This is a genomic window from Defluviitoga sp., from assembly GCF_035349255.1.
In the GTDB taxonomy this organism is placed as follows: domain Bacteria; phylum Thermotogota; class Thermotogae; order Petrotogales; family Petrotogaceae; genus Defluviitoga.
In genome coordinates, this window is sequence record NZ_DAOPSE010000001.1 from 173,014 (window position 1) to 230,684 (window position 57,671).

The following is a 57,671-nucleotide window of genomic DNA, read 5'->3' on the forward strand; positions in this document are numbered from 1 at the left end:
ATTGTACAACTCCTTCTGGAGTGCAGGATATAGAGTATCCATAATCAACGAAGATTTACCAGAACCCGAAACTCCAGTTACTACAACAAGTTTTCCTAAAGGTATCTCAACATCTATATTTTTCAAATTGTTATGTGAAGCACCTATAATCCTCAGAAATTGATTTTTTTCTATCCTCTTTTTATCTAATATTTCTATTGTTTTTTGACCTGCTAAATATTTCCCTGTTAAAGAATTTCCTGGGTTTTCTATTAACTTTTTAGTAGGACCTTGATAAATTACTCTTCCTCCGTTGACACCAGCTCCAGGTCCTAAATCTACTATATAATCCGAAGATCTTATCACATTTTCATCATGTTCAACCACTATTACAGTATTGTCTAAATCCCTAAGCTTTTCTAAAGTATTGATTAGTTTGTCATTATCTCTCTGATGAAGTCCAATTGTAGGTTCATCTAACACATATGTTACTCCTGTTAAACCCGAACCAATTTGTGTAGCTAGTCTTACTCTTTGTGATTCACCTCCAGACAGAGTAGTTGCATTTCTACCCAGAGTTAAATAATCTAAACCGACATCAACTAAAAAAGTCACTCTTCTTTTTATTTCTCTGAGTAACTCTTTTGCAATCTCCATTTCAAATTCGCTCAATTTAAGTGTTTCAAAAAAAACCTTCAACTCACCTATAGGTATTTCGGTTATGTCGTAAATATTATGATTGTTAATCTTAACACTCAGAGCTTCCTCTCTAAGTCTTTTTCCTTGACATGTTTGGCATGTTTTTTGAATCATAAAATTGTTCTCAATCCATGCTTTTATGTCTTTTGAATCAGTCTCTCTATATCTTCTTTCATACCAATTGACCATACCTTCAAATCCTCTTGTGAACTCATATAACTCTCCATTGCTTTTTGAAAATGAGAAGTCTATTTCCTTGTTTGTACCATATAATAATGCATTTATAACCTTCTGGGGCATATCTTTTAACTTTTTCGAGGGATCTTCTCCATAACTTCTAACAACTTCCTTCATCATATTAACCATGAATGTGTCTTTGCCCATATTCATGGCCGCACCATCTTCAAGAGACTTATTCATATCGAATATATACTCTGGTTCAACTTCTAATTTAAAACCTAAGCCATGACATTCTGGACATGCTCCATACGGGCTATTAAATGAAAAGAGTTTTGGATTTATTTCAGGAAAACTGTATCCACATTTTGGACAAGCTAAATTCTCAGAAAATGTTTGAACTGATAGTACTTTTTCATCTTTATCTACTTCTCTAATTTCTACAAAGCCTTCTCCTTCTTTTAAAGCAATTTCAACTGCTTCATATATCCTTTCAAAGTTATCCTTTCTCAACTTTATCCTGTCAACTAATAGATTTATTGTATGTCTAACAGTTTTAGCTAATGAATCAACTTCGTCAAGGTCATAAATTTCTCCATCAATCTCTAGCCTTTTAAATCCAGAAATTTTCATGTTGTTAATTTCTTTTCTGAATTCACCCTTCTTTTCCTTTGCAATTGGTGCAAAAATGTATAATCTGGCTTCTTCTTTAAAATTTTTATAAATATTATCAACAATCTCATCTACTGTGGAACTTTCTAGTGGTATTCCACACTTTGGACAATAAGCTCTTCCAACTCTTGCAAACAAAACTCTTATGTAATCATATATTTCAGTTATAGTTCCAACAGTAGATCTAGGATTATGGCTAACAGATTTTTGCTCAATTGCAATAGCGGGGGAAAGACCTTCTATTAATTCAACATCTGGTTTTTTCAAATTTCCTAAAAATTGTCTAGCATATGATGATACCGATTCTAAATACCTTCTTTGACCCTCTGCATATATAGTATCTAACGCCAAGGTAGATTTACCGGATCCAGATAAACCAGTTATAACTGTGAATGTGTTTTTAGGTATTTGAATATCAATGTTTTTTAAATTATGCTCTCTCGCTCCTATTATTCGAATCCACTTTTCCATAAAAAGCCTCCCACAATTGTGTAGTTGACAATATTATACTACTAAAAAATTAATTCTCTGAGAAGCTTATTTTATTTTTTGAGAAAATTGTGAAATGCGTTTTTTAATTAATTTCTATATACCTTTTTTGATTGAAATCTCAATTTTTTGTTAATCATTCGAACAATTTATCTAGACGAACAAGTTTTAACAGGATTCCAACAAAAATTATTTCTTGTCATAATTCTCTAATAATATTTATAGGTAACTCAGGATCCATCATTACTCCATAACCTATTCCTACCAAAGTAGCTCCTGCTTTTAAAAATTCTAGAACATCGGCTTTACAGACAACACCACCCATTCCTATTATAGGAACATTGGGAAAAATATTCTTTACTCTGTAGATACAGCCCAACGCCAAAGGCTTTATTATTGGACCACTTACGCCTCCATAACCACGTAAAAGTTCTTCAGGATTTGATTCATTCTTTAAGTTAATTTTAGTTCCCTTGGGAGCATTGATAAGCACTAAACCGTCGGCACCATTTTCAATTGCAAGTTTGGCTAGTTGTTCTAAATTTCCTTCAATACCAAGTTTTACAAATAAAGGCTTTTGTGTTATCTTACTTGCCCGCCTTATAATTTCTTTGGTTTCTCTCAGATCATTTAAAATAGTATCTCCCCCTTTATCAACATTTGGACAAGAAAGATTCAATTCGAACATTTTAATGTTAGTATGGTTAAGACTTTTAATCATATAACAAAATTCTTCGGTGTTATAACCGCCGATACTTGCAATAACATTCGTATCAAGTTCTTCTAAAAATGGAACATCATCCTTTAAAAAAGATTCAAAACCCGAGTTTTCTAGACCAATCGAATTTATAACTCCATTCTTTATGTTTATAATTCTTGGTGGGGGATTACCTATCTTAGGTTTAAAAGTAATGGTTTTAGTTGTAAATCCTCCAAGTTGTGAAAGATCAATGTAATCAATTAACTCTTTACCATTTCCTCCTGGACCTGAGGCGATGATTATAGGATTTTTAAACTTGATTCCAAGGACATCTACTTCCATTCTAAATTCACCTCATTTGCCTTGAAAATAGGTCCGTCTTTACACACCATTTTAACTCCTTCCACAGTTTGGACAGGACAACCTTTACATAAACCAGTACCACATCCCATATTTTCTTCAAGTGACACATACGACCAATCTTTCATATATGGGAATACGTCAAAAAAACTTTTCAATAACCCTTTACTTCCACACAGGATCATCCCGGAATTTTCTAACTTTTCTTTATTTTGAAATAAAAATTCCACAGGGGTTTTCCCTATATTATCATCTATGAACAATTTTAAATCAGGAAGAATTGATTGGACATAGCTCTCTTTGAAAGAGAAAAAGGTCTCTTTTACTAACAAAGGATATTCCTTTAAAAAATAAATTAGAGGAGCTGAACCGCAACCTCCTCCAAGGAGAATGTATTTTTTGGTTAAATCAATCTTATTTCTTATTGGAATTCCATATGGTCCTCTTATCAGAAGAAAATCTCCATATTTCAAAGTAGCAAGTTTTTCAGTAAAAGGTCCGACATTTTTTATCAAAAAAGTTAAATAATTACCCTTTTCATCCATCACCGAAAAGGGTTTGGGTAAGTTAAATGTATCTAAAAAATTTATCATAACAAATTGACCAGGTTGTGAATTGAAGGGTCCCTTTGTTTCTACCTTTAAAACAAAATAGTCTTTAATTATTTTCTTTTCTACAACCTTAGCTAATTCCACGTAAATCTTCCTCCTAAAATTTTAATTACTCCTCTGACCATAACCATTTCTACTTTGCCTGGTAACAAAGAACCTAAAAAAGGCGTGTTTTTCCCTTTCGAAACGAGAGATTTTTCTTCGACCAGCCATTCTTTTTCAGGATCTAACAATACTAAATCAGCTAGATACCCTTCTTTCACATCTCCTATCAAGCCTAAGTCAAATATTCTCGCTGGAACATAAGTTACTTTTTCAATCAATTTAGAAAAGTCTACATCGTAATTCTTTGAAATTAATATCAGAGAAGAAAGTAAAGTTTCTAATCCTGAAATTCCATAAGGAGCTTTAGCAAAATCTACAGATTTTTCCTCCTTTGTATAAGGTGCATGATCGCTTACAATTATATCTATGGTCTCATCCTTTATTCCCTCTATAAGAGCTAAGTGATCATCATTTGTAGGAAGTGGAGGATTGACTTTTTTGTTGGGAGAATAATCTGAAATACTTTTGTCAGTAAAAAGAAGGTGATTATGAGTAACCTCACACGTTACAGGAATATTTTTTATTTTGGCCTGTCTTACTAAGTCTACTGAAGATTTTGTAGAAAGGTGAGCTATATGAACATGAGATTGAGCATATCTAGCCATTTCTATATCTCTAGCAACCATTATCGATTCAGTTATATCGGGCACACCAGGAATATCGTAATAATGAGAATAAAAGCCTTCTCTCATATATCCCAGTTTTGATAGCTCTTTCACTTCACAATGATTAATAATAGGTTTTTTAAGTTTTTTAGCGATTTCTAAAGCTTTTAACATAATCAATGGATCTTCAACAGGATCACCATCATCGCTAAAAGCTATAACGCCTCTATTGCTAATCTTGACCATATCAACAAGTTCTTTTCCTTCTCTCTTTTTTGTTACAGCTGCTATGGAAAACAATTTAGCCATATTAAGTTTCTCTGATTTAAGACTCAGGTAATCTACAAGATAAGGATTGTCAATACAAGGTTCGGTATTTGGCATCACTCCAACAGAAGTCACGCCACCATTTAAAGCAGCTCTTAAACCAGTTTCCAAATTTTCTCTTTCTTCAAAACCTGGATCCCTCAGATGTACATGCATATCGATTAATCCAGGAATAATAGTTTTTAATTTTGCATCCATGACCAGATTAAAATTGCCTTCTATCTCTTTGTCGCTTATTTCAGTTATTCTTTCATTTTCTACGACTAAATTTTTTATTCCTTTTGTTGAATGAGACACTACATTAGCATTTTTTATAAGTATTTTCATAATTTATTTCCCCTTTCATTGTATGAGGTAATACTAAAGAAAACGGACCAAGTTGAACATCAATTTCTACTTTAAAAGTAAAAAACAATCCTTAAACTGAACAACAAAAAAAGCACCTGCCTATAAAAACAAGTGCTTTCTAAATACTTAGCAATATGATATTTTTTACTTCTATATATTTTAAAAGATATCTTTTTTTTCTCAGCCAAAAGTTTATATACATTTAAATTAAACCTACCTAATTGTATTTGTAAAATTTTATCATTGTGATCATTTTTTTTGATTGCTTTACTGTTAATTTTGAAAAAATAACAAGTTAATTGAATTAGTTAACTTCATTTCTTTGAAAAAATTTACTATTCAAAATCTGTTATAATATTAACAATATAAAATTCTAGTATAATTATTTAGTTAATTTTGTAAAATTAGAGATAAAATTTGTTAGATATTTATAGCTTAGGATTTGGAGGTCATTTGAATGAACAAATTAGTGAAAGAAATTAAATTAAGCAACGTATCCATAAAACTCATACATGGAGATATAACCGAAGAAAAAGTTGATGCAATTGTTAATGCGGCTAATTCGAGATTACAACATGGTGGAGGAGTCGCTGGCATAATTTCAAAAAAAGGCGGTCCTACTATACAAAAAGAATCCAACGAATACGTAAAAAAATTTGGGAGCATAGAAACAGGGAACGTTGCTGTAACTAGTGGAGGCAACCTGAAATGTAAATATATAATTCATGCGGTAGGTCCTGTATGGCAAGGTGGAAGCAACAATGAAGAAACTCTTCTATATAGAGCTGTCTATAATTCATTAAAAAAAGCAGATGAGCGGGGACTCGACTCTATAGCACTACCAGCAATTAGTACTGGAATCTTTGGTTATCCAATCGAAAAAGCGACAAAGGTATATTTTAGCGCTACTCATGATTTTATTCAGCAAAATCCCACGTCATTAAGAGACATTCGCTTTGTTATATATGATGAAAAATATTTAGATCATTTTTTAAAAGAGTTCGATATTAAATGAGCTTTATGCGAACAGTTTATTTCTATAACGTTCTGAGGAAAAACTTATTAAAAACAAGAGAAGAAATTTTAAATTTGAGAAAAACACAATTCAACAAACTAGTTAAATATGCTTTTGACAATATTCCTTTTTATCAAGAATACTATACTTCATTTGGAATAAGGAGAAAAGATTTAGAAGACATCTATATTACTGAAGTACCCTTGATAAATAAAACTATTTTGATGGATAATTTTGATAATTTTTTTATTGATAAGAGATTAAACAGGGGAAGTGTTGAAAGATTTTTGTCTGAGAATCCTGATCCAACTTCACTATTGTTCAATAAATACTATGTGATTCATAGTTCAGGTACTAGCGGCAAAGTCGGACTTTACATATATAGCAAAAAAGAATGGGATTTTATTAAAGCAATATCAACAAGGATCTTTCCCAATTTTACTATCAGTAGAAAAAAATATGCCTTTTTGGGAGCAGCTGATGGACATTATGCCGCAATTAGTCTTTTCTTATCTCCTTTAAACCAAATCGAACAATTTTTTTATAAAGATTATCTCGTATTAGACATTAATAAACCTTTAAAAAATTATGTTGAAGCTTTGAATGAGTTTAAACCTCAAATTTTAACAGGATATCCAAATGGAATAAAAGTGTTGGCAGAACTCCAAAAAAAAGGAACCTTGCATATTCACCCTGAAAATATTGTAACAGGAGGGGAAATTTTACAAAAAGATACAAAACTTCTTATTAAAGAAACTTGGAGCAATTCAGAGTTGTCTAATTGTTATGCAACCTCAGAGTCTTTAGCAATGGGGATATCTCGCGAAGATCTTGACGGGATGTACATTTACGATGACGCTATATGGCTTGAAATCCAGGACAACGGTTCTCTTTTAACAAATCTGTATAATTATACTCAACCTCTAGTAAGATATCAATTGTCTGATAGTTTTCGAGAACTAAAAGATGAAAATGCAGTTTGGCCATTCACAAAAGTAGACGAAATAATAGGTAGAAGCGAAATAATACCATCATTTATAAACGAAGATGGGGATAAAGACTTCATTCATCCAATAGTAATAGCTGAAATCTTTGTAGAAGGAGTAACAGCCTTTCAATTTGTTCAAACCAGCGATACATCTTTCACCTTTAAAATTGTTGTTTCTGAAGACGTTAAAACTTCAAAGCTAAAAATAATTGAAAATGTCCAAAAAAAATTAAACAACATTCTTCACAAAAAAAAGATGAAAAATGTATCCTTTGAAATAGAAGTTGTTCCTGAATTAACACCCGATCCAAAAACTGGAAAATTTAGATTAATAACCATTGACATGAACAGTAAAAAAAGAAAAGAAGGTGAGTAAAATAGGAAATTTATATATAATAGACGGATCTGGAATCGCTTATAGAGCTTTTTTCGCTTTAGGGGACTGGATGAGTACATCTGATGGTCTCCCTACGAATGCCATTTACGGAGTTACCAGAATGCTTTTAAAATTACTCAAAACATATGTAAAAAAAGATGAAGACTCTATTATTTTTGTTATGGATAAAAAGACAACCACTTACCGAAATGAACTTCTTGAAAGTTATAAAGCACAAAGACCTGAAACACCAGAAAAATATATTCAACAGATACCTTATATCTATGAAATTGTTGAAAAATTAGGTATTAAAGTTATTGCTATGGATAACTATGAAGCGGATGACGTTATCGCATCCATTGTAAAGAAAAAAAAGGACATTTATGACAAAGTATACATTATTACTTCTGACAAAGATATGATGCAGTTGGTAAAAGATAACGTCTATATTTTAAGACCAGAAAAAGGAATAAGTGAAATCATTCTTTACGACGCAAAAGAAGTGGAAAACAAAATGGGAGTACCCCCTGAAAAAATTCCTGATTTATTAGCTCTTATGGGAGATGCATCAGACAATATTCCAGGAGTTAAAGGTATTGGTGAAAAAACTGCTCAAAAGCTCCTTCAAGAGTTTAAAAGTTTAGAAGACATTTATAACAATCTGGACAAAATAAAAGGAGCCGTTAAAAAAAAGCTCGAAGAACAAAAAGATGAAGCATTCTTAAGCAAAAAATTAGTTCAATTAATGACTGATGCAGCTATAGAAGATATTTATGAGGATGAAGAAATTGTCTATAGAGGTTTTGAAAAAGGGTTGAAAGAATTGCTAGTTCGTCTAGAATTTAACTCTATTTTGAAAGAACTGGATTTAGCCGAATCAGAAAACAACGAAAATAATACTTCTCACAAAGATCAAGGACCAAAAAAGAATTATTCGGTAAAGGGTAAATATGAAATCTTTTCAATTAAAGATTATAAAAAATTCTTCAAGATGATTGAAGAAAATGAAATCATCTCTGTAGACTTTGAAACTACTTCTTTGGATCCTTATGAAGCTGATTTAGTGGGAGTAGCTATATGCGTTAAGCCATTTGAAGCTTACTTTTTAAATTTATACAAAGAAGATAAGAGATGGGAAATAACAGAAGAATTAGTAAATATATTGTCAAAAAAGAAGATAGTTGGACAAAATTTAAAATACGATGTTTCTGTTTTGAAGGTCAATGGATTTAACTTAAAAGAACTTTACTTTGATACTATGATTGCTGCTTATCTCTTGAACCCAGATAGTCGAAGATTCAATCTCGATGATCTTGCAAAGGAATATTTAGATTATAAAACGACAAAATATAAAGAAATAATGGGGAACAATAACAAAAGTGATCTCAAATTATTAACCTTAGGTGATATGGATAAGAAAACAGTTGCTGACTATGCTGGGGAAGATGCTGACATTGCATATAGACTCTTTGAAGTGTTGAAACCCAAGTTAGAAGAATTCGATTTGATTCCGTTATTTGAAAAGATTGAAATACCGACCATTAATGTTCTTGCAGAGATGGAAGTTAACGGCGTCTACTTTGATTTAAAGGAATTAAAAGAACTAGAAGAAGAATATAATAAAAAATTAGATAGTTTACTTTCTGAAATGCAACGGATGGCAGGTTATAATTTCAATCCAAATTCACCCAAACAGGTAGGAGAATTGCTTTACGATCATTTAGGTCTAAAAGGAAAGAGAAAAACTAAAAGTGGATCATATTCTACCGATGCAGATTCTTTAGAAGCTTTGAAAGACGATCATCCAATAATTGAAAAACTTCTTGAATATAGAAAATATCAAAAGCTTCTATCTACTTATATAGTAGCCATTCCTAAATTAGTAAATAAAAAAACCGGCCGAATTCATACTTCATTCAACCAAACTGGAACCGCTACAGGAAGACTAAGTAGTAGTGAACCAAATTTACAAAATCTTCCAATTCGAGATGAAGAAGGGGAAAGAATAAGAAAAACTTTGAAAGCTCAAAAAGACAGTTATTGTATCTTGAGCGCAGATTATTCACAAATAGAATTAAGAGTCTTAGCTCATATAACGAAAGATCCTACTCTAATCGATGCTTTCAAAAACGATAAAGATGTACATGCCTTAACGGCGGCTGCTATATTTGGCGTAGATTTAAAAGATGTTGACCAAAATATGAGAAGAATTGGCAAAACTGTTAATTTTGCTCTCATATATGGTTCTTCAGCATATGGTCTTTCAGAAAATTTGGGAATATCTGTAGAAGATGCTAAGAATTTTATTAACAAATATTTTGATACCTACAAAAAAGTTAAAGAAAGTCAGGAAGAAAGCCTAAAATTAGCCAAACAAAACGGATACGTTGAAACAATTTTTGGAAGAAAAAGGTTCTTAAAGAATATCAAAACTTCTAAATCAGAATTAAGAAGGATAGCTATAAATGCTCCTATACAAGGTAGCGCAGCTGACATAATGAAATTAGCCATGATAAATTTATACAATGAACTACCAAAAGAAGCAAAGTTGATACTCCAAGTTCACGATGAGGTATTAATAGAATTACCCGAGAAAATAGCTAACAAAGTCGCAAAAACAGTAAAATATTGTATGGAAAACGCAGTAAAATTAGAGGTGCCTTTAAAAGTAGACGTAACTATTGGTAAAAGTTGGCAGAAATAAGGTTTATACTTTTGTATAACTTATATTAATTTATTTTTTTCCTTTTTTAAAAAAATCTGGTATAATTCAATTAAGTAAAATACTATAGTGTGTTTAGCAATGTACAAATAATAGGATTTTTTTATATTTAACTTATATTGTATGAAATAAAAAACGGTAAATAAGTTCTTTGTAATTTTGAAAGTTTTAATTTATTGAATTTTTGGAGGTAACTAATGAATAAGTTTCACATAGTAAGACTAGGGTGCCCAAAGAATGATGCTGACGCGGATATTTTACAGGGTATACTTGAAAACAAAGGTTATAGATATACTCCAGATCCAATAAATGCAAATTATATCTTTATTAACACTTGCGGTTTTATAGAAGATGCAAAAAAAGAAAGTATTGAAGCAATATTTGAATATCTTTTATTAAAGGATGAAAAAAAAGATATAAAGGTTATTCCATTTGGTTGTTTAGCAGAAAGATATTACACAGAAATATTAGAAGAAATACCAGAAGTTGATGGACTGTATGGAGTTTTGTCACCCCAAACTATAGTTGACAAATTAGAAAGTGAAATATTTACCTATAAAGCAACAGAACCAGAAACTACATATGAATGTCAAATAAGATCAAAACCTAGAGAATATTATGCTTATGTAAAAATAGGAGATGGATGCAATAGAAATTGTACTTTTTGTTCCATACCTTTCTTTAAAGGTAAACCTAAGAGTCGAGAGATTCTCGATATTAAAAATGAAGTTGAATTTTTAGTAAATAACGGTGTGAAAGAAATTATATTAGTATCTCAAGATAATTGTTTATACGGTGTTGATAATTATAAGAAACAGGCCTTGCCTGAGTTACTAAAGACCTTAAATAATATAAAAGGTGATTTTCGGATAAGGGTGTTATATTTACATCCGGATTTTTTAAATAAAAATATAATTGAAGTCATACATTACACGGATAAAGTATTAAAGTATTTCGATGTTCCTATTCAACATATTTCCACAAAAATTCTAACCCTTATGGGAAGGATAAAGAAAAAAAAGGATTTAATTGAATTGATAGAACAAATAAGAAAACAACCATCGGTAATCAGAACAACTTTAATGGTGGGGTTCCCGGGTGAAACAGAAAAAGATTTCCAAGAACTTTTGAATTTTGTCCACGATGCAAAATTTGAAAGGCTTGGAAGTTTCATTTACTCTCAAGAGGAAGATACTTTATCGTTTAACATGCCAAATCAAGTAGATGAGAAGACAAAAATAGCAAGGCAAGAAGCGCTAATGAAAATCCAACAAGAAATCTCTAAAGATGTTATGCAATCTTTTTTAGGATATATTTTAAAAGTATTAATAGAGGAAAAGGAAGATGATATTTACATTGGAAGAAGTTACCTAGATGCTCCAGAAATAGACGGAAATATATTTTTTAGAAGCAAAAAAAAGTTAAAGTTAGGGGAGTTTATAAATGTAAAAATAACTGGGAGTTATGAATATGATCTGGAAGGAGAAGTAGCAGAAAATGAATATTCCCAATTTATTGAGTCTCTCTAGAATATTTCTGGCTATACCCGTTTTTACACTAACAGTATTAGAAGAAAAATATTACGTATCTGCATTAATAATTTTTATTATTGCTTCTTTAACCGACCTTTTTGACGGTTTAATAGCTAGAAAAACAGGGCAAGTTACAGATTTAGGAAAATTTCTTGATCAAATATCTGACAAAATATTGATAAACTCAACTTTTATCGCTATGTTAGCGATAGGAATTATCCCAGGATGGTTCGTGGCTTTAATTGTTGCTAGAGATACATATGTCAGTGGTCTTAGAATGTTTTTAGCAAGTAAAAATCTTGTAATACCTGCAGACGTCCTAGGAAAAATGAAAACTGTCTTGGAAATAATTTTAATAATATTGATCTATTTACAACTCTGGAGTACTCTTGTAAATCTTTTATTGTATTTGACATTAATCATAAGTTTAGTATCTGCAGCAAATTACACTATTAAAAACTCAAAGGCGTTTAAAGAAACTTAAAGAAGTCAAGTAACACAAAGGAGGAACTTTACTATGATTGAGTTGAAGAAAAATAAAGAGCAATCAGACGTAGATGCAGTTCGATCTTTCATCGCAATAGAAACGAATCAAAAAGTTAAGAAAACTTTAGATGAGCTTGTAGAAAAGCTTAAAAGGATGGGTTTTAGAGCTACTTGGACCAAAACAGACAATACTCATTTAACTCTTTTTTTTCTTGGCGACCAGAAGATATCCAAATTAGCCCAGTTGGCTTATAAAATAGGAGATAGACTAGCTGGGTTTCCAACCTTCCACTTTTATGTGGAAAATTTAGGTTTTTTTGAAAGAAACTCTATTCCAAAAGTATTGTGGTTAGGAATTAGAGAAGATACTACCTTAAATGGTTTGTATGAAGAAATAAAAACAGTGCTTAAAATTTGTGATTTTGAAGTAAAAGACAACATTTTTAAACCTCACATTACTATTGGAAGGGTCAAAAATTACCCTAAGCATTGGAAAGAACTTATAAGTACAACAAGTTTCGAAGAAATAAAAGTTCATGTTAATTCAATAGAAATATTTTCTTCAGTATTGACAAAAAATGGACCTATATACAATAAGTTGTATACAATCGATTTTGAGGGAGGCGTAATAATTAATGGCCAAAGATAATCCGAAAGATGTAAATAAAGATGCTCTGTTAGAAAAACTAGTGAAAGAACTAGAAAAAACACATGGTACAGGTTCTGTAATGATAATGGGGAAAGGTTTGGATAACAGAGACATTTCTGTGGTTCCTTCTGGATGTTTATCCCTTGATATAGCTTTAGGCATTGGGGGTTATCCTAGAGGCAGAATAATCGAGATATATGGTAATGAAGCATCTGGAAAAACAACACTAGCTTTACAAGCTTTAGCTGAAGTGCAAAAAATGAACGGCATAGCTGCGTTTATTGACGCTGAACATGCTTTAGACATAGAATATGCCAAAAAATTAGGGGTCGATGTGGATAAATTGATAGTTTCTCAGCCTGACTTTGGCGAACAAGCCTTAGAAATAGTTGACTCTTTAGTTAGATCTAATATCGTGGATATAATTGTCGTTGATTCAGTTGCGGCGCTAGTTCCAAAAGCAGAGATTGAAGGTTCTATGGGAGACGCTCATGTAGGACTTCAAGCAAGACTCATGTCTCAAGCGTTAAGAAAATTGGCGGGTAGTGTGAGTAAATCAAAGTCTATTGTTGTATTCATAAATCAAATAAGAATGAAAATTGGCGTATTATATGGGAATCCCGAAACTACTACAGGTGGTGTTGCTTTGAAATTCTATTCTACAATAAGAATAGAAACTAGAAAGGGTGCTGCTATAAGAGAAGGAAAAGATCAGATAGGAAACGAGGCGGTTTTAAAAGTGGTAAAAAATAAAGTAGCTCCTCCTTTTAAAGAAGTTAGTGTAGATATGATATTCGGTAAAGGGTTTGCAAAAGAAAATGATATCTTCAATTTAGCACTAGAAGAGGGTTTAATTCAAAGAAAAGGTGCATGGTTTTCATATATAAACGATAAGGGAGAGGAGATAAGCCTAGGTCAAGGAAAAACTAATTCTGTAGCTTATCTTGTTCAAAACCCTGATATTTTGGACTACCTAGAATATACTATTAGAAAAAATCATGGAATCTTAATACCTGATTATCTAACTGAAAAATTTGAAAAGTCTAGTAAGGCAAAAGATAAAGTTAAAGAAAGCGAGAAATAAACAAAATTGAAAAAGAAAAACCAAAAAATTGATCCTTTTGATGAAAAGGCAGCTGAGAAAGCAGCGTTGAGTTTAATAAAATATAGAATAAGATCAGAGAAAGAACTTTTACAAAGACTAAAACTAAAAGGATTTTCTGAAGATGTATGTTTGAAAATTGTTGATAAATTCAAAGAGAATGGGTTATTAAACGATGAAATATTTGCTTATTTGTTTAGTTATGATAAACTAACGCTCGATAAAAAAGGACCAATATATATAAGAAATGAGTTAAAAAGATTTGGGGTAGAAGAAGACCTTATTAATAACGTCTTGGAAAAAATCAGTGAGGAAATCGATATTTTTGAGATAGCAACTGAAATTGCAACAAAATATTACAACAAAACCAAAGATGAGCTTAAAACTAGAAACTATTTATTCAGAAGAGGTTTTGAGCCAGACATAATAAACTGTGTTATAGAAGACTTGAGAGGTGATTAAAATTGATAGCAGGAATAATAATTATAATTAGTGCAATTATTTTTATTTTAGGGTTGTTTATAGGAATTAATATAGGTAATAAAAAGCTGATAGGTTCTTTAAAAGATAAAAAAGAAAAGCTAGAAGCGGAATTAGAAAACAAACAAAAGGAAATACAGAAAATTTTACAAAAAGCTGAAGAAGAAGCAAAAACTTTAAGGCAAAAAGAAATTTTACAGGCTAAAGATGAGATACAAAAGTTAAGGGAACAATTTGATCTAGAATTAAAAAAACAGAGAGACGAATTAAAGTTAATGGAAGAAAGATTAATTCGTAGAGAAGAATTGTTAGATAAAAAAGAAGAAAACATAGAAAAACTAAAAGAAAAATTAGAAGCACAAATTGCCAATACACACCAACTGGAATTAGAGTTAGAAACTAAATTGAATGAAATAGCTAAAATTTCAGAAGGAGAAGCAAAAGAAATAGTTTTAAAACAGACAAAAGAAAAGTATGAATTAGAACTAGCTCAAAAATTTAGAGAAATTAAAGAACATTATGAAGAAGAAGCAAAAAAATATGCTAGATGGGTAATTACTACAGCTATTCAAAGATACGCCTCAGATGTAACAGCAGAACTAACAACATCCACCGTTTCACTACCTACTGATGACATGAAAGGTAGAATCATAGGAAGAGAAGGAAGAAATATTCGCACCTTCGAAAAATTAACTGGAACCGATTTAATAATAGATGACACACCAGAAATCGTAGTTATATCTTCTTTCAATCCACTAAGGCGCGAGATAGCAAAAAGAACCTTAGAAATGTTGGTAGCCGATGGCAGAATTCATCCTGCTAGAATTGAAGAATTATATGAAAAATCAAAGAAGGAAGTCGAGGAATACATTAAAGAGGTTGGAAAAGAAGCAGTATTAAGGGTAGGAATTAAACAACCACATAATGAAATTATAAAATTACTAGGAAGGTTAAAATTTAGAACAAGCTATGGACAAGATGTTTTGGAACATTCTATAGAAGTAGCTCAGTTTGCGGGACTTATGGCAAGCGAGTTAGGACTCAACGTAGAATTAGCCAAAAGAGCAGCATTATTTCATGATCTAGGAAAAGCTGTCGACCACGAAGTTGAGGGCTCGCATGCGTTGGTTGGAGGCCAAATTGCTAGAAGATATGGAGAAAAAATAGAAGTAGTAAACGCAATTCAATACCATCACGATGAAGTAGACCCGATGACACCAGAAGCCGTGTTGGTAGCTGCAAGTGACGCTTTATCTGCATCAAGACCTGGTGCTAGAAAAGAAACGTTGGAAAATTATATAAGACGAATCGAACAATTAGAAGAGATTGCTAAAAGTTTTAGGCACGTAGACAAAGCTTATGCAATTCAAGCTGGTAGAGAACTAAGAGTTATTATTCAACCAGATAAAGTAGATGATGCTATAGCTGAAAAATTAGCTCACGATATTGCTGTGCAAATAGAAGAAAAAGTTCAATATCCTGGTGTAATTAAAGTAACCGTTATAAGAGAAAAAAGAAGTGTTGCCTACGCAAGCTAATAAAATCAAATTAAAACAAACATAATTTATAAACTTTAAAATGAAGGGATGCTAGCTAGCATCCCTTCTATTATTTAAAATTAAAATAGAGGTTCAACATCAACATGTTGCCAATAATCTTTTGCCACTTTCTGATACAATTTGTAAATCATATCTCTATGACTCTTTTCCCATTCTGCCAAATGTTTTAAAACTTTCTTTAATTCCTCGTCGTCAACACTTTCTGCCGCTTTGTTATAAAAATTCATGAAGTCTTCTTCTATTAAATAAGCCATTCTAAGAACAGGAATGTCAGATTTTAAAGCGTTAAAATCTCCAGAATACACTATTTCTTCTTCTGCTCTTTTACGGAAAGATTGACCAATATCAATATCTTGCCTAAAATGAACATAATCATGTTCTTCTATTTCGTTTATAAGACTGGTTATATAATCTGCATGACTTTTTTCCATTTCACTCAACTCTTCAAACGTCTCTTTTACCTGTTTTATTTTCACAGTTTTAGCTTTAGATTCATAAAATTGCATACCTTCTATTTCCTTTGCTAACGCATATTCTAAGATTCCTAATGCCTTTTTTTTGTTCATATAAAACACCTCCAATTAAGCTTTAATCTTGATAAGTTTGATCGCTATTTACATCTTTTTTATCTAATTTTTGACCATCTTGAGATATTTGTTGTATAATTTTCTCCTCTTTATCTTCTCGATAATACACATAAAGATATGGAAGCCATAAAAACTCTAATAAAGTAGAAATGTAAACTCCCACATAAGGTATTAATCCTAAAAGAAATATGGCTATTAATACAATTAATATTTGGAAAAAATGATCTGCCTTAAACACAAAGGAAAAACTTTTTCTTATTGAATCAGATAACGATACATCTTCTACAACAAAAACACATGGTGAAAAGATAAGAAAAAGTGCTAGGATTACACCAGGTATAACAAAGGCTAAAAAACCTATTGAAATTAAAAATCCAACAAATATCGAAAGAATAGTAATATCAAGAAATAGTCTTTTAATTTTAGCAAAGCTTTCTTTAAAATCGGATTTCTTAAATCTTTTAAATTCATCATACAATATAGTTGTCCAAGCAAAGAAGAAGGTATTAAAAATACCTATCAATATGACTGAAAGAAAACTGGCGATAGGTCCCAATCTCGCTAAAATATCAAAAAGTATAGTAATAACAATATTAATAAATAGCGGGATGAGTATAAGAGGTTCTTTGCTAAAAGCAATCTTAAAAGGTTCTACAAATACATTGTACAATTGGATTTTCATGAGAATTCCCCCTTTACAAATTTTGAAATTATACGTTCTTGCTCCTCCTCAGAAAAGTGAAAATATTTTTCAAGATGATAATGCATAAATTCGTGAATTAAAGTATCATAAAAAATGTTGTTTTTGTGCAATATTTTAAAAGGTAGAGTAACTACGTAGTAATTGTTTCTTTTAACAATTAATGCACCCGAATAATAAGAATAAGGCAACTGAGTTAATTCAGTGAACTCCTCTAGCGAAATTGCTTCCAACACTATAATAGGCTCAGCAAGATTAATACCAAAATCGTTGGAAAACCTTTCTAATCTAATATCTTCTATATAGAGAGTAATTGGAAAAATATGCATATTAAATGAAAAATAAAATAATGAGATGAACAGGAAAAATATCAAACATATTCTAGTTTTCATTTTTGTACACTTTCTTCAAGACATCTATTTCTCTCAAATTGTAATGTTGAATGATTTATTTCAAATTTATCTTTAAGAATACTATTTATTGTATCTATACATTTATCCAAATCATAATTTTCATTATCAAAATTTTCACTTAACCTGATGTGAGCTTCTAGATATTTATCTTCTCCGTCAGTGGTCCACAAATGAATATGATGAACATCTTTTATAAAAGGTAACTTCTCGATTTCAGTTTTTATTTGCTGTATTTCTATGTTGTCCGGTGCACCTTGTAAAAGAATGTTCACTGTCTCTTTTAATAGGGGAATGCTTTCAAAAAAGATGTATCCACTTATAATAAAAGTAAATATCGGGTCTATAATATAGAGATTTTTAAAAATAATTAAAAAAGCTCCAATAATTACAAAAACAGAAGAAATAGTGTCACTCAAAATATGAATAAATAACGCTTTTATATTTAAATTTTTCTTTGAATCTTTAAAAAGTAAAAAAACCGTAATTAAATTACCAACTAATCCAACAACAGCCACGCTAAGCATTATATTTCCAGTAACGATGTTTGGGTTGAAAACGTTTTTTATCCCCTCTATAAATAAAAAAACAGAGATAACCATTAAAAAAAGCGTGTTGACAAAAGCAGCTAGTACTTCAAACCTTTTATAACCATACGTTCTCTTAGAATCATCCTGCTTTTTAGAAAGAATATTTGCTATAAAACTAATCAATATTGCAAGGGTATCATTTAAGTTATGAAAAGCGTCAGACAAAAGAGCTAAACTATGAGATAATATTCCACCAACTATTTCTGCACTCGTAATTCCTAAGTTCAAAACAACAGAAAATAAAAGTTTACTATCTGTTTTTTTATTTTTTGAGTCTTCAACTTTTTTCATGATTTTATGTTTCTCCTTACGCTTTTTATTTAATGGAATGGATATATTTTTCGTTCGTATACATAAATATCTTTTTCATATCTTACAGGCTTCCAATTAGGAAATCTCCAATAATTTGATATGACTCTCGCACCAAATTTTAACTCATATTTTAGCTTTTCTTCTAATTTATTCATTGCGAAACTAACTTGAAAAACCGTGATAATATCGTACTCTGACAAATCAGCTTTCCAAAAATTTTTCCAATGAATGAACGCTCTCCCTTTAAAACCACTTTTTCGAATATTTCTTTTTGAAAGAATCACTAAAAAGGGGTTAATTTCATACCCGTGAGCTTCAGCACCTCTTTTTGCAAACTCAATAACAACTCTTCCATCACCAGATCCCAAATCAACTGACTTTTCTCCTGGCTTTATTTCAGCAAGTTCCACCATTTTTTCAACGGCTTCTTTCCTACTAGGATCGTATATGGCCCCCTTTAACATAAAAGGAATTATCCAAAAAAATAAAAAATAAACCAATATTATCCCGAATATAATCAATAATATCCACATAGTTTCTCCTAATCTTGTTGATTTTGTGAAATAATATTTATGAATGCAATTTTTATGCTTCATACCTCATTATAAACATCAATAAAAATAACTTCTAAGCCATATTTATTTTCGAGGATTTTTCCTATATTTTTAATTCCAAAAATCTCTGTAGCGTAATGTCCTGCATTTATAAAGTTGATTCCCATCTCTGAAGCTATATTTCTAGTTTGCTCTTTAACCTCCCCCGTGATAAAAGTATCTATCTTACCTTCAAGTTTCTCCATAAAAGAGGCGGCGCCTCCAGAGCAAATTCCAACTGTTTTTACATACTCTTTATTCTTATATAACTGTAAAGGCTGCGTTCCAAAAATTTCTTTTAGTTTTTTCTGGAACTCTTCAAATTTGATCGGGATTTCATATTCCCCAATAAATCCTACATATATCTTTTCTTTAATTTTTAAATTTAAGGATTTTAGTATACTTATATTGTTTCCATACTTTTCATGACCATCCAGAGGAAGATGATAAGCCATCAAAGTTATATCACTTTTTATAACTTTTTCTACCCTTCTTTTCATATATCCCGTCAGTTGAAAAAAGTCTTTACCAAAAATTCCATGATGAACTAAAATAAGATCGCAGTTTTCATTAATTGCACTACTCACAAATTCGTCGTTAAATGAAACACCACAACCTATTTTTTTGGCTACATGCTTACCTTCTATCTGAATTCCATTATGACAAAAATCGTCATAATTCCACGGCTCTAATATAGAATTCAAAAAATTTTCTAATTCAAAAATGTTTATACTCATCATCTTTTGTATTTTGTTATTTTCCTCAAAAAATCCTTACGATTTTCAATATCTTCTTGTTTCTCTACACCCAGAGGTTTAAAGCCATCTATAACACCTAAAATCCCTCTTCCTTGTTCGCTTTCGGCAACAACCACTTGAACAGGATTTGCCGTAGCTGTAAAAATACCTACAACTTCTTGAACATTTTGTAATTGATTTTTTATATTTATTGGATACCCGTTTTTCAATACAATAACAAAACAATGACCTGCTCCTATTTTTTGTGCATTTTCTATTGCAACATTGATTAGTTCTTCATCATTTCCGTCAAATCTTATAAGTCTTGGACCGGATGCCTCATTAAATGCAATTCCAAATTTCATAGAAGGATTGGTAGTTACAATAGCTTCATAGATATCTTCTACAGTTTTTATGAAATGGGTTTGACCAACGATTACATTTGCATCTTCTGGAATTGTTAATTGAACAAGTTCTAGTTTAAAGTCCATAATTTCCCTCCTATATTTCAACTTTTTTAATCATTTTAGAAACATTAAAATACTTGTTTTTCTGTTATTATGAGTTTCACTTTTTGTAAAAACCATTCATGCATCCTAAGATTTAACTCATTTACATTTTACTAATCTTCTCTTATTTTAGTAAGAAAACAGCACGAAAAATACCCATTTTTTCCACTTAAATTCATACTTCATTTTAAAAAGTCAAACCCTTTTAAATAAGTGGATCTAATATAAAATTATAGAGTGAACCTTTTCCTAACAATCTTATATCAACCAAATGGTTATTAAAAATAATCTCAAGCTCTCTTATATAACCCAACGATTTCTGCTTCTTCAATAATATGTCCTTGCATGGCTTTCAAGAGATCTTCCTTCTTTGTACTATCTGGTAAATCTAGCTTCGTATTTAATGCGTATATTTTAAAATGATAATGATGAACCCCATGACCAACTGGAGGACAAGGACCCATATAACCTATTTGATAAGCACTATTTTTGCCTTGTCTTAATGAGATAGGTGAATTAACAATATGTGTTTTAGGAATTGCTTCTGGAATCTCATCCACTACTTCAATATTCCATGCTACCCAATGAACAAATGTCCCTCTCGGAGCATCTGGATCATCCATTATTAATGCCAACGACTTAGTATTTTCCGGAATTTCTTCAATGACTAAAGGCGGATTTATGTCTCTTCCTTCACAAGAATACTTACTAGGAATGTAATCGTTGCTTTTAAAAGCCGGAGAAGAAATTTTAAGACTCATTTTTATCCCTCCTTTGACAAGTTCTAAAAAACATAATTTGTAATAAAAATACTTACACTTTTAATTATATCACAACTTAAATTAAAAAATATTGTATAAACGTTAAACAAATACTTATATGCTTATTTGTCCTATTTGTACTTTCGTTATAAAATTGATAAACCCATTTCCTTCAACTGTGCCAACATTATTAAAAAGTAGACAATATTAATTCATGACTATTTCTCAAAAACATCTAGATCTTTCTAAATTTTCAATCTCTGTAATATTTTCAATTACATAGTCACAGTTAATTGGTTTTTATCGATCTCTATTGTTAATAAATTCTAAAAATAGGTGGTTGTGAGATGTAATGAACGGGGATATTTGGAAATTTTTCTCTTATAATATTTGCAATATACTCCATTCCCGGTTTCTCACTTTCAGCATGACCCAAAACAATCAAAGCCTTTTGTCGACCTTGTTGAATCGCATCTCTAACATATTCTGGAGTTTCCCATTCTGGACCTTCTCCATAAATTAATAAATCTAGATTTTCTTTATGAAAAAGAGGTATAGCCATTTGACCTGTTCCTCTGTATCCAACTAATATACCCACACGACTACATTCCATCGATAAATCACCTACAAAACGTAAATACTGAACGTTCAAAATTTTTTTTACATATTCTATAACCTCAAGTAAAGTTTTTTTAGGAATATCTAGTACCGAGTAAGTCGTCTGCCTAATGACTTCGTAACTCTCCCAATTTAAACATTTTAGTAGTCCCACCATAATACTGTCTGGGTGTCGTCTGTGAATATTATCATGAAGTCTGAAAACCGCTAAGTTATTCGATTCAATTGTTTTAAGTTTATATTGAACCACGGGATCTGATTCAAGAAATCCCATATTACTAATATGGCTATAAAAAATCCCCTCATGCGAGATTATAAAATTTACACCAAGTTCAATGGACTTTTCGATTACTTCTTGGGTAGCTAAAAAAGTCACAGTAATTCCTTTTACAAAGGTCCTTGGATCTCCAAATTCTAGTTTATCAACAGTTTCTTTCTCGATCACTTCAGAAATAACTATTGAATTTATTACATCTTGAACTGTAACTTTCATCTTTAATCACCTTTCTATCTATTTACAATTTTTCAAAAAATGAGTAATGAATGTGATTTAGCAATAAGAAGCTAAAAATAGTGGAAGAATTCATTAATATGGGAAAAGAGGCAAATTGTCTGAAGATTGAAACGTTTACTTTTATTCAATAGGTTTGAACCTTGCTGTGAAGAATCTTAATAATGGCGGTTCGTAGACAAATTCTAATCCTTTAATAGAATCTCGCCTACTGTATAATCTAATAATGGAATCTGCAACGACATCCATGTGTGAATAAGTATAAACTCTTCTTGGAATTGTTAACCTAACCGTTTCCAATTTAGGATAACGATTTCTACCATTTTCATCTCTACCTGCTGATACAATTCCTCTTTCCATTGATCTAACACCTGAATCTAAATAAATTTCTGCAGCTAAAGCTTGTGCAGGAAGTTCATCTTGTAATAAATGAGGTAAAAATCTTTTAGCATCCAAAAAAACTGCATGACCTCCAATTGGTTTTATAATTGGAATACCTGCTTTGTCTAACTTGTCACCTAAGTACCTTACTTGTTTGATTCTGTGCTCGATATAATGAAAATCCAAAGATTCATATATTCCTGTAGCCATAGCTTCCATGTCCCTACCAGCCATACCCCCATAAGTAGGCATTCCTTCATAAACAACTACTAAAGAAGTGGCCTTTTCATATAAACTTTGATCTCTCAAAGCCAAAAAACCTCCGATATTCACTAAACAATCCTTTTTCCCACTCATTGTACAACCATCTGCATAACTCATCATTTCTTTTAAGATTTCAGCTATGCTTTTATCACCATAGCCAGGCTCTTGTTCCTTTATAAAATATGCATTTTCTACGCATCTAGTAGCATCAAACATCACCTTTATACCATTTTTTTGAGATATTTCTTTAACTTTTCTTAGATTTTCCATGCTAACGGGCTGACCTCCAGCCATGTTAACAGTAACTCCAACGCAAATATAAGGAATTTTCTCTGCTCCAACTTCATCAATTAAATTTTGGTACTTTTTTAAATCAACATTACCTTTAAAAGGTATATCAATCTCAGGTTGGTGTGCTTCATCTATAATTACATCCACAAATTTGCCACCGTTTAATTCAATATGTGTTCTCGTGGTGGTAAAATACATATTTCCAGGAATATAATCACCTTGTTTTATCATAATTTGGGACAAAATATTTTCTGCACCTCTACCTTGATGAGTAGGTACAACATATTCAAAACCATACACGTCCTGAACAGCATCTCGAAGATGGTACCAATTCTCACTTCCTCCATATGCTTCATCACCGATCATCATAGAAGCCCACTGATGATCGCTCATTGCTGAAGTCCCACTATCAGTTAATAAATCAATATACACCTTTTTGGAAGGAATCAAAAAGGTATTATACCCTGCTTCTTCAAGTACTTTTGCTCTTTCCTCTTCAGTTGTCATTTTTATTATTTCAACCGTTTTGATCTTAAAAGGTTCAGGTGGATACCCCATGTAAAAACGCCTCCTCTTCTAATTTAATATCTATCTAGCTATTGCCTCAATTTCAATCAAGGCATCTTTAGGTAATCGGCTAACCTCTATGCACGATCTCGCAGGCGGAATTTCCTTGAAAAAACCACCATATATTTCATTAACTTCATTAAAATAATTCAAATCTTTTAAAAAAATTGTTGTTTTCACGACATTACTTGTTTCTAAACTTGCAGCCTCTAAAATAGCCACTAAATTATTCATTACTTGCAATGTTTGACTTCTAATCTCCATTTCTACCATCTGACCACTTTTTGGATCTATGGGTAGTAATCCGGAAATAAATAAAAAACCTTCAACTCTTACCGCCTGAGAGTAAGGTCCTATCGCTTTGGGAGCTTTTAAAGTATTGATCCGTTCTTTCAATCATTTTCACCTCCTGTTTCACGTAAGTTTTTTTCACAAACACTACTTACAACACAACAAAATTTGATTTTAGATTAAAAAACTTGCTTTCAAAAACCTTTTAAATTTCTAATAAGCAGAAATTCTTTTATTTTCCATTTTTAACAAACTTGCTTAGTTTTTTGTCTTTAGAAGTTTTTACAGGGAATATTCCTTTATTTACAGTTCTTACCTCCGCTATTGAATAAAAAGCATTCGGGTTAAAATCATTTACTATTTGTATGATTTTATCAAGATCTTTTCTTCTCACAACACTATAAATAACTTTAACAGGCCCTCGAGCTCCTTCCGCATCAATACTTGTTACTCCAAAATCATTATCCCTTAGATATTTTACTAATTGCTCAGCATCTTTATTAGTTATGATCTGTAACAAGTTAACTCCCAAAGCAATTTTCTCATCTAAATATGCACCAAAATAATTACCACATGCAAAACCAAGCGCATATGCTATTGCGTACAAAGGCTTATCCAAGTTACTCATTACTTGAGATATAGCAACTAACCAAATACTAACTTCAAAAAAGCCCATAACAGAAGACCATAACTTATACCCTTTTGATACAAATATTATTCTCAGAGTCATCAAAGTAACATCAGTTAGTCTCAATAAAAAAATCAGAAGAGGCAAAACTAAATAATTAAAAATTGCAGAATCCATCCATGACGCCATAATGATGCTCCTTTCAATTTTCGTTTTTTAATATGTTTTTGTTGCAAAAAGAGCCTAAAATATCAGAAATTATATTAAAAAAATCTTACCTTGAAAATTATTTCATCTTTTCTATAATATCAAGTATTTATTAAAAAATCAATAGTTTAACTATAACAATTCAATTGCTTGATATGTTATAATAAAAGGAATTAGAATCAATTTTTTGTAAAAATATTATTCACACTCTAAAAATTAAAATAATTTCAACAAAAATTAAAATTTATGTTTTAGTATCTTCTCTACTACTTTAAAAGTTATTAAACGAGGAGGAATTCTGATTGAAAAAATTCTGTTTTCTTACAATCATTTTATTGATTTTTTCTCTAGGATTTTCGCTAAAACTAGATAAATATTTTGTAAATGTTGATTTAGTAAATTACGATGAAAAAACTGTTTCTTTCTACTTTACTAATGATAAAAATTATCAGGAAATTATCCAAATAAAAAATCTTACTAAAAATGAATTTTTAGAAGTCAAATATCCTCAAGAAATAATTTTAAAACCTAACGAAACCCAGAAAGTAGATTTTGTTCTATCTCAAATTGAAAAAAATGTTGGATCCTATTTCATTTTTTTCGAAGTATCAGTTAAAAGTAATTTTATTAGCCAAAAAAAATTTCTTAATTCCCCAATTTTATTGAGGATTAATTTTATTCCAAGTTTTGACTATCATCCCATTGTGGAAATATATAGTGGTGATTTATATATTTCAAAGGACAAATTAGGAACAATTTTTCCATTAAGAATAGTAAACGAGAGTAATCTTATTTTAGAAATTTCAGGAAAATTTAAATTGACTTCTAAGGATTACAGTGATTTCACAATAGAAAAATTTTTATTTGATGGCAATTCGTCAACGATTCTTTCTCAATCCCAACAAACATTTGAAATTTATATTGATCAATATCTTAAACCAGGAAAATATCAAATGCGCTGGGAATTCTATTACGGATATAAAAATTACTTACAAGAAAAATACGTTTTAGAAAAAGAATTCACTGTACCAGAATCTTTATATTTCGACAGGAAAATTATCAATTTTAAGTTAGACAATGATAAAATATACATTCCTATACCTAAAGAAATGAGTCCACGAGAATATATAACTACCCCCCAGGAAGAAACCTTAACTATTTTAAATAACGATTTTCTCGATGCTAATTTAACTATAGATTTTATCGAAGTAAGTTCTGAAATTCCTTCTAACAGACGTATAAATCCTAAATACATAAATGAAACCCCTTCAAAAATTTCAATAAAACCTTATGATAAAGGAACAATATACGTAGTTGCGGATTATCGTAGAGGAAATCTACAAAAACTAGAAGGAGAATTGTTTGGGACTCTTCAATTTATCTCAGAAGTATATTCTCAAGAAAGCGTTTTTTATAATAAACTTATGATTCCTATAATTTTAGATTTTGGCGGTAACAAGTACGAAGTTAAGAGTAATATTAAATTAGTTAAGGTATTACCTATTGACAAATTCTATAGCAAGGTAAATTTTGATATTGAGATAAATAATTCTGGAAATTCCAGTGTATTTTACAACATAAAAATTAAAAAATTAAATCGGAAAACAGGTAGAAGTATTGGTGAAGAAATCACAATTTCAGCTGAAAAATCTATTTCCCCAGAACAAATGATTACATTAAATAGCGAGGTTATTGTGGAATTAGGGGTTGATACTATTTTAATTAATATAGATTATTATGGAATAAATGAACAGGAAAAGATAATATTAACGCACAATCATTCAATAAAATTATAATTAGGAGATGAAAATGCAAAAAACTTCTTTTCTAACAATTATCTACTTTATTTGCTTTTTAACAGTATTTTCAAACATTAATGTTTCTTTAATCGATACTCCTTTAGAAAACGCACTGAAAATATTAGAAGAAGCTAGCGGTTCAATAATTTTAACTTCCCCAGATATCAAAGGTACTAAAAATGTTACAATAAATACGGTGAACTTAGAAAATGCTTTAGATATTTTACTATATTCAACAAACTATGAATATAAGAAAATTTCAGAAGATTTTTACTTGGTAGGAAACTTTAATATAAAAATACAAAATATGCAGAAAGAACTCTCACAAATAGAATTTCAAAATTTAGATTTGAAAAAAATATCTAACTTATTAATTCTCTTATCTGAAAAGATTTTTGTAATACAAAATTCAAATCTTATTTTATTAAATAAAAATGACCAAATGTATATTTCATTAAAAGAACTCTTTGAATTTCTAGAAGCCTATGCTGGAAAAAATAACTCAGTTATCATCTTTTCCATAAATGAAATTTCCGAAAACGTGTATCAATTTCTTAAAAACAATGAAAATGAAAAAGAGGAAAATAAAAATGTTTTTTTAATAAAAAATAAAAGTTCTATAATTTTTCTAGAAAATAACTTCGAATTTTTAACAAGAATAAAAGAAGTAAATTATTTTGAAATAACTGAACCTTTTTCATTAGAAAAAGAATTATATACTTTTTCTAATTCAGATAATATTACTCTTGGTGTCTGCGAAAATGAATTAACAGTAAAGTATGGCACAATGAAAGATAATGATAGCATGAACTTGAATAGCGGTGAAAATGGCTATTTAGTTATTGAGAACGAAGATAAACATTATATAATTGTGCTATCTTATTTAAATTTAAATAATTTAGATATAAAAAGAAATGACGAAATTAAACCTGCCTCTAAAACTTCTTTTAATACAGAAATAGGTTACCAATTTTCTACGAATAATTTAGTATATTCATCTGGAATAAAATTTGGAAAAAATTACATTAAGATATCGTCTGATTTAAAGAATCTTTTTGATTTTTCAATAAGTGCGAATCTAGTAAAAAATGTGAGTTTAGGGGTTCAATTTATGAAAAATCTTAAGGAATCGAACGTTGAAGAACCAAACGTGACTGTTTTTATAAGTGACTTACAAGAATTTGAACAATTCTCTCTCTATGGCAAATTAGGATTGGGAGGAACTATAAAGTTTCACAATTTAATAACGAATAGCATTGATTTTATGTATTATGATTTACTTATATTAAACGAGATTTTTGGTAACAATAAAGACATTCATAAAATCATTTTTGCTCCAGGTGCCGGATTAAAGGTTTCTAAAAATGATAAACTAAACCCCTATTTCAATTTTGGAGCTCAATATTCCCATAAGTTACAAAAACTAAATATCACTGTCACTTATTTATATCAAATGAAATCTCACAAAGTCATTTGTACTTTCGAATTATAGTTAAGAAAATATATAGAATGATCACTTGTGAGCTGTACAGATTCTAATCTTTTCTAAATTGATCTAGGTTAAGAGTTCAAAGTTTTAAATCTTGTTCTTTGAAATATTGAATACAAGAGAAATTTAAACGGAAAGATTCTTAACCATTCATAACCATTTAATTTATAGAAATGATTGTTAATTGAAAGTTCTATAATTTCTAAAGTATTTATAATTTTAAAAAATAATTTAGAACGGAAAGGAGTTTTAACATATGTGTAAAATATTGGTTGTTGAAGATGATAAATCAATATCAAGGTTATTGGAATTAGAACTTACTCACGCAGGTTATAAAGTTAAAATTGCAAAAGATGGTGAAGAGGCTTTAGAATTTTATGAAAATTTTAAGCCACATATTATATTATTAGATATCATGCTACCTAAGCTTGATGGCTTTGAAGTGGCCGAAGCTATAAGGGGATACGATCCAGATGTCGGTATAATTATGTTGACTGCACGAGGTGAACTTGAAAACAAGATCGAGGGGCTAAAAAATGCGGATGATTATGTGGTTAAACCTTTCGAAATCGAAGAAATCTTAGCAAGAATAGAATCACTCCTCAGACGAATGGGTAAAATTTCTGATTATATAAAAGTTGGAGACATAGAGATCTATCCACAAAAGATGTTAGTGTTAGTTAAAGGCGAAGAAATTCACCTAAGTCTTACTGAGTTTAATATATTAAAACTTTTAGCGATTAATAAAAACCTTGTTATATCTAAAGAAAAAATCATGGAGGAAGTATGGGGATACTATGACGAGGAAAGTAATAATCTTGTAGAAGTCTACATAAACTACCTTAGAAAGAAAATCAAAAATTCATCACAAAATATTGAAACGATAAGAGGTGTTGGCTACGTTATCAGGGAGAAAAAAACCGAAACCTAGCGCAGTTTTCAAGCAAACTATTGTCTTTACTATGGTAACTATGGCTATAGTTTTTGCTATGATAATTATTATAAGAATATTTTTCGTGCAATTTACTATAAGAACATATAGTGATTTATATGCATCTGAACTAAATATTGCCGATACTAAGAAAGGAAAAGGCCCCGAAACCCAAGATACATTGAACTTACTTTACCAAATAATGCAAGATTCAAATGTGATAAGAAGAAGCCTTATATCCAATAAAATTGTTATACTTGATGGAGTTTTGATATCAGATCCGTATGGTTTAATAAAAGAAAAATTTAGAATTCCATACTTACCTTATCTATATGAATATCAAGGATTATATTATCTTTTTATAGGAGTACCAATATTCGAAACCTCTTTTTTAATTATAGGTAATCCATCTTTAGAAATCACAGCGCTTTTAAAAAGTTTTAATAAGATTACGACTTTCATCCTAATTTCTGGCTTCTTTCTCTCTCTTATTGTTTCATATTTTTTGGCAAAAAATACTCTTAAACCAGTCCTTAAGATATCTGATCAAATTTCTAAAATCGATATTGACAACATAAATCAAAGGATTCCTGAGCAAAAGTCAAAAGAATTCGATATTTTTGCTAATAAATTAAATTCTATGCTAAATAGAATACAACAAGCTTTTGAACTTCAAAACCAATTTGTTTCGGATGTTTCGCATGAACTAAGAACTCCTTTAACCTCTATTAATGGTTATGTAAAAATGCTTAAAAGATGGGGAAAAAGTGATCCAAAAGTTATGGAAGAATCATTGGAAAGTATCGAATCATCAAGCGAATATTTAAGAGACTTGGTAGAAAAACTACTTCTTTTAACAAAAACCGATTATCAAATAGAAAAAGAAGTAGTAAGTGTCTCTCAAGTTATTGACGATATTCTTGACTTTTTCAAACTGCCTCTTCAAGAATTTACGGTACAAATAAAGGGAGAAGACTTCAAAGTAAATACTTCCAAAGAATATTTATCTATTATATTAAAAGTTCTTATGGAAAACGCCATAAAATATTCTACAGATAACAAAAAAATAGATATCGAATTTAATCCTTTTCAAAAAAAATTAAGCATTAAAGATTATGGAATTGGAATAGATAAAGAAAATTTAAAAAATATCTTTGAACGCTTCTATAAAGTTGATTCTTCGAGATCTCAGAAAGGTCATGGCTTGGGACTTTCTATTGCTAAAAAATTGGCCGATGCTCTTAATATAAAAATAACAGTTGAATCAGAAATAAATAAAGGGACCAAATTCACCTTACATTTTCAATAAAAGAAAGTTTTAGTTTGTCCTAATTTAAAAGAACAACAGAACGAAGTTTTCTTTGTACATAATAAACGTTAAAATTTCAGTTGTAGAGTCACTCTACACGAAGGTATCTACAATTTAAAATTTAACTGCCCAGCTTGAACTGCTCTACAAATAAAATACTTTAAGTTTTGAATTTAAAGTGGCAATAGGGGGAAGTCCCTTCCTATCTAGGCCGGTACAAGTACCTAATATGTTAAAAATTAGCAACTTACAATAATTGAAACAAGAAATTTTTAGAATTTTCAAATCATCCATAACGGAATAAAAGGAGGAAACTCGAAAATTGATTTATTTTGACAATAATTCGACTACACCCGTAAATAAAGAAGCAGCAGAAGTTATATTAAAATATATGACAGAACTTTATGCTAATCCTAATTCAATACACTCTTTTGGGGTAAAAGTCGAACAAGATTTGGAAGAAGCTAGAAAAAATATTTCAGAAATACTTCAAGTATTACCCTCAGAAATATTTTTTACCTCTTGCGCTACTGAATCGATAAACACCATAATAAGAGGTGTAACAAGGGCAAATAAAAATAAAGGTAGAAAAATTATAACATCTTCAATAGAGCATTCTGCAGTCATTAATACTTTAAAAGATCTTGAAAGAAATGGAATTGAAGTAATTTATATAAATGTTGATAAAAATGGAGTGATAGATCTTAAAGAACTTGCTGATTCAATCACTGAAGATACGATTTTAGTTAGCTTAATGGTTGCAAACAATGAAATTGGCACAATAGAACCAGTTGATGAGGTATATAAACTAATAAAGAAAAAAAACGATGAGACTTACTTTCATATAGACGCAGTTCAGGCACTGGGGAAAATATCTTTTGACTTGGGAAAATACAAATGTGATTTTGCTTCTTTTTCAGCCCATAAATTTCATGGTCCAAAAGGAGTTGGAATATTATATAAAAAGCGAGGTACAAGAATGTACCCGTTAATTACTGGAGGTACACAAGAAAAAGGTATGAGAGCAGGAACTCAAAATGTTGCTGGAATAATTGGAACTTCTTTAGCTTTACAAAAAGCTGTTGAACACTTAAAATATATGAAATCTGAAATTAAACAAATTAGAGATTATCTGGCTTACAATTTAAAAGAGATGGGAGCACAAATCTTAACGCCACTTGATAATTCTATACCTAATACGCTTGGATTTTTCTTTCCCAATATACGAGGAGATATAATAGTCAACGGACTTTCTGAAGCGGGGATCTATGTATCTACTACCTCCGCATGTGCAAGTAAAATTAGTTCAGAGAGTAGAATAATGAAAAGTTTGGGATACGATGATACAAATGCTAAAGGATTAGTAAGAATTAGCTTATCTTATCTGAATAATCTTAATGAAGCAGAAATATTTATAAATAAGTTAAAAAATATTCTTAACTTTTTGAATTATTGAAATTTTAATGTATAATATTAGCAAAGGGGGTTAAAAAATGCGAAGTATGACTGGTTATGGTAGAATAAACAAGAATATTGGAGATTATGGTTATAATTTGGAAATTAAATCTCTTAATTCTAAAACGTTAAATTTAAATGTAATAATTCCTCCCCTTTTTTCTCCTATAGAAATAAATATTCAAAATTTTATAAAAAAGTATTTTCAACGCGGGAGAATTAACGTTTATGTCGACATAAAATTTCTCAAAAGTGATGATGTTATTGATATAGACTTAGGATTAGCAAAAGCTTATTATAACGCACTTAATATTCTAGCAAACGAACTACATTTATCTGGTGAAGTAAACTTAGAAATATTGCTCAAATTCAAAGATATAATAAAAGTTTCTTTAACAGACGAAAAGATATCTCAGATTTGGGATGGTCTAGAAAAAGTTTTGGAAGAAGTTATAGATTTAGTTATAAGATTCCAAGAAGAAGAAGGTAAAGATTTAGAAAAAGTTATTAAAGATTACTTAGAAGAAATGAAAAATGTTGTTGAAGAAATAAGTAAATATGCAGACAAAATGAAAGAGACTTATAGAGAACATATAAACAATAATTTGAGTAGTTTATTAAGTGATCTAAGTAATATAGACGAAAAAAGAATGGAAATGGAAATTACTTTACTTGCCGAGAGATCTGATATAACTGAAGAAATAGATAGACTTACCAGTCATATAAAAAGATTCAAAAATCTTTTAGAAACCGACGAAACTTCCATTGGTCAAGAATTAGATTTTATTTGTCAAGAAATGCACCGAGAATTCAATACCATCGCTTCCAAATCAAAACTTTTAGAGATTACTAATCTTTCTTTAGAAGGAAGATCTTTAGTAAATAAAATCAGAGAACAGGTTCAAAATATTCATTAATTATCCATAACGGAAACGTGTATAAAATATATAATAAACATTTATAGGGTTGAAAACTTGTTTAATTTGATAATAATTTTGATTTTTTATTTTTTGATATGGGAGGTGCTCTCTATGTATGGATTAATTAATATTGGATTTGGAAACGTGGTAGTTGGAGACAGAGTGATAGCTATAGTAAATCCAAGTTCACAACCTTTAAAAAGATTAAAAGATATAGCTGATCAACAAGGTAAACTACTGGAAGTTAATCACGGAAGAAAAACACGAGCATACATCGTTACTGATTCAGGACATGTTATCGCTAGCGCCATTCAACCAGAAACAATTACTAACCGTTTTCTTCAAAATTTCTACGAAATAGAAAAAGTACTAGATAAAATTAGAAAGGAAAATTTTTAAAAAATGGATGGACTGCTCTACGTTATTAGTGGACCTTCTGGAGTTGGAAAATCAACTCTAATAAAAAATGCATTAAAAAAAGTGAATGGATTTATTTTTTCGGTTTCCTACACAACTCGTAAAAAAAGAAATGGAGAAATAGAAGGAGTAGATTACTTTTTTGTCGACGAAAAAACCTTTTTTGAAATGAAAGAGAAAGGCGAGTTCCTTGAATGGGCTAAAGTTCATGATAACTACTATGCTACTTCAAAAAGTTTTGTTGAAGAAAAATTAAAAGAGTGCAGAGGATTGGTCCTTGATGTGGATGTACAAGGCGCTTTGAATATTAAAAAGATTTATAAAAATGGTGTTTATATTTTCATAAGGCCCCCTTCTGTAAAAGATTTAGAAGAAAGGTTAAAAAATAGAGGAACCGAGACTACAGAAGTTATGCAAATAAGACTAAATAACGCCAAATGGGAAATGTCTCAAATTGATAATTTTAACTATATTGTAGTTAACCACGAAATAGATGAATCCTCACAGCAACTTACTTCAATTTGGGTAGCTGAACAGTTAAAAAAAGAAAGGTACAATGAAGTAAATTCTAATTTTTTTTTCTTTAAAAAACTAGAGCCAGAAGGAGTGAAAGCAAATGGACTTAGAAATTAATTACGATAAAATATTAGATACTGTAAAATTAAAATTTGCAGTTCCTGTTATAGTAGCAAAACGTGCAGAAACTTTAAAAAATATCGATCAACTGAAAGGCGTTTCACAAAAAAAAGATTATGTTGCTATAGCTTTAAAAGAATTAGAAGAAGGAAAAATTGTTCTTAAAAGGTAAAATCTGGTAAATTTTTATAGGGGGCTTTGCCCCCTATATATATTGAACACACTAAAAATTTAGCAGATAGTGAAAATTACATCAAATGATGTTTTTTAATATTATTTTAAAACATATATATGTTTTTTAAATATCTAAGCGGTTATTAAACTACATTAGGAGGAGAAAAATGGTAGATCTTAAGTTTATACGAGAAAATCCCGAAATTGTTAAAGAAGCTCTGAAAAAAAGAAACACAGAAGATGACTTAATAGATGAGATATTAAATCTTGATGAACAAAGAAGAGCGTTTTTAAAAGAGGTTGAAAATCTAAGAGCAGAAAGAAATAAAAACTCAAACCTCGTCGCAAGATTAAAAGCAGAAAAAAGGTTTGCTGAAGCTGACAGTTTAATAGAACAAGGTAAAGAAATATCCGAAAAAATTAAGAATTTAGAATCAGAATTGAAGCAAATCGAGGAAAAGTTAAACAACAAATTACTCTATGTACCAAACATTCCGGATGATACTGTTCCCTATGGCAAAGATGAAAATGATAATGTTGAAATAAGAAGATGGGGCACACCAAGAACATTTGATTTTGAACCAAAGGCTCACTGGGAACTAGGTCCAGAATTAGATTTGCTGGATTTCGATAGAGGGGCTAAATTAAGCGGCTCAAGATTCACAGTTTTAAAAGGAGATATAGCCTTGTTGGAATTGGCATTAATAAATTTTATGGTAGATTTACATACCAAAGAACATGGATATAGATTCATTATGCCACCTCATTTGGTTACAAAGGAAACAATAACTGCTACTGGTCAACTTCCAAAATTTGAAGAAGACTTGTACAAAACTACTGTTGACGAATTATACTTAATATCAACAGCTGAAGTTCCTCTGGGTGGAATGCACAGGAACGAGGTTCTTGAATTAAAAAACTTGCCTCTTAAATATGTTTCATACACACCTTGTTATAGAAGAGAGGCTGGTAGTTACGGTAAAGATGTGAGAGGCATGATAAGGCAACATCAATTTGATAAAGTCGAATTATTTTGGTACACAACACCAGAAGAATCAAATGAAGCTTTAGAAACATTAACAGCACATGCTGAAAAAGTCTTGCAACTACTAGAATTACCGTATAGAGTTATAATTTTATGCAGTGGAGATTTAGGTTTTGCGGCTGCTAAAACTTTCGATATTGAAGTATGGCTTCCAAGTTATAACAATTACAAAGAAATTTCTTCCTGCTCCACTACAAAGGATTTTCAAGCTAGAAGAGGGAATGTCAGATATAAAACAAAAGAAAACAAACTAGAATTCGTACATACACTTAATGGTTCAGGCCTTGCAGTAGGAAGAACACTAGTGGCAATTATGGAAAATTATCAAACCGCTGATGGAAAGATAAAAATTCCGGAAAAACTAATTCCCTATATGGGAAAAAAGTATATAGGTTAAAACTGTTATGCCAAATGTTTTTTATGGTAAGAAAAGCAATTCTAAAATTATCTTAGATAAAAAAGAAACTTCACATTTAAAAGTTATTAGAAAAGCTCCCGGTGAAGAGATAAAAGTTATCACGGGAGATGGTTATATATATAATGCAACAATAGAGAGTATTGGGAAAAAAGAAACTATTTTATCAATTAAAGATAAAATTCTATCGAAGGAAAATTACGTGCCTTACCTATCAGTTTATTTTGGAATGAGTAGATGGGATAGAACACAGGTTCTTTTGGAGAAGATGGTAGAACTTAGAGTAAACGAATTTAATGTTTATTTCGCAGAGAAAAGTGAAATTAAGTACACAAATTTGGAAAAATTTCAAAAAACTATAATTGAAGCGTCTAAACAATCAGTTTACGCATCAATCCCAAAAATAGAGCTAATCAATTTCGAAGACCTACCTAAAGAAGACTCTCTCGTATTAGATTTTATAGATAACAAAATGACTCTTAGAGATTTCATGAAGATTAGAGCTAGAAATATTCCAATAAATATTATAGTAGGACCTGATTTTGGATTCTCAAAGCGAGAAAAAGATTTTTTTGTGGAAAATAAATTTGAGATAATAAATTTGGGATCAACCATTCTAAGATTTGAAACGGCAGCAATTTATACTGTTGGTGCTATTAACTATGAATTTAATAGATTATATCAAATTTAATAACAGGGGAGATTGCTATGGAAGAATGGGTAAAAACTACCCTAATTTACTTGATAAAAATAGGAATAAGTGTCCTGATAATTGTATTGGCAAAATATTTGGCGAAGCTAATTTACAAGATTATCCTTTCAACTGCTGAAAAAAGAGGCAAAGTAGCTATTACATACAAGAGGTCTCTTATGACTATGATAAACATTGCAATGTACACTTTAGCTGCTTTTATCATAATCTCTGTAATCTTCACTAACCTTAGTGCCTTTTTAGCAGGACTTGGAATAGGTGGAGTTATCATAGCTTTTGCAGTTCAAGAGCCTTTAGGTAACCTGATTTGCGGATTTTTAATTATGCTAAACCATTTGGTAGTTGATGGTGAAGCAGTAGAAATCGACGGTATTGGAGGAACTGTTCAAGAAATAGATGTGAACCATGTTATTTTAAAAACCTTTGACGGAAAGTTAATACATTTTCCCAGTAAAGAAGTGTGGACAAATAAAATTATACACTACTGGCCAGAAGATATAAGAAGAAACGAAATAAAAGTTAGAGTCTCCTATTTGCATGATATAAATTTAATAGCTAAAGTTTTAAATGAAGCCGTTAATTCATCAGAACTTGTTTATATAGACGATAGTCATAAACCAGCAGTAGTATTTGACAGTTACGGTGATTCTTCTATGAATTTTGTTGTTAGATTTTGGGTAAAACGTGAAAATTTTATAAACTCATCATTGAATGTAGCTGAAAAAATCAAACAAAAATTTCTTGAATATAATCTTGAAATACCCTACAATCAGATAGACTTACACGTTAAAGATGTAAACCCTAAGCTTCTTCAACATAAAGAAAGAGATTAAATATTAACGAACATCAAAAGGCGGACTAGTCCGCCTTTTTATTTAATATTTACTATTTTTCTATTATTCCAGTAAAATATACATATAAACATATAAAGTAAAAATTAAAATTTTAGGAATATCGATCACTTTAAAAGAACAATAAGAGTGCAGGGAGGATTTTAAATGGCCAAAAATGAAGAAAAAAAGGGCAAAGGTAAAAAAATACTCATTTTTATACTTATAGCTTGTGTTATAGCTTTCTTTTTATTGGGTTGTGGATATATTTATTTTGAATATTCAAGACTTTCATATCTAAATTTGAACTTTCAGAACAGCTGGAGGAGTTACATTGCATATCTAACAGATCATATTCCTGGCTTAGACAAATTATCAAAATATGAATATTTAGAGATTTCGGACCCTTTCTATATGGAAAAAGAAATTTTAGAAATAAGATTAAAGGCAATTAAAGACGAAAGTCAACGTTTAGAAGAACAAAAACATGAACTACAAAAAATTTTAGATCAAATTTCACAAGAAAATGAAAGGTTAGTTAAACAGAGAGAAGAATTAGAACGTCTTAACAAAGAATACAATGAAAAACTGACTCAATTTACCGACTATAACAAAAGAATTGCAACCTTAGGTAGCTGGCTAGCGAAATCTACACCTGCGCAGATAGCCTCTGCTTTAGTGAGGGAGGAAGTGAGCGTTGATTTACTCGTAGATACAATGTTGACTTTAGAACCTAAATCGGCAGCCGAAATTATTCAGGCCATTGCAGCAATCAATCCTCAAAAAGCTGCCGAAATTATTGCAAAAATGGGGGAAAAGAAAACCAATGGAAACAAATAGCATAGGAGCCAAAAATCTTTTTAATATAATGTCGATATCAAAGGTTAAAACCAATCAACAAGTCCAACAAACAAGCAATCATAACTCTTCTATTGTTTCTTTTCAAAAGGAATTAAAGAATATTTTAATTCCTAAAAATACTTTAAATCCACAAAAACAAATTGAAAACAAATATAAAAATAATCACTTAGAAAAATTAATGCAAAAGTCTGAAATATTCTGTTATTTAAATATCCTCTTAAGTTTTACCGATCCTAAAATAAATCTAGAAACTATTGAAGGAACTACTTATCTTAAAATATTTAACAAAGGTGACAATAAAACAATTACTTTTAATGTAAAAGAATTGATAAACTATTTAAATAAATATGTTGACCAAAAAAAAATCTCAAATACTTCTAACGACAAAACTTCATTCGTTACAGTAAAAGAAGCTTTAAAAATACTTTCTAATATAGAAAATACCAAAGGATTATCAAAGAAAGATACTCAAATTCTATTAAACGCTATTGATATAACAACAAAGCATCATTTAAATGAGATTCAAGAAAGTATAACTAACATAGGAACTATATTACATGAAAATGAGGAATATTTTGAAAGTATTGGAATAAAAATCAATATCCTACCAGTAGAAACAATTAAAAAAGAAACTGTAAATCTCATAATTTTTCAAAAGGATGAAGAACTTATTATTACACCAATGGAAGAATTTTTAAGTAGCAAGATCATCGAACAACTAAATGATGGCAAATTATTAGCTGTTAGTATGAATCTAGTTACAAAACCTGAAGACGTTTCACCTACTATAACTTTTTTAAACAATTTTTCTGACACTATAGATACAGAGCTCAGTTTATTTTCTGACTTGGAATCCACTCAATTTGATGAAACCTTTGAAGTTAACAATATTATGAAAGACGTAGAAATCTCTCAGTTATTCTTATTTTTACCTAAAAAAGAGTTTAGCCAAGAAACTTTGAAAAAAAGTATTATAAATCACGTGCTCAATATAAATGTATTAGAAAAAACAGAAAAGGAATATAAAATAATCTCTAATGAATTTGAACCATATAAATCTATGGATAAAAAAACTTTAACAAATCAAAAAAATTATACGACAAATATTGTTGAAAAAGAAAAAAGCGCTTATTTTGATATACAAGAAAGTAGAAAAGTAAATTATATAGCAGAAAATAACTCTCAAACGAAAACTACTAAGACAAAGGACCATGAAATAATGGAAAACTCAAAAACCACTACTAGTGTTTCCAATCTCGGAACAGACAAAGTTGATAACATACACGAAAACACAATAAAACTCGAAAACAATCAAACAAAATACTACTCAGAAAATACGACCTATAATAATCACCTATCAGAAACACCTCCTTCAATAAAGTCTTATGATTTAAACGGTCATATAAAAGATATAATCGTTACAAAAAACACTGAAACATTTTTCAAAGAAAGTTTCTCGGTCAATGTTTCTCCTCCGAATCTTGGAAAAGTAGATATCCAAATTGTCAAAAATGGAGAAGCTATTACCATTAATCTTATCACTGAAAACGAAACTGCCAAATCAACAATCTCAAAAACAGTTCAGTCTTTAGTCGGAAATTTAAGGGACGAAGGTTACAATCCTGTTGATGTAAAGATAATTGTTCATCAAGAAGAAAATTACCTAGATTACCAAAATCAGAAAAATCAAGATCAACAACAAAATCAAGAAAAAAGATACAGACAAAATGAACAGCGCGATGAGACTTTGTACACATTTGAAGAATTTTTAAGGAGTGATTTAAATGTTTAACTCTGTATCAATGGACAATATTTACCTTAGCACTCTGCAAGCAAATAGAAACAGAGAAATAAAAAAAGAGTTAGATAAAGAAGCTTTCTTACATTTACTAGTTACCCAATTAAAAAATCAAGATCCAACAGAACCTCTAGACAACAAAGATTTGTTAATTCAATTATCTCAACTATCCTCTACTGAACAGATAATGAACATGAGTAATGCTGTTCAAGAAATGGTCAATTCGCAATTATCGTTGAATAAATTGCAGGCTGTCTCACTTCTTGGAAAAGAGGTAGTAGTAAATAGTAACGTTATTCAGTTAGAAAGTGGTATTGCAGAAACTATAAATTTCGGACTAGATTATGATTCCGAAGTATTAGTTGAAATATACGATGCAAAAGGTAGATTGGTTCATTCACAGAACTTAGGTGTGAAAAAAGCGGGTTTAAATTCATTTGTATGGAATGGAAGAGACAATAACGGAACCTTGCTTGCAGACGGCGATTATATGTGTGGTGTATATATCATTAGAAATGGGGAGAAGATCTTAACCACTGGAATTAAAAGTGGAAAAGTTGAAGCTGTCAAATTCTTTGATAATGAACTATATCTGCTCATAGATGGCCGAATATACCCATTCTCGGCTATTAATGAAGTTAGTGTCTAAATACGTAATATTTTCGAAGTAGTCCTATGTACAAAAAAAGAACAGCAGTTTTATTTCTAATGTAAATAATTGGAAGATGGGAGGAATATAAAATGCTAAGATCGATGTATTCAGGCATAACAGGTTTAAGGAACTTTCAAGACCAACTTGATGTAGTAGCAAATAATATTGCAAACGTTAATACAATAGGATTTAAAGGTTCAAGAACCACCTTTCAATCTACACTCTTTCAAACTTTAGCAGCAGGAACCGCACCACAAGATCTTCTTGGGGGAATTAATCCAATGCAAATTGGGTTAGGTTCAAAAATTGCTTCAATAGATAAAATAATGACACAGGGTTCCCCAATGTCTACAGGAAAAGCTACCGATATGATGATACAAGGTGAAGGATTTTTTATACTTTCAGATGGTGTGGGACAATATTACACAAGAGCAGGTAATTTTACAAGAGACTACAATGGATTCTTTGTGGATCCAGCATCGGGTATGAAACTTCAAGGATGGACAGCAAGATTAACGCCAGACGGTCAAAGAATCGTTGATACTAATGATCCAATAGGCGATATACAAATATCCTCTGGACAAGTTATGCCCGCTAAACAAACCTCATTTGTTAGACTCGCCCACAACTTAAACGCAGGAGTCGGAATTCAAGATACAACAATAGTAATTAAAAGCACATTAGGTGATAGTATCCCAGTTAGATTTAGCTTTAAAAGAGACTTAAATAATCTAAATCAAAATGTTTATCTATGGGAAGCTAAGATACTAGACACAAACTACAATTTCTCAAACTTAACGAATAATACCACAAACGCTACTCTTACTTCAACTCAAACAATAAACGGAAAAGTTGAACTAGACGATTATGGAAAAGTAATTAATTGGGTGAATTTTGCAAATGATCAAACTCCACTTTCAGACACTAGAATTTCAATTTTTGATGTAAATGGAAATATTGTTGGAGAAACTGGACAGCCTGCAACAATAGAAACTAATGAAGCTGATGAAGCTAATGAAGCTGATGAAGCTGATGAAGCTAATGAAGCTAATGAAGCTAATGAAGCTAATGAAGCTGATGAAGCTGATGAAGCTAATGGAACTCCTGCTACCCTGAGTGGCAGTATAAAGCTTGTAGATGCTACCACCAACGAATCAGTATATTACGATCCTGAAGATATACAATTATCTTTTTCTGGTAACTCCTTCACAATCACATTGAAAGATTCACAGGGGGATCAGATTACTTTTACTTCAGCTTACGCTGGTACAGTTAGAAGTTTCAATCAATTACTTAGTGAAGGAATTATTTCTGGAAATTACAAATTAACAGGTTTAAGCTTAAAAGGCGTTGATGATAGTAATACTATAAGTAATGGTACTTTCGACCTTCGTTCCGTTCGCGATGTCATTCAGCCTCCTGTAGCAGGAGAGATTAAGTTTGTCGATATGAACAATCCTACAAACTTTTCAACAGCTGAATATATAAGTCCTAAAACTACAACTTCCACTGTAGTCTATGATTCTTTGGGAAATTCGTATAACGTTTATCTAAATTTCACAAAAATAAATGAAAACACTTGGTATTGGGAGGCAAAACTGGCTGATGGAACCCCGTTGTATAAAATTACAACTGATGAACAATTAGTAAATGAACCGGCTAATGGTGTAATAGCATTTGACGCTAATGGAAATTTAGCAGCGACTAATTGGTCTATAGTAGGAGGCAATATAGTACAATCTGGCGGCACTGCAGGTTTTTGGTTCGATCCAGGTGAACAAGGGGCTGCCCTAAATCCTGATGTTGATCCACCATCTGTTGCTGCAGCAGGACCCGTTACTGTGAGTGTTAACTTTCAAGCCTTAACTCAATTCGCATCTCCTCATTCTGTAACTGTAACAGAACAAGATGGAAACGCTCAAGGTACCCTTGAATCTTTCGCAATAAACACTAGTGGCGAAATTATAGGAATTTTTAGTAACGGATTAACAGCTCCTCTTGGTCAGGTAGCTTTAGCAACATTTAATAACCCTGAAGGTCTGTTAGAAGTAGGAAATTCAATGTATGCAATGAGTTCTAACAGTGGACTCCCACAAATAGGTGTTGTTGGTGTTGGAGGAAGGGGAAGCATTATTCCAGGTGCATTAGAAATGTCTAATGTAGATCTTGCAGAAGAATTTACCAATATGATTATTGCACAAAGGGGTTTTCAAGCAAATTCTAGAAGTATAACAACTGCCGATCAAATTTTAAATGAACTAGTTAATATAAAGAGATAATACCTTTGATGTACTTAAGAACAAATTTATTGTTAAATGAAAGATAACTTAATAACAATAATTTTAATTGAATGGTGATTTTTTTATGATAAAATTAACAAAGTTAAATGGTGATGAGTTTTATTTAAACTTTTACCAAATTGAAAAGATAGAATGTAGACCTGATACCACAATAACTATGATGAACGGCCATGTATACATAGTCAAAGAAACGATCGAAGAAGTTCTCGAAAAGGTGATACAATTTAATAAAAAGATATTTAAGGATAATTAAATTAAATAAATATTATAGTTAAGAGGTGGGGTTGTAGTGGATATCTCAACAATCATGGGTTTAGTGTTTGCTTTGTTTGCTATTGTCTTAGGGGTGGGAACTGAATTAGGTAAAATGATTGACATTCCCTCGTTTTTTATTACAGTAGTAGGTTCCTTAGGAGCTACATTTATAGCTCATCCTAGTTCAACATCTTTTAAAATATTTAACATCATTTTACAGTCATTTAAAAATCCCAAAATTGATAATATCGAGGCATTAAGAACCTTGTATTCTTTTTCAGAAAAGGCTCGGAGAGAAGGTATGATTTCACTAGAAGAAGACTTGCCTTCCGTTGAAAGTGATTTCTTAAGAGATGGGCTAAGGGCCGCGGTTGATGGAACCGACCCAGAGGAAATTAGAAAAATTTTGGAGATAAAAATGGATATGTACGAAGAAGAACAAGAAGAAAAAATAAGTGTTCTCGACACATGGGGAACGATGGCTCCAGCATTTGGTATGCTAGGAACCTTAATAGGATTGATACTATTGTTGGATACATTGACGGATCCTTCAACTATTGGACCGAGCATGTCAATAGCGCTTGTAACAACTTTTTACGGTTCTCTAATAGCAAATATCTTAGCCCTTCCTCCCGCTGAGAAATTAAAAAGAAGAACCAATAAAAACCTAAACCAAATGAGAATGATGCTAGAAGGCGTACTTTCAATTGTTCAAGGGGAAAACCCAAGATTAATGGAAGAAAAACTAAAGGCTTTTTTAAGTGCTGCTGAAAGGCAAGAATATGAAAGAAGTAAAGGTGAATCAATCTTCTAGTGAAATTTTTGAGGTGAAACAGTGGCTAGAAAGAAAAAAAGGTTTGAAAGACCCGAAGCAAAATGGATGACAACTTTCACTGATATGACAACATTGCTTTTGACAATGTTTATAGCTTTGTTTGGTATGTCAACAATTTCACCTGGAAAATTTCAACAAGCCGCAATGAGTTTACAAAGTGCTTTTGAAGGACAGCCTTTAGGTATTTTAGTAGGAGGTAAGAGTATTTCTGAAGAACCACTTATTACCTCACATCCAGGTGTAAAATCAGAACTACTAAAAATTGTTGAGGACGAAAAATACAAAGGAAAAATCACTATTGAGGAAACTGATAAAGGGACGATAATATCTATGAGAGATATCGCTTTTTTCAGGTCTGGCAGAGCTGAACTAACGGCTGAAGCTAAAGAACTATTATATAAGATTGGAACTATAATCCTCGAACATACTTCAAATGCCATAGAAGTTTATGGTTTTACAGATGACGAACAAGTCTTACCCACAAGTGTATATCCATCAAATTGGCATTTAAGCGCTGCAAGAGCTGCAAGTGTAGTTAATTTTTTCACTGGCGAGTTGAAAAATAGAAGGATGATCGAAAGAATGGCAGAGATTAATATAGGACAATTTGATATAGATTATTTTTATAACCCAGATAGATTTTATCCAATTGGCTTAGGAGATAAAGACATTCAGAGAGAGTTAGAAATATTAAGAGCTGAAATTGACTCAAGACTAAATCTAGCAACAATGGACTACATAGAAGGAAAGATAAGTGCCGCTCAATTGCAGCAAATTAAGATAGAGTTGGAGAATGAATTCAATGTTAAACGCGACGAATTAAGAAATCAATATAGACGTATAGATATCCTTATACTTCGCCAAAGAGTTAGATAATAATTTTAATTTTTATATTTTGGAGGGATTCTAATTGCCTCGAGAAATGGATGAAGCCCCAGAAACGACAAAGAAAAAAAATCAACCCAGTTTTCTAACAACGTTAATTATCGTTATTGTTGTAGCTTTAGCAATTTCCGGTATTACTTCTTTTTTTATTGTTAAAATACTTTCCAGAAATATTGCAGAAAGTACAAAAAGTTCTGTTCAATATACTTCTAAAATACCTTTAAGAGTGGTTTTACTACAAGAAGGTTCCAGATATCCTGTAATGCTTAAAGGTGGATACGATATTGCCGTAATTGATTCCCTTCAACTAGATGTCGGAAGTAGTGAAGCGAGAGATGCTATAAATGCTTATAGATTAGAAATTTTAGAAGCAATAAGAATGATCTTTTTAAACAAAACAAGAACTGAACTTTCTACTCCTTCTGGTATAGAATTAACTAAAAAACAAATAATAAATTCTGTAAATGAAATTATAGGATTCACCGGAGAACGAGAACAACTAGGAGTAATAAAAGTCACTCTAATCATTATGACTATAACAAACGCAACTTAGAAAAAAGAGGTGTCAAAATGCCTGAAGATGAAATGCTAACTCAGGAAGAAATAGACAATATTTTAAGATCTATGGCTTTGGGAGAATCCCCAGAAAAAATATTCGAAGAATTCAAAAAAGAAGAGAAGAAAATTAGAGAATATGATTTCAGAAGACCCATGAAATTTTCTCGTGAACAACTAAGAACTCTTCAGTTAGTTCATGAAAACTTTGCTCGAGAGCTTTCCACCTACTTATCGGGTAGATGCAGAACTTTTGTTGATATAAAATATGCCAGTATTGATCAAATAACATTTTCAGAATTTCAAAAATCTCTTAATGCCCCTACTTTGATGGTGATATTTTCATCGGATATATTTAGCGGTAGTGCTATTTACCAGATGGGCTTAGACATTGGATACGTTATTATTGATAGGCTTTTAGGAGGAAGTGGCTCAACTTTAGAGGAAATAAGAACTCCTACAGAGCTAGAAATGAATATTTTTAGAAAAGAATGTGCGGTTATACTAAGATTACTTTCGAGATCTTGGGCAAATGTTGAAGAGTTTGAAGCAGTTTTAGAAAATTTAGAAACTAATCCACAGTTTGTACAAATAGCTCCTTCAAATGAAATGGCTATTCTTGTTACCTTATCAGTTACAATAAGAGACATACAAGGTTTTGTTAATCTTTGCTATCCTTCCTCTACTCTAGAACCACTTAATGATAAGCTTTCAACTCGAATGTGGGCAAGGACTTATAAATATTCTCAGGAATCAAAAGACTTTTTAAAAAGAACTTTACTACTTTCAAAACTAAAAATGTCTGCTATTCTTGGCAGAACCACTGTACATTTACAAGATGTTTTAGATTTAGAAGTAGGAGATGTTATTAGATTAGATTCCTTTTATGATGAACCTATAGAACTAGAGATAGAAGGGACAAAGGTTTTTAAAGCTCAAATTGGTAAAATAAAAGGATTTCATGGAGTAAAAATTGTAAAGAAAGACAAAGAATTATTAGAAAAAATCCTTGTTGAGAAAAGTATTCAAGAATATATTTCAAAGCAAAAAACTCTTCCAACCCAACAATCAGAGAAGGAGATGAATAAAAGTGCTAAATAACAACGAATTTTTGAGTCAGAAAGAATTAGATAAATTATTAAAAAACACAAAAAGTTCAGAGGAAGAAAATTTGGATCAAATTTTAGATATAATGGGAGAAATTGCAAATATAACCATGGGATCGGGTACAACAACCTTGTCTACTCTATTACGAAGAAAAATAGAGATAGAATACCCAGAAACTAGTATAGTAAAATTCAAAAATATAAAGACAAATTTTAAAGGTGAACACGTTGTTGCAACTGTTGAATATAAAAAAGGATTATATGGTATGAACACGCTTGTTTTACCCGCCAATCTGACGAATATTATAGCTAATCTAATGCTTGGCAAAGATCCATACGAAACCATGGAAGAAATCGATGAAATTAGTTTGAGTGCTGTAGCTGAAGCCATGAACCAAATGATGGGAACCGCTGCTACTGCCTTATCCGATTTTCTAAAAACAACAATAGAAATTTCTCCCCCAAAGACTGAACTTCTTGATTTCTCAGATCCTAACGTAGAATTTCCTCCTATAGAAACTGACAAGGAAGCCTACGTTATCTCAATAAAATACAAAGTAAAAATATCAGGTATTGCCGAAACTGTTTTCTGGCAATTTATACCTCTTAAGTTTGCAAACACGATTAAAATGAGGATGGAAGAAATATATGGTATAAGCAAGGTAGGTAAGAAAAAAATGCCTGAAAAGAAAGAATCTGTAATAAATACAAATTACTTTAACGATGAAAAAGGAAAAGCCACAAGTGTAATCAAGGAAGGAACTGTTAAAGTTCGGCCGGTAGAATTTGGAGAATTTGAGAAAAAGGAACAACCTCTTCCTGAAGGTGTCGATTTTTCAAAGCTCGAATTATTGATGGATGTACCCTTAGAAATAAAAGTTGAGTTAGGATCGGTGCGAATGACACTTAGAGAGATTTTAGATTTACACGAAGGTTCTTTAATACAGCTAAACAAATTAGCCGGAGAACCTTTAGACATATATGCAAACGATAGACTCATTGCAAGAGGAGAAGTTGTAGTTATAGATGAAAACTTTGGAATACGAGTAACTGAGATTGTTTCCTTAAGAGAAAGGATAAAAACTTTAAAGTGATGCTAACTCAGTTAAAGCGTATCCTTTATATTTTTCTTCCAAAGGCAGTTCCTTTTTTTTATCGTTTAAATATTTAACTTGCTCAAGTATAAGACTTTTTGAGCCGGTTTTTCCATGCCCTGGAAAAATCCTTTTTAACTTCAAATTTTTCATCTTCTGAAGTATATCAATCCATTCTTCAACATCTGAATTCAATATTTCAGCATGTACTCTTGAAAATACGAGATCACCTGTTATTAAATAATCTCGCGGTTTCAAGGTATAAATTGTGGAGTCAGGGGTGTGACCTCCGACTACCTCAGCGGCTATCACATTATCTTGAAAAATCATAAAAAACGATTTTTCGAAGATAAAAATATTTTTTTGGTTTAAAGCTTCCTTTAGATTATTAAAATTAAATTCCGCCATTTTAGATATATCCATCAAAAAAACTTTATCCATAGAAGTCAGTAAGTCAAAGGTGGTTTTACTCATAAAGATATCTACTTTCATATCGCTGAAAATACTACCGAAAGTGTGATCCGGATGAAAATGTGTAAAAAAAACCTTTTTTAATTTCTTAGAAGTCTTTTGCTCAAGTAGATTAGTCATTTCTTCAAATTTATGAGGATAAAGAGAACTATCAAACGCTATTAAACCGTCGCTGCACTCTAAAAACACTACACTACTCGCTCCATTTTCGAACCAAAAGTAATAAACACCTTCATAATTTTCTAACATTTTTATCACCCTAATTTTATCTTCTTCGAAAACAATATAATTAATATTATCATAACATATTTTTTGCAAAAATTATTCTTATTCCCACTTTCTCGATGATATAATAAAAGTAAGGAATATAAACTAAAATTTTTTAAAATATGGATGGTGAAATCTTGATAAAGGAATTTTTTAAAAAATATTGGTGGAGATATTTCATTGGTGTAGCTTTTCTTATCACTGTTGATGTAATTCAAATATTTATACCTAGACAAATTGGAAATATTATTGATGCACTAGGTTTAGCCGTTCCAGATATGATGTATGTAAAATCTTTAATAATTGGAATACTAATGCTAGCAATAGGCATGGCCATAGGTCGTATATTTTGGCGTATTACAATTAACGGTGCAGCTAGACTTTTTGAATTCCAACTTCTAAATAATATGTTTCAACATATAATTCATTTAGATCAAGACTTTTTTGATAAATGGCGTACTGGAGATTTAATGACAAGATTTACATCTGATGTATACTTACTCAGGCGTTTAATGGGTAATTCCATAATAATGATTGTTGATGCAGTTTTTATGACTTCACTTACAATATTAGCTATGGGTAGTTTCGTTGATTGGCGATTGACTTTAATTGCAATCACACCTTTACCTTCTATAGCAGTTATCTCTCTAATATTTGGAAGAATGATTCAAAAGAGAGCTATGGATCTTCAGAAAAAAACTTCTGAATTATCTAATATTACAGAAGAAGACATCGGGGGTATAGATGTTATAAAACTGTATGCAAACCATGAAATTATGGAAAACATATTTGCTAAGAAGGCTAAGGAATACTATAATTCTTTTCTTAAATTAATAAAGGTTTCTGGCTTGATGTATCCATTAGCTATGTTGGTCGGTCAGCTTTCAACAATAATTATTTTTAATGTTGGTGGTCCAATGGTGATTAATAATCAAATTACACTAGGAGATTTCATAATGACTCATCAGTATATTGGGATGATGGTATGGCCAATGATGGCTTTTGGAGATTTTGTCAACTTACTTGCAAGAGCTAAGGCATCTTTAAAGAGAGTAAACGAAGTCTTAAATCAACCAAATTCTGTAGTAGAACCTCCTTACGAAAAATATGATTTTCAAGGGAGATACGAGATCAAAAATCTGAATTTTGCTTATCCAGGTACAGAAAGATTAGTTTTAAAAAATGTTAACATGAATATTGAACCCGGACAAATGGTGGCATTCGTTGGAAGGATAGGATCCGGAAAATCGACGCTGGCAAAATTACTAGTTAAATTGTACCCTGTAGAACGTAACACTATTTTCGTTGATGGAAGAGATATCAACGATGTAAATGGAAGGTTTATAAGAGAAAATGTTTCCTACGTTCCTCAAGAAAGTTTCTTATTTTCCATGACTGTTAGAGAAAATATAGCTTTTTCTGATGAAAAGCTAGAACCATATGCTGAGGAATATGCAAAATTAGCTCATGTTCACGAAGATATAATGAGTTTAGAAAAGGGTTACGAGGCCGTAGTTGGAGTAAGAGGAGCGACATTATCAGGGGGTCAACGGCAGAGAGTTACAATAGCTAGAGCTTTGGCAAAAGACGCCAAAATGATCATCCTTGACGATTGTCTATCAGCGGTTGACACTGAAACAGAAGAAGAGATCATAAATACATTAAGAAGCGAAACGATAGGTAAAACTATAGTCATAATTTCTCACAGACTAAAAGCTGTAAAAGATGCAGATAAAATCTTTGTTTTTGACGATGGAGAAATAGTTGAAGAAGGAAACCACGACGAATTAATCGTCAAAGAGGGCATATACTATTCAATGTATATAAAACAACTAATAGAGAAAAAAGTGGAGGATTGATTGAAGAATGGCTTCAATTCATGAAGAAATTTTTTTGGAAGAAAAAGAAAAGATCGAAGGTGATTTTAAAACAGTTCTTAGACTATGGAAATACATAAAAAAATACAAGTCTTTGATAATTTTGACCCTTGTAGCTTTGGCAATTGCTACGCTGATTGAATTAGGGCTACCATATGTAATTAAGTATGGCATAGATAACGTCATAAATGTCGAATATCATTTTAATCTTGAAACTACCAATCCGCCCACTTTTGTCCAAAATACTAACGGTTCATACACACTAAAAAAAATAGACAATAACTATTATATGATAAATAAAAAAGCCGGTGAAACAATAGAAGTTCCTAGTGAAACTTATTCTTCATACTTCGATACTTCTATTAAACATATAAAAAATTTTAGTATCTTCTTCGTTTTCTTATTATTCGCTCAATTTTTGATAAACTATGGTCAATTATATTTTTCAAATGTTGTTGGCCAAAATGTAGTGTATAATTTAAGAAATGACCTTTATAAGCATTTATTAAGAGTTGAATACAGTTATTTTGAAAAAAATACCCCTGGAAAAATTACAACGAGAGTTGTACACGATACACAAAATCTATCAAATTTCTTCAGTGACGTTATCACAAGCTTATTAAAAGATGTTGCTATTTTAATTGGGGTAATTGCACTTATGCTACTATTAGATGTACAATTAAGCCTCTATACCTTTATTATGCTTCCTATCATAGTATTTGCAACCTTTTTGTTTAGAACATTTGATAGAAAAGCTTACAATAAAGTGAGAACTAGGGTATCAGCTTTAAATTCTTATTTGGCAGAAAATCTATCTGGAAGCACGGTAACCAGGCTTTTTAACCAAGAAGAAAGAAAAGAAGATGAATTTAAATATATGAGTTCAAAATTATATGAAGCAAATATTCAACAAATGTATGTTTTCGCTATTTTCAGACCTTTGATGAATCTGCTTTATTATCTAACTTTAAGTTTAATCTTGTGGATAGGAGCCAAACAGATCACTCAAGATGCAACAACTTTTGGTACGATTTATGCTTTCACCGCTTATATAGATATGTTTTTTAGACCTATTTTTGATATAGCAGAAAAATTTGACATAATGGAAGATGCGTTTGCATCTGCGGGGAAAATATTCAAAATTTTTGAGCAAAAGCAAGAAGATCTTGGAAAAGGGCTATATACAACTATTGAAAAAGGAAAAATAGAATTTGATGATGTGAAATTTTCATATGATGGAAACATTGAAGTTCTAAAAGGTGTCAGCTTTAAAATTGAGCCTAATGAAAGAGTTGCCATAGTTGGAGAAACAGGTTCTGGAAAAACAACCATCATTAAATTGATAAGCGGTCTATATAAATATCAAGAAGGAAGAATACTCATAGATGATAAAGAATTATATGATTACGATTTAAATATGCTTCGCAAAAAAATTGCTGTTGTTCCCCAGGATGTGTACCTATTTTCAGGAACGATTTTAGATAACATAAGATTATTTAATCCAGACATCAGCGAAGAAGAGGTTGAACGTGTAGCTAAATTTGTTTATGCCGATCAGATAATCAATAAATTCCCTAATAACTATTACACTGTCATTACAGAAAGAGGTGCAAGTTTATCTGCTGGAGAAAGACAACTTGTAGCTCTAACAAGAGCTGTCTTATACGATGCAAAAATAATAGTTCTTGATGAAGCTACGGCAAATGTCGACGTTGAAACTGAATACCTAATACAACAGGCTTTGAATAAGATCTCTGAAAAATCAACTATCATATCAATAGCTCATAGATTATCTACAGTAAAAAGTTCTAACCGAATAATTGTTGTCCACGATGGTTTAATTGCTGAAGAAGGTACTCACGAAGAACTCATGAGCAAACGAGGCATTTACTATGAGTTATACAAATTGCAGTTTGAAAAAACCTAAAGAAATTGTCAATATCTAAGGTTTGAAAAAATAACCTAAAAAGAGGTGGCTTATTTGTTAACGATAATAAAAAACGCGGAGGTATATTCACCAGAATATCTAGGTAAAAAGGATTTAATAATTGGAGCAGAAAAAATTTTATATATAACTGACTCTATAACTACTCATCCACAATTAGATGTAAAAATTTTAGACCTTGAGGGGGACTATCTAGTGCCTGGATTTATTGATTCGCATGTCCATATCATCGGAGGTGGAGGAGAGGGTGGATACAAAACTCGAACACCAGAAATAACTCTTTCCTCAATAGTAAAAGCAGGAATAACCTCACTCGTAGGAATACTTGGAACAGACAACGCTACAAGAACTATGTCAAATTTAATTGCCAAAGCAAAAGCTTTAAAAGATGAAGGTATAAGTTGTTATACATACACTGGTTCATATCATCTGCCATTAAAAACTTTAACAAATAGAATAATAGACGATATAGTTTTTATAGAAGAAATAATAGGTGTTGGAGAAGTTGCCATATCTGATCATCGAGGTTCTCAACCTACCCTCGAAGAACTTATAAGAATCACTGCAGATGCCAGAGTAGGAGGAATTTTATCAAAAAAAGCAGGTATTGTAAATGTGCATGTGGGAAAAGGAAAAAAGCTTATCCAACCCCTTTTAGATGTGATTAACAATTCTGACTTACCTATAACACAATTTTTACCAACTCACATGAATAAAGATGAGGAATCAATAAAGGCATGTAAGGAATTTATTAATTTAGGAGGAAGAATAGATTTCACTACTAGTTCTTCTAATAATTTAGACGAAAATGATATTTCAAAACCTTCAAAAGCTCTAAAAGTGCTAATGGATGAAGGTGTTAACTTGGAAAATATTTCATTTTCCTCAGATGGACAAGGCAGTATGCCTCATTTTGATGAAAAAGGGAATTACCTTGGACTTACAGTAGCAAATGTAAATACACTATATCAAGAAGTCAAAGATTCTATCCTAGTTGAGCAAATTCCTATGGAAATTGCATTAAAAGTGGTCACGTCTAATCCTGCTACTTTTTTAAAACTAGAAACCAAAGGAAGAATAAAAGAAGGGTATGATGCTGATCTAGTTATTTTAGATAAAAACTCCTTAAACATCAAAAGTGTTATAGCAAAAGGAAAATTAATGAAGAAAGATGGTAAAATAATAACAAGAGGAACTTTCGAATAAAAATTGGATTCATTTACGAGTTACATGGCAAGTCTTTTTTCATCACAGGCTCGTTAAATATAGGGGAGGATTCGATGTGAAAGCTGTAATTCTAGCCGGAGGGTCGGGAGAAAGATTTTGGCCTCTTTCAAATTCAAAAAAACCAAAACAATTCCTAAAGCTCTTTTCAGATAAAAGTCTAATAAGAGAAACTTATGAAAGGTTACTGGACAAAATGAACCCAGCTGATATATATATTGTCACTTCAGAAAACTACTACGAGTTGACAAAACAAGAAATCCCTGAAATAAATGAGAAAAATTTAATTTTAGAGCCCATTCCTAGAAACACTGCTCCAGCTTGTATGTTAGGTACACTAGTTGCGGAGGAAAATGAAATAGTCACTATTTTACCAGCTGATCACTTTATTCCAAATAAAGATGCTTTTTGGGATACTTTGAACAAAGGTATCGAAGCCGCATCTAAGTATATTGGCTTATTTACGCTTGGTATAACCCCAACTCGCCCTGAAACAGGTTATGGATATATAGAAGTTTGTTCTGAATTAGAACCCAATATTTTTAAAGTTAAATCCTTTAAAGAAAAGCCAGATCAGCAAACTGCCAAAACATTCATAGAAAAGGGGAATTTTTTCTGGAACAGTGGAATTTTCATTTGGAAAAAAGAAGTCTTCTTAAAAGAGATGGAACATCATGCTTATGAAATCTATGAACAGCTGATTAACATTGATCCGTTTGACATTTATACTTTAAAAGAGATATATCCAAACGTCAAAAAAATCAGTATAGACTATGCACTTATGGAAAAATCTAAAAATATTTATGTAATTAAGACCGATCTTCTATGGTCTGATGTAGGAAACTGGGTCTCTGTAAGGGAATTGACTGGTTACTCTGATGACAGTAAAAATGTACATATAATTGATGGAGAAAACGTCTTTGTAAAAACCGACAAAAAGGTAGGCGTAATAGGTCTTTCAAACATAGTGGTAGTTGAAAGTGAAGAAGGGATTCTCATAACCACTGAAGAAAAGGCTCAAAAAGTTAGAAATATTTCTCAAAAGTTTAAAGACGCTGAAAACATTTGAAAAAAATCTAGTTTGACAGATATTAGATAATTATGGTATAATCAAATGACAAGAAAATAAACTTAAGAGGTGTTAAAATTGAAACAAGGAATCCATCCAGAATTGAAGCTTATTACTGTAAAATGTGCTTGTGGTGCCGAACATACTCTTTATACTACTGTGGATAACTTCAAATTAGAGGTATGTTCTCGATGTCATCCCTTCTACAAAGGAGACATGGGGGCTCAAATCATAGACACTGAAGGTAGAGTTCAGAAATTTAAAAATAGGTATAAAGATTTTTTTGAAAATGAAAATTAAAGTACTAAATAACTTTATTTAGGGGGGATTCGTAAGCGGAAAAACTATATGAAACAAAAAACTAAAAAGCCTTACGCGGTCAGACCTTGCTATTGGTGGAAAATACCAATATCTGACCGAAATAGAAAAAATTTGGAGGTGAAGACCAGCGCCGGGACCCAGGCCACCTTTTATAAAGGTGATATCACGGCTTAGCAAGGTTTTCGTGGTAGAGAGACAAGGGCAAGGTATTAAGTGTGGTAAATGAAAGCTTAGCAATAGGAGATACAGTAAGAGCGAAAGTGGTTGATATCAAAAAGTTCGGTGCTTTTGTAGAGTTAGAAAACAAAGAAGAAGGATTCGTACATATTTCCAAAATATCCAAAAAATATGTGAAAGAAATTTCTGATTTTTTATCTGTTGGTCAAGAAGTTGAAGGTAAAATTATCGGAAAAACGAAAGATGGAAAATATGAACTGTCGTTAAAAGAAAACAGCGACGAACTTGTTGATGAGTCAGTAAACAACACTCAAAATTTTGAAAAGAAACTAAGCCAATACTTAAAAGAAAGTGATAAAAAAATCTCCGAATATCGAAAACACTTAGACAAAAAAAGAAACATAAGAAAAAGATAAAAGGAACATTTTATATAGTTTAAACTTTACATACAGCATATAATTAAGAGAGAGCTTTGGCTCTCTCTTAATTTTTTGTGATAAAATAGTTATGAATAATGTATTATTTTTCAATAATAAAAAAATTTCTCGTCGTGCAATGTTTTTAAACACTATCTGTTATTTAATAAAAAGTATTTCTAGTCCAAGTGTATTCAACTGCAACATTTATTCTATTGCTTTTATTAAAATAAAAAAATATATTGTAAAAAAAATCAAATATAATTTCAAGAAAAAAGAGTATTTATTTTTATAAAATATTAATCTATACAACCTACATAAATTTATGAATGTTCAAAAAGATTTCAAACAAACAACGATAAGGAGGTCCCTGTTTTGAGCAATTACAAAAGAATAAAGGGAACTAAAGATATATTCGGCGAAGAAATTGATTACTGGTATTATGTTGAGAATAAAGCTAAAGAGATGTTAGAAAAATATGGTTTTCGAGAAATAAGGACTCCAATTATAGAAAGTGAAGAACTCTTTAGTAGAGGAGTAGGCCAAGAAACAGATATAGTCCAAAAAGAAATGTACACTTTTGAAGACAAAAAAGGACGGATTTTAGCCTTAAGACCAGAGGGAACTGCTTCGGTAGTTAGAGCATACATTGAAAATTCAATGATAAACTTCGGCTCGCCGCAAAAGTTCTTCTATATAGGTCCAATGTTCAGATATGAAAAACCTCAATCAGGTAGATACAGGGAATTTTATCAGATTGGTGCAGAAATTTTTGGCACAGATTATCCTTTAGCTGACGCTGAATTAATAGATTTTTTATACGAATACTTCAAAACTCTAAAATTAACAAATTTCAAGATAAAAATAAATTCTATAGGAACAACAAAAAGTAGAGAAAAATATAAAAAAGTTCTGAAAGAATACTATAACCCTTTTTTACCTATCTTATGTGAAGATTGTCAAAGACGTTATAACGCCAATATTCTGAGACTTCTTGATTGTAAAATTGACAAGGATGTTGCAGCAAACGCTCCTTCAATTCTAGATTATTTAGACAATGAAAGTAAAGAGCATTTTGAGAGTTTAAAAAAATATTTAGATGTATTTGAAGTTCCATATGAAATAGATCCAAAAATAGTTAGGGGTTTAGATTACTATTCAAAAACTGCTTTCGAAGTAGAACATTTAGATTTGGGCGAGCAGGCCGTTATTGCAGGAGGAGGAAGATACGACGATTTAGTAGAGCAACTTGGTGGCCCTAAAACACCTGCGGTAGGATTTGCTATAGGAATAGAAAGGATTATAGAGGCTCTTAAAAAAGAACATATTGAAGTCGAAAATTTTTCACAAATTGATGTTTATATTGCTTATCAAGGTGAACAAGCTGAATTAGAATGTATAAAGCTCTCTAAAGAATTAAGAAAATATAAGATAAAAACCTATTTAAACTTATCAAAAAGAAATTTAAGCGGTCAACTTAAACATGCCAACCGACTAAATGCAAAACTTACTATCATCATGGGAGAAGAAGAGGTTGTCGATGATGTAGTAACAGTAAGAAACATGGAAACAGGGGAACAGACAAAAGTGCAAAGGAGCTGGGTAACAGAATTAGTTTTAGAAAAACTGAAAGAATTTTCTTAAAAATAAAAATTCTACGTACAAAAATTACTTTTAGAAAGGGGGACAAAGATAATGAAAGCTCTAATACTTTGCGCAGGAAAAGGTACAAGGCTTCGACCATTAACCCTTACAAATGCCAAGCCCTTGATTCCAATTGCAAACAAACCAACTATAATGTATAGTATAGAAAAAATAAAAGAAGCCGGGATCTCAGATATAGGAATTGTTGTAAGCCCGGAAAATATTGAAGCATTTCAGAGAGTATTAGGTGATGGAAGTTCTTTAGATGTAAAAATAACTTATATTATTCAAGAAAAACCTCAAGGACTAGCTCACGCGGTTAAAGTATCAAAAGATTTTTTAAACGATGAAAATTTCTTAATGTTCTTAGGCGATAACTTAGTTCAATTTGATCTTAGAAATTTCATTAAGCAATTTGAAAATAGCAATTATGAGTCTTATATCTTACTTACACCTGTAGAGAACCCATCAGAATTTGGAATCGCTATAATAGAAGATTCAAAAATTGTTAAAGTTATTGAAAAACCTAAGGTTCCTCCCTCAAACCTTGCAATAGTGGGTGTTTACATATTTACACCTCTCATATTCGAAGCCATTAATCACATTACTCTTTCTTGGCGTGGTGAGTACGAAATAACTGACGCCATTCAATGGTTAATTGACAACACTAAAAGCGTTGGTGCACACATAATAGAGGGATGGTGGAAAGATACAGGTAAACCTGAAGATTTAATAGAGGCTAACAGGAAAATATTAAACGAATTAAAAGAAATACAAATAGAAGGAGAAATAAAAGAAGGCTCATCAATTCAAGGAAATGTTATTATTGGAAAAAATACAATAATAATT

Annotated in this window: 55 protein-coding genes and 1 pseudogene (2 of these 56 only partly in view); 39 read left to right on the forward strand and 17 right to left on the reverse strand. The window is 31.0% G+C overall.

All coding sequences use genetic code 11. The features are described from left to right. The 4 genes and pseudogenes from uvrA to PKN74_RS00805 all read right to left on the reverse strand — a co-directional run. Positions 1 to 1,998, reverse strand: a pseudogene (gene uvrA / locus PKN74_RS00790) (excinuclease ABC subunit UvrA); it reaches 855 nt to the left of the window's first position. A gap of 217 nt (positions 1,999 to 2,215) precedes the next feature. After that, positions 2,216 to 3,058, reverse strand: coding sequence for a dihydroorotate dehydrogenase (locus PKN74_RS00795; protein ID WP_472307593.1), 843 nt, complete (start codon positions 3,056 to 3,058; stop codon positions 2,216 to 2,218). Further along, positions 3,049 to 3,771: an iron-sulfur cluster-binding protein gene (locus PKN74_RS00800; RefSeq protein ID WP_472307595.1), complete on the reverse strand. Its 723-nt coding sequence runs from the start codon at positions 3,769 to 3,771 to the stop codon at positions 3,049 to 3,051. Before PKN74_RS00800 ends, PKN74_RS00795 begins: the two co-directional genes overlap by 10 nt. Continuing rightward, the gene (locus PKN74_RS00805; protein WP_472307597.1) at positions 3,762 to 5,051 is read right to left on the reverse strand and encodes a dihydroorotase; all 1,290 of its coding nucleotides are present in this window, start codon (positions 5,049 to 5,051) and stop codon (positions 3,762 to 3,764) included. The genes PKN74_RS00800 and PKN74_RS00805 overlap by 10 nt, the downstream gene beginning before the upstream one ends. A gap of 478 nt (positions 5,052 to 5,529) precedes the next feature. Here PKN74_RS00805 and PKN74_RS00810 point away from each other — a divergent pair, with 478 nt between their 5' ends. From PKN74_RS00810 to rny, 9 genes are all read left to right on the forward strand, one after another. Then, entirely contained in the window at positions 5,530 to 6,087 is a 558-nt protein-coding gene (locus tag PKN74_RS00810; protein ID WP_472307599.1) for a macro domain-containing protein, read from the forward strand. Next, complete coding sequence (locus PKN74_RS00815) at positions 6,084 to 7,451, forward strand: phenylacetate--CoA ligase family protein (RefSeq protein ID WP_472307601.1); 1,368 nt, start codon at positions 6,084 to 6,086, stop codon at positions 7,449 to 7,451. The genes PKN74_RS00810 and PKN74_RS00815 overlap by 4 nt, the downstream gene beginning before the upstream one ends. Next, entirely contained in the window at positions 7,444 to 10,155 is a 2,712-nt protein-coding gene (gene polA, locus PKN74_RS00820) for a DNA polymerase I (RefSeq protein WP_472307603.1), read from the forward strand. The genes PKN74_RS00815 and polA overlap by 8 nt, the downstream gene beginning before the upstream one ends. Before the next feature lie 215 nt (positions 10,156 to 10,370). Then, entirely contained in the window at positions 10,371 to 11,702 is a 1,332-nt protein-coding gene (gene rimO, locus PKN74_RS00825; RefSeq protein ID WP_472307605.1) for a 30S ribosomal protein S12 methylthiotransferase RimO, read from the forward strand. Continuing rightward, the gene (pgsA, locus tag PKN74_RS00830; RefSeq protein ID WP_472307607.1) at positions 11,671 to 12,189 is read left to right on the forward strand and encodes a CDP-diacylglycerol--glycerol-3-phosphate 3-phosphatidyltransferase; all 519 of its coding nucleotides are present in this window, start codon (positions 11,671 to 11,673) and stop codon (positions 12,187 to 12,189) included. Before rimO ends, pgsA begins: the two co-directional genes overlap by 32 nt. A gap of 33 nt (positions 12,190 to 12,222) precedes the next feature. Beyond that, positions 12,223 to 12,840: an RNA 2',3'-cyclic phosphodiesterase gene (thpR, locus tag PKN74_RS00835; protein WP_472307609.1), complete on the forward strand. Its 618-nt coding sequence runs from the start codon at positions 12,223 to 12,225 to the stop codon at positions 12,838 to 12,840. Further along, positions 12,827 to 13,924 (forward strand): recombinase RecA, encoded by a 1,098-nt coding sequence (gene recA / locus PKN74_RS00840; RefSeq protein ID WP_472307611.1) that lies wholly within the window; start codon positions 12,827 to 12,829, stop codon positions 13,922 to 13,924. Before thpR ends, recA begins: the two co-directional genes overlap by 14 nt. 6 nt (positions 13,925 to 13,930) lie before the next feature. Continuing rightward, positions 13,931 to 14,404 carry a regulatory protein RecX gene (locus tag PKN74_RS00845; RefSeq protein WP_472307613.1) on the forward strand — a complete coding sequence of 158 codons (474 nt, stop codon included), beginning with the start codon at positions 13,931 to 13,933 and terminating at the stop codon, positions 14,402 to 14,404. A gap of 2 nt (positions 14,405 to 14,406) precedes the next feature. Next, positions 14,407 to 15,960 (forward strand): ribonuclease Y, encoded by a 1,554-nt coding sequence (gene rny / locus PKN74_RS00850; RefSeq protein WP_472307615.1) that lies wholly within the window; start codon positions 14,407 to 14,409, stop codon positions 15,958 to 15,960. Between the two features lie 80 nt (positions 15,961 to 16,040). On the opposite strand, the gene PKN74_RS00855 is transcribed toward rny, so the two are convergent. The 12 genes from PKN74_RS00855 to PKN74_RS00910 all read right to left on the reverse strand — a co-directional run bounded on the left by PKN74_RS00855 (position 16,041) and on the right by PKN74_RS00910 (position 24,920). Next, on the reverse strand, positions 16,041 to 16,547 hold the full coding sequence (locus PKN74_RS00855; RefSeq protein WP_472307617.1) for a ferritin-like domain-containing protein: 507 nt from the start codon (positions 16,545 to 16,547) through the stop codon (positions 16,041 to 16,043). A gap of 22 nt (positions 16,548 to 16,569) precedes the next feature. Continuing rightward, the gene (locus PKN74_RS00860; RefSeq protein ID WP_472307619.1) at positions 16,570 to 17,250 is read right to left on the reverse strand and encodes a YciC family protein; all 681 of its coding nucleotides are present in this window, start codon (positions 17,248 to 17,250) and stop codon (positions 16,570 to 16,572) included. Continuing rightward, positions 17,247 to 17,660, reverse strand: a complete 414-nt coding sequence (locus PKN74_RS00865) for a hypothetical protein (protein WP_472307621.1) — start codon at positions 17,658 to 17,660, stop codon at positions 17,247 to 17,249. Before PKN74_RS00865 ends, PKN74_RS00860 begins: the two co-directional genes overlap by 4 nt. Continuing rightward, positions 17,657 to 18,559, reverse strand: a complete 903-nt coding sequence (locus tag PKN74_RS00870; RefSeq protein ID WP_472307623.1) for a cation diffusion facilitator family transporter — start codon at positions 18,557 to 18,559, stop codon at positions 17,657 to 17,659. The genes PKN74_RS00865 and PKN74_RS00870 overlap by 4 nt, the downstream gene beginning before the upstream one ends. 29 nt (positions 18,560 to 18,588) lie before the next feature. After that, positions 18,589 to 19,044: a class I SAM-dependent methyltransferase gene (locus PKN74_RS00875; RefSeq protein ID WP_472307625.1), complete on the reverse strand. Its 456-nt coding sequence runs from the start codon at positions 19,042 to 19,044 to the stop codon at positions 18,589 to 18,591. Between the two features lie 128 nt (positions 19,045 to 19,172). After that, positions 19,173 to 19,913, reverse strand: a complete 741-nt coding sequence (locus PKN74_RS00880; protein ID WP_472307627.1) for a Nif3-like dinuclear metal center hexameric protein — start codon at positions 19,911 to 19,913, stop codon at positions 19,173 to 19,175. Next, entirely contained in the window at positions 19,910 to 20,401 is a 492-nt protein-coding gene (locus PKN74_RS00885) for an adenosine-specific kinase (protein ID WP_472307629.1), read from the reverse strand. The genes PKN74_RS00880 and PKN74_RS00885 overlap by 4 nt, the downstream gene beginning before the upstream one ends. 308 nt (positions 20,402 to 20,709) lie before the next feature. After that, positions 20,710 to 21,180 carry a YbhB/YbcL family Raf kinase inhibitor-like protein gene (locus PKN74_RS00890; RefSeq protein WP_472307631.1) on the reverse strand — a complete coding sequence of 157 codons (471 nt, stop codon included), beginning with the start codon at positions 21,178 to 21,180 and terminating at the stop codon, positions 20,710 to 20,712. 316 nt (positions 21,181 to 21,496) lie between these two features. Further along, positions 21,497 to 22,291, reverse strand: a complete 795-nt coding sequence (locus PKN74_RS00895; RefSeq protein ID WP_472307633.1) for a Nif3-like dinuclear metal center hexameric protein — start codon at positions 22,289 to 22,291, stop codon at positions 21,497 to 21,499. A gap of 141 nt (positions 22,292 to 22,432) precedes the next feature. Then, on the reverse strand, positions 22,433 to 23,803 hold the full coding sequence (locus tag PKN74_RS00900) for a tyrosine phenol-lyase (RefSeq protein ID WP_472307635.1): 1,371 nt from the start codon (positions 23,801 to 23,803) through the stop codon (positions 22,433 to 22,435). 30 nt (positions 23,804 to 23,833) lie between these two features. Beyond that, the gene (locus tag PKN74_RS00905) at positions 23,834 to 24,208 is read right to left on the reverse strand and encodes a RidA family protein (protein ID WP_472307637.1); all 375 of its coding nucleotides are present in this window, start codon (positions 24,206 to 24,208) and stop codon (positions 23,834 to 23,836) included. A gap of 127 nt (positions 24,209 to 24,335) precedes the next feature. Continuing rightward, positions 24,336 to 24,920 carry a DUF2179 domain-containing protein gene (locus tag PKN74_RS00910; RefSeq protein WP_472307639.1) on the reverse strand — a complete coding sequence of 195 codons (585 nt, stop codon included), beginning with the start codon at positions 24,918 to 24,920 and terminating at the stop codon, positions 24,336 to 24,338. Between the two features lie 320 nt (positions 24,921 to 25,240). On the opposite strand from PKN74_RS00910, the gene PKN74_RS00915 reads away from it, so the two are divergent. From PKN74_RS00915 to fliY, 22 genes are all read left to right on the forward strand, one after another. Further along, positions 25,241 to 26,734: a hypothetical protein gene (locus tag PKN74_RS00915; RefSeq protein WP_472307641.1), complete on the forward strand. Its 1,494-nt coding sequence runs from the start codon at positions 25,241 to 25,243 to the stop codon at positions 26,732 to 26,734. A 13-nt stretch (positions 26,735 to 26,747) separates the two neighbouring features. Next, positions 26,748 to 28,229, forward strand: a complete 1,482-nt coding sequence (locus PKN74_RS00920) for a hypothetical protein (RefSeq protein ID WP_472307643.1) — start codon at positions 26,748 to 26,750, stop codon at positions 28,227 to 28,229. A gap of 253 nt (positions 28,230 to 28,482) precedes the next feature. After that, on the forward strand, positions 28,483 to 29,157 hold the full coding sequence (locus PKN74_RS00925) for a response regulator transcription factor (protein ID WP_472307645.1): 675 nt from the start codon (positions 28,483 to 28,485) through the stop codon (positions 29,155 to 29,157). Then, complete coding sequence (locus PKN74_RS00930) at positions 29,120 to 30,466, forward strand: sensor histidine kinase (RefSeq protein WP_472307647.1); 1,347 nt, start codon at positions 29,120 to 29,122, stop codon at positions 30,464 to 30,466. Before PKN74_RS00925 ends, PKN74_RS00930 begins: the two co-directional genes overlap by 38 nt. Positions 30,467 to 30,788: 322 nt before the next feature. Then, positions 30,789 to 31,922: a cysteine desulfurase family protein gene (locus PKN74_RS00935; protein WP_472307649.1), complete on the forward strand. Its 1,134-nt coding sequence runs from the start codon at positions 30,789 to 30,791 to the stop codon at positions 31,920 to 31,922. Positions 31,923 to 31,959: 37 nt separating this feature from the next. Continuing rightward, positions 31,960 to 32,838: a YicC/YloC family endoribonuclease gene (locus tag PKN74_RS00940; RefSeq protein ID WP_472307651.1), complete on the forward strand. Its 879-nt coding sequence runs from the start codon at positions 31,960 to 31,962 to the stop codon at positions 32,836 to 32,838. Between the two features lie 114 nt (positions 32,839 to 32,952). Further along, positions 32,953 to 33,240: a DUF370 domain-containing protein gene (locus tag PKN74_RS00945; protein WP_472307653.1), complete on the forward strand. Its 288-nt coding sequence runs from the start codon at positions 32,953 to 32,955 to the stop codon at positions 33,238 to 33,240. A gap of 3 nt (positions 33,241 to 33,243) precedes the next feature. Next, positions 33,244 to 33,891, forward strand: coding sequence for a guanylate kinase (gmk, locus tag PKN74_RS00950; RefSeq protein ID WP_472307655.1), 648 nt, complete (start codon positions 33,244 to 33,246; stop codon positions 33,889 to 33,891). Then, positions 33,875 to 34,066 carry a DNA-directed RNA polymerase subunit omega gene (locus PKN74_RS00955; protein ID WP_472307657.1) on the forward strand — a complete coding sequence of 64 codons (192 nt, stop codon included), beginning with the start codon at positions 33,875 to 33,877 and terminating at the stop codon, positions 34,064 to 34,066. Before gmk ends, PKN74_RS00955 begins: the two co-directional genes overlap by 17 nt. Before the next feature lie 169 nt (positions 34,067 to 34,235). Beyond that, entirely contained in the window at positions 34,236 to 35,510 is a 1,275-nt protein-coding gene (serS, locus tag PKN74_RS00960) for a serine--tRNA ligase (protein WP_472307659.1), read from the forward strand. A 7-nt stretch (positions 35,511 to 35,517) separates the two neighbouring features. Beyond that, positions 35,518 to 36,219: a 16S rRNA (uracil(1498)-N(3))-methyltransferase gene (locus PKN74_RS00965; protein ID WP_472307661.1), complete on the forward strand. Its 702-nt coding sequence runs from the start codon at positions 35,518 to 35,520 to the stop codon at positions 36,217 to 36,219. A 17-nt stretch (positions 36,220 to 36,236) separates the two neighbouring features. Continuing rightward, a complete protein-coding gene (locus PKN74_RS00970) occupies positions 36,237 to 37,073 on the forward strand; it encodes a mechanosensitive ion channel family protein (protein WP_472307663.1) in 837 nt (278 codons plus the stop codon). Between the two features lie 165 nt (positions 37,074 to 37,238). Then, on the forward strand, positions 37,239 to 37,910 hold the full coding sequence (locus PKN74_RS00975; protein ID WP_472307665.1) for a MotE family protein: 672 nt from the start codon (positions 37,239 to 37,241) through the stop codon (positions 37,908 to 37,910). Continuing rightward, positions 37,897 to 39,723 carry a flagellar hook-length control protein FliK gene (gene fliK / locus PKN74_RS00980; RefSeq protein ID WP_472307667.1) on the forward strand — a complete coding sequence of 609 codons (1,827 nt, stop codon included), beginning with the start codon at positions 37,897 to 37,899 and terminating at the stop codon, positions 39,721 to 39,723. Before PKN74_RS00975 ends, fliK begins: the two co-directional genes overlap by 14 nt. Next, positions 39,716 to 40,378 (forward strand): flagellar hook assembly protein FlgD, encoded by a 663-nt coding sequence (locus tag PKN74_RS00985; protein ID WP_472307669.1) that lies wholly within the window; start codon positions 39,716 to 39,718, stop codon positions 40,376 to 40,378. Before fliK ends, PKN74_RS00985 begins: the two co-directional genes overlap by 8 nt. Positions 40,379 to 40,470: 92 nt before the next feature. Further along, positions 40,471 to 42,660, forward strand: a complete 2,190-nt coding sequence (locus PKN74_RS00990) for a flagellar hook-basal body complex protein (RefSeq protein ID WP_472307671.1) — start codon at positions 40,471 to 40,473, stop codon at positions 42,658 to 42,660. 85 nt (positions 42,661 to 42,745) lie between these two features. Continuing rightward, positions 42,746 to 42,934 carry a flagellar FlbD family protein gene (locus PKN74_RS00995; RefSeq protein WP_472307673.1) on the forward strand — a complete coding sequence of 63 codons (189 nt, stop codon included), beginning with the start codon at positions 42,746 to 42,748 and terminating at the stop codon, positions 42,932 to 42,934. 36 nt (positions 42,935 to 42,970) lie between these two features. Beyond that, positions 42,971 to 43,750 carry a motility protein A gene (locus tag PKN74_RS01000; RefSeq protein WP_472307675.1) on the forward strand — a complete coding sequence of 260 codons (780 nt, stop codon included), beginning with the start codon at positions 42,971 to 42,973 and terminating at the stop codon, positions 43,748 to 43,750. Between the two features lie 21 nt (positions 43,751 to 43,771). Beyond that, positions 43,772 to 44,647, forward strand: coding sequence for a flagellar motor protein MotB (locus PKN74_RS01005; RefSeq protein ID WP_472307677.1), 876 nt, complete (start codon positions 43,772 to 43,774; stop codon positions 44,645 to 44,647). 34 nt (positions 44,648 to 44,681) lie between these two features. Next, entirely contained in the window at positions 44,682 to 45,209 is a 528-nt protein-coding gene (locus PKN74_RS01010; protein ID WP_472307679.1) for a flagellar basal body-associated FliL family protein, read from the forward strand. 17 nt (positions 45,210 to 45,226) lie between these two features. Next, positions 45,227 to 46,312, forward strand: coding sequence for a flagellar motor switch protein FliM (fliM, locus tag PKN74_RS01015; protein WP_472307681.1), 1,086 nt, complete (start codon positions 45,227 to 45,229; stop codon positions 46,310 to 46,312). Next, positions 46,302 to 47,411 carry a flagellar motor switch phosphatase FliY gene (fliY, locus tag PKN74_RS01020; protein WP_472307683.1) on the forward strand — a complete coding sequence of 370 codons (1,110 nt, stop codon included), beginning with the start codon at positions 46,302 to 46,304 and terminating at the stop codon, positions 47,409 to 47,411. Before fliM ends, fliY begins: the two co-directional genes overlap by 11 nt. Here fliY and PKN74_RS01025 read toward each other — a convergent pair. Beyond that, a complete protein-coding gene (locus tag PKN74_RS01025; protein ID WP_472307685.1) occupies positions 47,403 to 48,131 on the reverse strand; it encodes an MBL fold metallo-hydrolase in 729 nt (242 codons plus the stop codon). The two genes, fliY and PKN74_RS01025, sit on opposite strands and share 9 nt — an antisense overlap. Before the next feature lie 155 nt (positions 48,132 to 48,286). Here PKN74_RS01025 and PKN74_RS01030 point away from each other — a divergent pair, with 155 nt between their 5' ends. The 8 genes from PKN74_RS01030 to PKN74_RS01065 form a co-directional block, all read left to right on the forward strand. Beyond that, positions 48,287 to 50,008, forward strand: coding sequence for an ABC transporter ATP-binding protein (locus PKN74_RS01030; RefSeq protein ID WP_472307687.1), 1,722 nt, complete (start codon positions 48,287 to 48,289; stop codon positions 50,006 to 50,008). Positions 50,009 to 50,015: 7 nt separating this feature from the next. Then, positions 50,016 to 51,953 carry an ABC transporter ATP-binding protein gene (locus PKN74_RS01035; protein WP_472307689.1) on the forward strand — a complete coding sequence of 646 codons (1,938 nt, stop codon included), beginning with the start codon at positions 50,016 to 50,018 and terminating at the stop codon, positions 51,951 to 51,953. Positions 51,954 to 52,007: 54 nt separating this feature from the next. Continuing rightward, positions 52,008 to 53,177, forward strand: coding sequence for a beta-aspartyl-peptidase (gene iadA / locus PKN74_RS01040; protein ID WP_472307691.1), 1,170 nt, complete (start codon positions 52,008 to 52,010; stop codon positions 53,175 to 53,177). A gap of 76 nt (positions 53,178 to 53,253) precedes the next feature. Beyond that, positions 53,254 to 54,264 carry a mannose-1-phosphate guanylyltransferase gene (locus tag PKN74_RS01045; protein ID WP_472307694.1) on the forward strand — a complete coding sequence of 337 codons (1,011 nt, stop codon included), beginning with the start codon at positions 53,254 to 53,256 and terminating at the stop codon, positions 54,262 to 54,264. A 78-nt stretch (positions 54,265 to 54,342) separates the two neighbouring features. Continuing rightward, positions 54,343 to 54,564, forward strand: a complete 222-nt coding sequence (gene rpmE / locus PKN74_RS01050; RefSeq protein WP_472307696.1) for a 50S ribosomal protein L31 — start codon at positions 54,343 to 54,345, stop codon at positions 54,562 to 54,564. A 236-nt stretch (positions 54,565 to 54,800) separates the two neighbouring features. Continuing rightward, the gene (locus tag PKN74_RS01055) at positions 54,801 to 55,178 is read left to right on the forward strand and encodes a S1 RNA-binding domain-containing protein (protein ID WP_472307698.1); all 378 of its coding nucleotides are present in this window, start codon (positions 54,801 to 54,803) and stop codon (positions 55,176 to 55,178) included. Between the two features lie 375 nt (positions 55,179 to 55,553). Next, positions 55,554 to 56,822, forward strand: coding sequence for a histidine--tRNA ligase (gene hisS, locus PKN74_RS01060; protein ID WP_472307700.1), 1,269 nt, complete (start codon positions 55,554 to 55,556; stop codon positions 56,820 to 56,822). A 51-nt stretch (positions 56,823 to 56,873) separates the two neighbouring features. Then, positions 56,874 to 57,671 carry the 5' portion of a glucose-1-phosphate thymidylyltransferase gene (locus PKN74_RS01065; protein WP_472307702.1) on the forward strand. Its footprint extends 276 nt past the window's final position, so only the first 798 of its 1,074 coding nucleotides appear in the window; the start codon lies at positions 56,874 to 56,876; the stop codon falls past the right edge of the window.

Coding starts and splice junctions, on each gene's coding strand:
- PKN74_RS00795 (WP_472307593.1), bottom strand. CDS start 3,058: ATGGAAGTAGATGTCCTTGGAATCAAGTTTAAAAATCCTATAATCATC.
- PKN74_RS00805 (WP_472307597.1), bottom strand. CDS start 5,051: ATGAAAATACTTATAAAAAATGCTAATGTAGTGTCTCATTCAACAAAA.
- PKN74_RS00810 (WP_472307599.1), top strand. CDS start 5,530: ATGAACAAATTAGTGAAAGAAATTAAATTAAGCAACGTATCCATAAAA.
- PKN74_RS00815 (WP_472307601.1), top strand. CDS start 6,084: ATGAGCTTTATGCGAACAGTTTATTTCTATAACGTTCTGAGGAAAAAC.
- rimO (WP_472307605.1), top strand. CDS start 10,371: ATGAATAAGTTTCACATAGTAAGACTAGGGTGCCCAAAGAATGATGCT.
- pgsA (WP_472307607.1), top strand. CDS start 11,671: ATGAATATTCCCAATTTATTGAGTCTCTCTAGAATATTTCTGGCTATA.
- thpR (WP_472307609.1), top strand. CDS start 12,223: ATGATTGAGTTGAAGAAAAATAAAGAGCAATCAGACGTAGATGCAGTT.
- recA (WP_472307611.1), top strand. CDS start 12,827: ATGGCCAAAGATAATCCGAAAGATGTAAATAAAGATGCTCTGTTAGAA.
- PKN74_RS00855 (WP_472307617.1), bottom strand. CDS start 16,547: ATGAACAAAAAAAAGGCATTAGGAATCTTAGAATATGCGTTAGCAAAG.
- PKN74_RS00860 (WP_472307619.1), bottom strand. CDS start 17,250: ATGAAAATCCAATTGTACAATGTATTTGTAGAACCTTTTAAGATTGCT.
- PKN74_RS00865 (WP_472307621.1), bottom strand. CDS start 17,660: ATGAAAACTAGAATATGTTTGATATTTTTCCTGTTCATCTCATTATTT.
- PKN74_RS00870 (WP_472307623.1), bottom strand. CDS start 18,559: ATGAAAAAAGTTGAAGACTCAAAAAATAAAAAAACAGATAGTAAACTT.
- PKN74_RS00875 (WP_472307625.1), bottom strand. CDS start 19,044: ATGTTAAAGGGGGCCATATACGATCCTAGTAGGAAAGAAGCCGTTGAA.
- PKN74_RS00880 (WP_472307627.1), bottom strand. CDS start 19,913: ATGATGAGTATAAACATTTTTGAATTAGAAAATTTTTTGAATTCTATA.
- PKN74_RS00885 (WP_472307629.1), bottom strand. CDS start 20,401: ATGGACTTTAAACTAGAACTTGTTCAATTAACAATTCCAGAAGATGCA.
- PKN74_RS00890 (WP_472307631.1), bottom strand. CDS start 21,180: ATGAGTCTTAAAATTTCTTCTCCGGCTTTTAAAAGCAACGATTACATT.
- PKN74_RS00895 (WP_472307633.1), bottom strand. CDS start 22,291: ATGAAAGTTACAGTTCAAGATGTAATAAATTCAATAGTTATTTCTGAA.
- PKN74_RS00900 (WP_472307635.1), bottom strand. CDS start 23,803: ATGGGGTATCCACCTGAACCTTTTAAGATCAAAACGGTTGAAATAATA.
- PKN74_RS00910 (WP_472307639.1), bottom strand. CDS start 24,920: ATGGCGTCATGGATGGATTCTGCAATTTTTAATTATTTAGTTTTGCCT.
- PKN74_RS00920 (WP_472307643.1), top strand. CDS start 26,748: ATGCAAAAAACTTCTTTTCTAACAATTATCTACTTTATTTGCTTTTTA.
- PKN74_RS00925 (WP_472307645.1), top strand. CDS start 28,483: ATGTGTAAAATATTGGTTGTTGAAGATGATAAATCAATATCAAGGTTA.
- PKN74_RS00940 (WP_472307651.1), top strand. CDS start 31,960: ATGCGAAGTATGACTGGTTATGGTAGAATAAACAAGAATATTGGAGAT.
- PKN74_RS00945 (WP_472307653.1), top strand. CDS start 32,953: ATGTATGGATTAATTAATATTGGATTTGGAAACGTGGTAGTTGGAGAC.
- gmk (WP_472307655.1), top strand. CDS start 33,244: ATGGATGGACTGCTCTACGTTATTAGTGGACCTTCTGGAGTTGGAAAA.
- PKN74_RS00955 (WP_472307657.1), top strand. CDS start 33,875: ATGGACTTAGAAATTAATTACGATAAAATATTAGATACTGTAAAATTA.
- serS (WP_472307659.1), top strand. CDS start 34,236: ATGGTAGATCTTAAGTTTATACGAGAAAATCCCGAAATTGTTAAAGAA.
- PKN74_RS00965 (WP_472307661.1), top strand. CDS start 35,518: ATGCCAAATGTTTTTTATGGTAAGAAAAGCAATTCTAAAATTATCTTA.
- PKN74_RS00970 (WP_472307663.1), top strand. CDS start 36,237: ATGGAAGAATGGGTAAAAACTACCCTAATTTACTTGATAAAAATAGGA.
- PKN74_RS00975 (WP_472307665.1), top strand. CDS start 37,239: ATGGCCAAAAATGAAGAAAAAAAGGGCAAAGGTAAAAAAATACTCATT.
- fliK (WP_472307667.1), top strand. CDS start 37,897: ATGGAAACAAATAGCATAGGAGCCAAAAATCTTTTTAATATAATGTCG.
- PKN74_RS00985 (WP_472307669.1), top strand. CDS start 39,716: ATGTTTAACTCTGTATCAATGGACAATATTTACCTTAGCACTCTGCAA.
- PKN74_RS00990 (WP_472307671.1), top strand. CDS start 40,471: ATGCTAAGATCGATGTATTCAGGCATAACAGGTTTAAGGAACTTTCAA.
- PKN74_RS00995 (WP_472307673.1), top strand. CDS start 42,746: ATGATAAAATTAACAAAGTTAAATGGTGATGAGTTTTATTTAAACTTT.
- fliM (WP_472307681.1), top strand. CDS start 45,227: ATGCCTGAAGATGAAATGCTAACTCAGGAAGAAATAGACAATATTTTA.
- PKN74_RS01025 (WP_472307685.1), bottom strand. CDS start 48,131: ATGTTAGAAAATTATGAAGGTGTTTATTACTTTTGGTTCGAAAATGGA.
- PKN74_RS01035 (WP_472307689.1), top strand. CDS start 50,016: ATGGCTTCAATTCATGAAGAAATTTTTTTGGAAGAAAAAGAAAAGATC.